This window comes from Peptostreptococcus stomatis DSM 17678, assembly GCF_000147675.1.
Lineage (GTDB): Bacteria > Bacillota > Clostridia > Peptostreptococcales > Peptostreptococcaceae > Peptostreptococcus > Peptostreptococcus stomatis.
Genome location: NZ_ADGQ01000061.1, coordinates 1 through 45,857, shown reverse-complemented (window position 1 = coordinate 45,857; position 45,857 = coordinate 1). Strand labels below are relative to the sequence as shown.

Below are 45,857 nucleotides of genomic sequence, written 5' to 3'. Positions count from 1 at the left end.
GTGAAGCCCATGACAGATATAAAAATAGACGCTTTAATTGTAGACCAAGAAAAAAGCTAGATAATACAAGTCTATATGAATGTGTAAAGGATTTATTTTTGAGGCATCAATGGTCTCCGGAACAGATTTCTTCTCGATTGAAATTTGAAAATTCAAGCTTCACTATTAGCTACAATACAATTTACAGGGAAATATATAATGGTCGTTTTGATGAAAAAGTACTATCACATGGAAATAGAGGAGTTATTCGCAAACTACGACATCGTGGTAAAAGCCGTCATACAAAAAATTATGAAGAAAGACGTGGCAAAATTCAAATTAGTAATTATTCAAATTAGTAATTTGATTACAGATAGGCCAGATCCTGCAAATAATCGAGAACGATTAGGTGATTGGGAGGCTGATACAGTTATGGGACAGACTGGTAAGGCTTGCTTAGTAACATTAACTGATCGAAAAAGTAGGTATCTACTATGTAAAAAATTGCAAAAAAGAATTCATTTTTAGTAAAACAAGCGATGATTGAGCTTTTATAAAATCAACCTCTAGAAACAATAACTCCAGATAGAGAGAAAGAGTTTTCTAAACATTCAGAAATTAGTCAGGAGTTGAATTTAGTAGAGTTTTATTTTCCATTTCCACATCATCCTTGGCAAAGAGGAACAAACGAAAACACCAATGGATTGCTTAGAGAATATTTCTCGAAAACTATGGATATTAATCAATCAGATAGCTATGTTGAAGCAAAAATGAAAGAAATAAATCTTAGACCGCGCAAATGCTTAAATTGGAAAACTCCATACGAGGTTTATCATTCAGTAGAGTTGCATTTGACTTGACAATTCAAGATATGTAAGAATTAATTTACAGGTAGGATATATAAAAAATCTGAATTTTACTTGCAATTTAATTATTGATGTGTTAGAATGTATACATCTTAGATATATGCTATGAAAAAGGAAGAGTAGGGTGGCAATCATCTATAGAGAGGTTGGATCATCGGCTGGAAGTCCAACTAGACAGACCTATCTGAAAACTACCTTTGAGCAGGACTTAGTAGCCTAGGTGAAAGTGTTCGGTTGACTACCTTATAGTCGTTTGAGTGTCCAGAGTCTATCTGGAAACTTGGGTGGAACCGCGATTATTCGTCCCAATTCTTTATGAATTGGGATTTTTTTATACAAATTTGAGCCTTATAAATACTCGAGAAACTTGTAAGACTCAAAGAAGGATCCTTGTATAAAAAACCTGGACTTTTACTAAGTATAGTAAAGACTAAAGAATTAAATTATGGAGGGATAGATATGTTAAAGATTGAATTAAGAGATGGCAACTTTGTAGAAGTTGAAAATGGAGCATCACTTTTAGATGTAGCTAAGGGAATTAGTGATGGATTTGCTAGAAGCGTCCTAGTTGGTGCTGTAGATGGTAAGCTAGAAAGCCTAAACAAGAAGTTGGACAAGGATTGTAAGGTTGACTTCTATAAGTTTGAAGATGCAGAGGGTAAGGAAGTATTCAGACATACTTCAGCCCATATATTTGCCCAGGCAGTTAAGAGATTATGGCCTCAAGCTAAGTTGGCTATAGGCCCAGCTATAGAAAATGGCTTTTACTATGACTTTGACCTAGACTATAGACTAGTTCCAGAGGACCTGGAAAAAATAGAAGCAGAGATGAAGAAGATAGTAAAGGAAGACCTACGCATAGAAGGTTTTGAAGTATCTAAGGAAGAGGCTATCAAGATGATGGCCGAAATAGGGGAAGACTACAAGGTAGAAATGATAAATGACCTACCAGATGGTGAAATAATCTCTATGTATAGACAGGGAGAATTTGTAGACCTATGTAGGGGACCACACCTAGAGTCAACTAAGAAGATAAAGGCCTTTAAGTTACAGTCAATAGCTGGTGCTTATTGGAGGGGTGACGAAAATAACAAGATGCTTCAGAGAGTATACGGTACTTCATTTGAAAAGAAGAAGGACCTTGATGCCCACCTATTTATGTTGGAAGAAGCTAAGAAGAGAGACCATAGAAAGATAGGTAAGGAATTAGGCCTATTTATGATACCAGATGAAGGACCAGGATTCCCATTGTTCCTACCTAGGGGTACTGCCCTAAAGGCTGCCCTAATGAAGTACTGGGAAGAAGTTCATAGGGAAGCCCACTATGTTGAAATAGAAACTCCTATAATCTTAAATAGAAAGTTATGGGAGACTTCAGGACACTGGTTCCACTATAAGGAAAATATGTATACTGTCCAGATAGATGAAGAGGATTACGCAATTAAGCCTATGAACTGTCCTGGAGCAATGTTATTCTACAAGTCACAGCTACACTCTTACAGAGATTTCCCAATGAGAGTTGGTGAAAGAGGTAGGGTACATAGACACGAGTTGTCAGGTGCACTACACGGACTAATGAGGGTAAGAGCCTTTACTCAGGACGATGCCCATATCTACTGTTTACCAGACCAGATTAGAAGTGAGGTTAAGGAAGTAATCAACCTGATAGACAAGGTGTACAAGCAGTTTGGATTTAGCTACCATGTAGAGTTGTCTACTAGACCAGAAGATTCAATGGGTACTGATGAAGAATGGGCAATTGCAGAAGACGGCCTAAGGGGTGCCCTAGAAGAAATGGGTATGGAATACAGGGTAAATGAAGGTGATGGTGCCTTCTACGGACCTAAGATAGACTTCCACCTAAAGGATTGTCTAGGAAGAACTTGGCAGTGTGGTACTTGCCAGCTAGATATGCAGTTACCTCAGAGATTTGATGCTACATATGTAGGCAAGGATGGGGAAAAGCATAGACCAGTAATGCTACACAGGGTTGCCCTAGGTTCTATAGAAAGATTCATAGGTATACTAATAGAAAACTATGCAGGTAAATTCCCGGTATGGCTAGCTCCATGCCAGGTTAAGGTCTTATCTGTATCAGACAAGTACAATGACTTCGCTAAGGAATTACAGGACAAGTTATTTGATGCTGGAATCAGGGTTGAACTAGATTACAGGGCAGAAAAGGTTGGATTCAAGATCAGAGAAGCCCAGTTAGAAAAGATACCTTATATGCTAGTAGTTGGTGAAAAGGAAATGGAAAGTTGCCTACTATCAGTAAGATCTAGAGATGAGGGTGAATTAGGCCAGATGTCAGTTGAGGACTTCCTAGCTAAGATAAACAAGCAGATCGCTGACAGAGAAAATGTAGATGTTGAAGTATTATAGTATGAGATAGGGTATCTTAAATATCCGCATATATCTACTAGATATTACTTATAAAAGTTAAAATTTTTAAGAGGGGACCGCCTCCTACTAGATAGACTAGTGGGAGGATTGGTCCTCTTTTTCTTGCCTAATAGATAAGCTAGAAGAAAGATTCTGTTAAAAAAGAAATTTATTTTTTTATTTAAGTGCTTGACAAGGGCCATAAAAAGTGGTGTAATATATACATAAGCTTTTAGCACTCTAAGTGAGTGAGTGATAATAACAAAAAGGACGGTGATACTATGGATCTTACGGAGAGACAATTAAATATATTAAAGGCCATAGTAAAGGACTATGTGGAAACGGCTGAGGCTGTTGGATCCAGGACCATATCTAAAAAATATGATTTTGGAATTTCAGCAGCGACTATCAGAAATGAAATGTCTGACCTAGAGGATTTGGGTTACTTGGTTCAACCCCATACGTCTGCAGGCCGAATCCCAACCAAGAAGGGCTACATGTTGTATGTAGATTCCCTGATGGGTAATAGGGAGTTAGAAGAAGATGAAAAGGAATTGCTTAGAAAGTGTGTGGAGAATAACTTTAACAGGGTGGATGACCTTCTAGAAGAATTATCCAAGATCCTGTCTAGCATCACCAACTATACTACTGTTGCAGTATATGATAGGAATAGGGGACTAAGGACCATAAAGTACATCCAGCTAGTCAGCCTATCACCAGAAAAAATCTTATTGATACTGGTAGCAGATAATGGTGAGATAAAGAGCAGGGAGTTTGATACACTTGTAGAGCTTCCACAGGCTAAGTTAAATGTAATTTCAACTAGCCTGTCCAACAAGCTATCCGGTAAAAAGTTTAGTGAGTTGGATGAAGAGATGATAGCCTATATTAAATATGAAATAGGTGAGTATTCAGAAATAGTAGATGACCTAGTCTATCTCTTGAATGCGGATAGTGATTACAAGATTTCCATGAATGGGGCAACAAATATCTTTAACTATCCAGAGTTCAGTGATATGGTGAAGGCCAAGTCCTTCCTAAATATGTTGGAAGAGCGTGAAAGCCTGGCCAAGATGATAAGGACTAAGGGTATTCAAAAGGACAACCTGAATATAGTTATTGGTAATGGTGATGATGTAAGTACAGACTTGAGTATCATAACAGCTACCTATAATGTCCAGGATGACCTTCAGGGTAAGATAAGTTTCATAGGACCAACTAGGATGGATTATTCAAAGGTATACTCAATCTTAAATTATATGAGTATGTTGCTAGATGGTAAGTGATGACTATAAATAATGAGAGGGGTGTATGATTTGGATAAGGAAAGAAAGGATCCAATTGATAAGGATGAGGAAATAGTCCAAGAGGACATAAAAAATGAAACAAGTGAAGAAATACTAGTGGAGGATGGACAGGATCTTGTCAATGAAGAAAAGTCTGGACCTGAATCTGAAGGAAGTGATCAGGAAAATATAGATGAATGTGAACCAGACTTTAAAATAAAGAGTCTGGAAAATAAGATAAAGGACCAGGAAGAAGCTATCTTGAGACTGAATGCTGAATATGCAAATTTCAGAAGAAGGACAGCAGAAGAAAAGGCAACTATAGGCCTATATGCTAATGAAAAGGTCTTTAATGAGTTGATACCAGTTATAGACAATATGAAAAGAGCCTTAGAGGCTTGTGAGGACAAGGAAAGTCCACTATTTGTTGGTGTAGACATGGTATACAAGCAACTTCTGGATGCCCTGAAGAGTTCAGGACTGGAAAGTATAGATGCAGAACTTGGCCAGGAATTTGATCCTAACCTTCATATGGCAGTTATGCAGGAGGCTAGTGATGAATATGAACCAGGTAAGATACTGATGGTTCTTCAAAAGGGATACAAGCTAGACAAGAAGGTCTTAAGGGCCAGCATGGTCAAGGTTTCTTGCTAGAAGTAGATTAAAAAAGTTAGTAAAATAAAAAATATAAATAAAAATAATAAAAAGTTTAATTTTGGAGGTAATAAAAATGGGAAAGGTAATAGGAATAGATTTAGGAACAACTAATTCATGTGTTGCAGTATTAGAAGGTGGAGAGCCTACAATTATACCTAATAACGAAGGTATGAGAACTACTCCATCAGTAGTAGCTTTTACTAAGGATGGTGAAAGAATAGTTGGTGAGCCAGCGAAGAGACAGGCTGTAACTAATGCGACTAGGACTATAACATCAATCAAGACTCATATGGGTACTGATTACAAGGTAAATATAGATGGTAAGGACTATACTCCTCAGGAAATATCAGCTATTATATTACAGAAGTTAAAGGCAGATGCTGAAGCCTACTTGGGTGAAAAGGTAACTGAGGCTGTAATCACAGTTCCAGCCTACTTTACAGATGCTCAGAGACAGGCAACTAAGGATGCAGGTAAAATAGCAGGCCTAGAAGTTAAGAGAATAATCAACGAGCCGACAGCTGCATCACTAGCTTATGGTCTTGATAAGTTAGAAGAAGAAAAGAAAATCCTGGTATTCGACCTTGGTGGTGGTACTTTCGACGTATCTTTGCTAGAAATCGGTGATGGTACTTTCGAAGTATTGGCTACAGCTGGTAACAACAAGCTAGGTGGAGATGACTTCGACCAGGTTCTTATAGACTACTTGGCAAGTGAATTCAAGAAGGCAGAAGGTATAGACCTTAAGGCTGACAATATGGCCCTTCAGAGATTAAAGGAAGCAGCTGAAAAGGCTAAGAAGGAACTATCTTCTACAATGACAACAAATATAAACCTTCCGTTTATAACTGCGACTGCAGAAGGTCCAAAGCACTTGAATATGGACTTGACTAGGGCTAAGTTTAATGAATTGACTGCCGACCTAGTTGCTAAGACTATGGGACCAACTGAACAGGCAATTAAGGATGCAGGCATATCTGTATCAGAAATAGATGATGTACTACTTGTTGGTGGTTCTACAAGAATACCAGCTGTACAGGATGCTGTTAAGAAGTTTATAAACAAGGACCCACACAAGGGTATCAACCCTGATGAATGTGTTGCTGCAGGTGCTTCAATACAGGCAGGTGTATTAACAGGTGAAGTAAATGACATACTTCTACTAGATGTTACTCCACTATCATTAGGTATAGAAACACTAGGTAATGTATTTACTAAGATAATTGAAAGAAATACAACAATACCAACTAAGAAGTCACAGGTATTCTCTACAGCAGCTGACAACCAGACTGCAGTTGACATCCATGTATTACAGGGTGAAAGAGCTATGTCATATGACAATACAACTCTAGGTAGATTCCAGTTGACTAACATCCCACCAGCAAAGAGGGGTATACCTCAGATAGAAGTTACATTTGATATAGATGCCAACGGTATAGTAAATGTAACTGCTAAGGACCTAGGTACTGGTAAGGAACAGAAGATTACTATAACTTCTAACACTAACATGTCAGAAGAAGAAATAGAAAAGAAGGTAAGAGAAGCAGAAGCTAATGCAGAAGCTGATAAGAAGAAGAAGGAAAAGATAGAGGCAGTAAACCATGCTGAGGCTATAGCTTATCAGACAGAACAGACATTAGTTGAAGCCGGAGAAAGTATAGCTGCAGACGAAAAGGCTGATATAGAGGCTTCTATAGCTAAGGTTAGAGAAGTTAAGGACAAGGAAGATGCTTCGGTTGAAGAAATCAACGCTGCAGTAGAAGCATTGATGGGCAAGTTCCAGAAGGTTTCTCAGGACCTTTATGCTAAGGCTCAGGCAGCTCAGCAGGCTCAGCAGGGTGGTCAGGAAGAGGCTCAGGACCAGCCAAAAGATGATAATGTAGTTGACGCTGACTTTACAGAAGTTGACGACAAGTAAAGATTATTAGGTCCGGTATAGACAGGAGTGAAAATATAACCTATAATTGATAGGTGAAATACGACAATGGCTTGTGGATGACCGCAAGCTATTGTTGTTAAATTAAAGAGGGAGGTGTGAATTTTGGCAAATAAGGACTATTATGCAGTCTTGGGTGTAGAAAAGACTGCTGATGATAAAGAACTAAAAAAAGCATATAGAAAATTAGCCATGAAATACCATCCAGATAAGAATCCTGACAACAAGGAAGCAGAAGAAAAATTCAAGGAAGTAAATGAAGCCTACGAGGTATTGTCAGATCCACAAAAGAGACAGATCTATGACCAGTATGGTGCAGATGCAGTAAATGGTCAGGGTGGATTTGGAGGAGCCGGTGGCTTTAATGGTGCTGGTGACTTTGGAGATATATTTGGAGACATATTTGGAGACTTCTTTGGAGGAGGCTCTAGAGGATTTGGTGGTTTTGGTGGTGCCCAAAAGAGGGGCCCTAGAAAGGGTGCTGATATTAGGCAGCATATAGGAATTACCTTTGAAGAGGCCGTATTTGGTAAGAAGGTAAATATTAAAGTAAATAGAAGTGAAGAGTGTGAAGAATGTCATGGTACAGGATGCAAGACTGGTACATCAAAAACTACATGTAAGACATGTGGTGGCAGGGGTGTAATCAGTGAGGTTAGACAGACTATGTTTGGTAGTATGGCATCACAGAGAGAGTGTCCTGACTGTCATGGTACAGGAGAAAAGATAGAGAGTCCATGTAGTAAGTGTGGAGGCTCTGGATCAGTAAGAAAGACCAAAACAATAGAAGTAAACATACCAGCTGGTATAGATGATGGCCAGATGATAAAATTAGCAGGTCAGGGTGAATTTGGAGACCCTGGAGCACCTAGGGGTGACCTATATCTTTGGATAGATGTCAAGCCACATAAGACTTTTAAGAGGGATGGTTTTGACATATATATGGATATGCCTATATCATTTGTCCAGGCTACACTGGGTGATGAACTAGAGGTTCCTACTATAGATGGAAGTGTTAAGTACTCGATGCCAGCAGGAACACAGACCGGAACTGTCTTTAGACTAAAGGGCAAGGGTATACAGCGTATTAACTCATCCTCTAGGGGAGACCAGTATGTCAAGGTAAATGTTCAAATACCTAAGAAGGTGAGTGATAAACAGGCTGACCTATTGAAGAAATTTGCTGAAGAAAATGGTGAAACTGTCAATGCTAGCAAGAAAAAGTTGGGTCAGAAGATAGAAGACTTCTTTACTAAATAGACAGTAGGTAAGCTATGGATAAATTTAAGGAAAGAACAAGCATTATAATTGGGGACCAGGCTATAGAAAAACTAGACCAGGCTAGCGTAATAGTATTTGGTCTAGGTGGAGTGGGTAGTTATGTTGTTGAAGCCCTGGCAAGGGCAGGCATAGGCCACTTGACCCTGGTTGACTTTGATGATGTAGATATAACCAATGTAAATAGGCAGCTACCAGCCCTCCATTCAACCCTTGGGTGTAAGAAGGTTGATGTAGTCCTAGATAGGGTTAGGGATATCAATCCAAATATAGATGTAAAAGGACATATTTGTCTCTATGATGAGACAACATCAGACCAATTATTAGAGGATCACTATGACTATGTTGTTGATGCTATAGATATGGTAAAGTCAAAGATCCACCTTATAGAAACTTGTTATATTAGGGGACTAAATATTATTAGTTCTATGGGCATGGGCAATAAACTAGATCCATGCCAGATAGAGATAAGTGATATACACAAGACGGAAATGTGCCCCCTGGCCAAGTTGGTCCGTAAAGAGGCCAAGCAAAGGGGGATAAAGAAGCTGACAGTGGTTTATTCAAAGGAAAAACCAAGTAAGCCACTAGTGGTAGAAGATGATGGTAGCTTAGAAAGGATCAATGGAAGTATATCCTTTGTACCATCAGCAGGAGGTCTCGTAATTGCCTCTTATGTAGTTAGAGACCTACTGGGCTTAATATCCAAATAAGCTAAATAAATATGTATAAAATCTATTCCAAAAGGTACTTTCTTTTAGAATAGATTTTTTTTGTATTTCTGACATCGAAGTAAAAGACCATGTCCCCATTTAAGTCTGTACGGAAGGTTTGAACCTGGTATTTTTTGAAGGTATCCAGGGTTTCTTGGTGGGGGTGACCATACTTATTTTTGTAGCCACAGGATATTGAGGCCATCTGGGGTCTTATAGTGCCTATAAACTCATCACAGGAAGCTGTCTTACTACCATGGTGGCCTGTCTTGAGGTAAATACACCTGGGTAGCCTGTAGTGAGCCAGGACTTCTTTTTCCATCTCGGAGTCTGCATCACCAGTAAACATAAAACTTGTACCATTCTGAAAGATGGTGAAAATAAGGGAATTCTTATTTTCATCATCCCTGGAGATATTCCTGGGGGATAGGACATTTATAAGGGTATGGTCAAGTTTTACCTGGTCACCAGACTTAAGAGGGGTAATTTTAATATTCTTTCTCCTACATACATCTAGGATTTCTATCAGGTCGGTCTTTGATGCCCTGGATGGGGGGAAGTAGACATTTTTTGTTGGAAACTCCTCTATAACCTTGTCCAGACCTCCTATATGGTCGCTATCAAAATGGGTACCTATAACAGCATCAAGTTTTTTAATATGAGACCTTTTTAAGTGGCGGATTACATTTCTTGAGTATTCATCTTCACCACCATCTATAAGTATATTTTTATTGTCAGGTGTTACCACCAGGGTAGAGTCGCCCTGACCAACATCTATAAGATGGATTTCAAGCTGGCCCTGGTGGGGGTTACAGGCTGTCAGGCAAAATATTGTATATAGGAGGGTCAAACAGACAAGGAGACCCTTGAAAAGTAATTTTTTTCTCATAGAAACGTTATCTTCCTTTCTAAATGTAATTTTATTGTTTACATTTTTATCCCTTGGGTATATAATAAAACAGTTAGCTTAGTGGATTATATATTTTATGCTATGACTTGATACCAGTCCTAGATTAACTAAGGGATATGATTAGGAAACTGGGAAGATGGGTATTCAATAATGAAAGTCAAATATATATATAGTAAAGCTAAAATCAAGAGAAATATTGTAATATTATATAGACAGTTTTCAAAATATTAGTTAATAATGAATTAATATTTTGTATGGTAAGAAGAATTGAGGAGATTTTATGGAATTTAAGGAGATAAATATTGAGGCCAAACCAATACTTGACAAGTACTTTGATTTGGTTAATTATGAAGCATGTGAATACTGTTTTAATACTTTATATATGTGGCAGCACGCCTACAAGACACATTACCATATAGGTGATGGATTTGCTATCCTGGTTGGAGAACATAATGGTGAGATATTCTCTATCCTACCACTGGCTCCTGAGGATAAGATACCAGAAGCAATCGAGTATGCTATCAACTTCTTTGATGATGGCAAACACAAGATATATTTTAGGGGTATTGACCTAAATGTTGTAGCAATGTTGAAGAACCTATATCCTGGCAAGTTTGAGTATATAGAGGAGAGGGATATATTTGACTATGTATACGATGCCGAGAAGCTAAGGACAGTCAAGGGAAGAAAATTGAGTGGTAAAAGAAATCACCTGAACTTCTTTAAGAGAGAATATGAAGGTAGGGTTGAGAGAAGGCTTTTAGATGAAAAGGACTTTCCTGAGTGTTTTGACCTATTGAAGTCCTGGTCTACAAGCAAGGATGGGGACCAGGAATTTGAAGATAGCATAGATGATGAGTATATAGGTATAAAGAAACTACTCGATAACTACTCGGCTTTAAAGGACAAACTGAAAGTTTACGGTATATTTATAGATGGAAAACTTGAAGCCTTTAGTATGGGAGAGAAGATAAATGACGAGATGGCCCTTGTTCACATAGAAAAGGCAAATGCTGAGATAAGAGGTCTTTATCCATATATCAACCAGATGTTTATAAGCGATATTTTTCCAGATGTGAAGTGGGTAAATAGGGAGGAAGATATGGGGGTCGAAGGTCTAAGGAAGGCTAAGATGTCATATTATCCTGAAAGATTTGTAGAAAAGTATACAGTTAGATCTGTATAAGTGAATCCACAGATAAGTAAAGTAAAAATATGATTAAAAATAATAATGAGATAATAACACTCCCGTAAGATTCTTTATACGGGAGTGTTATTTTTTGCAAAAGAGTAACTGGGATCATATAATTATCAAAAAAAATAAGTCCTAGTTAGTCTTGGGTAAAGCTAGCATGCTATAATATAGGTAAGTGTATTTTGAAAGGAAGTAAGTATGGAAATTAGATTTACAAATATAAATGAAAACCAGGGAGTAAGGGACCTTTGGACCTACTGTTTTGCGGATAGTCAGGCCTATGTGGACTTTTACTTTAAAAATAAGTACAAGCCAGAAAAGACGATGGTGGTAGAGGATGGGGGAAGGATTTTGTCATCAATCCACCTAAACCAACACAGACTTAATCTGTCGGGTAAGGACCTGGCTACATCGTATATAGTAGGCGTATCTACCCTGCCAGAAGCAAGGGGGATGGGCTTTATGGCCGACCTGATGTCGAGGTCACTATATGAAATAGGGGCCATGGACCAGTCATTTGCAATTTTGATGCCTATAGACCATAGGCTATACAGGTCTTATGGCTTTGAGACTTGCTATGATATTTTAGAGGTTAAGTTAGATATATTCGACCTAAAAAAATTTAAGTTAGATGGTAACTTCAAGAGGGCCGGCAAGGAAGAAGCGGGTGATTTGCTAGATGTTTATTCATCAGCCATTGCCGGCTACAATGGCTCCGCCCTTAGGGACCAGGCCTATTTTTCAGAATTCATTGAGGAAATGGATATAGATGGTGGTTATACATATATTTTTTATAGGGATGGCCAACCTACAGCCTACCTTGCCTATACTATAGAGGGGGGGAACTTCTTTGTAAGAGAGGTATATTACAAGGACATGGGTGCCTACCAGTCTGTATTAAAGTTTATATTCAATCATAATACCCAGTGTAAGGCTGTAACTATTAATACGGGCCTAGATGACAGGTTGATGGATATACTGGACAATCCTAAAGATGCCAGCTTTACTTTAAAACCTTTTATGATGGCAAGGATAATAGACTTAGAAAAATTTTTGGTTGACCTGGAGATAAAAAGTGGCCTGGGCGAGGAAGCAAGTTTAAACCATGAAGATACAAACCTTCAAGGAAGCCATAGTGCAAATATAGAGGTAAGTGACCCTGTGATTAGAGAAAATAATGGTATTTACAGGTTTGATAATAAAAGTGGAATACTAAGGGCTAAGAAGCATGGCAATGCAGTTAGTGACTTATATGGTCTGGCTGAGAATACTATCCTGGGAGAGGAAAGGGGTAGTCTGGAAAAGCTGGTTGAGGATCAACCTGAAATTGATATTAGCCTTACTATAAATGAATTGGCCAGCCTTCTATTTGGATATAGGACTATTGAGGATATATGCTTTATAAAGGGGATGGAAGCAAGTGATAGCTTGAAAGCTATTTTTGATTTTAAGAAAAAAACCAACCATATAAATGAATATGTTTAGGTAAAAAACCTTTAGATACTTTTTTGTATAAAAACTGCCTATAACTCATAGAGGTGGTTTTATGAGAAGGTTTGGACTACTAGTCCTGGTCTTGGTCCTAATATTTAATTGGCATAGAATAGGAACTAGGCAGGCAGGCTATGGAGACCTTGGCCAGGCTAGGGGTATGGTAACAAACATAGTAAAGAAAAAGAAAATAACAAACTACTATATGGGCAAGGTCCTGGCCGTTGATTTTTCTGGCAAGGACAGGGGGGTCCATATTGGCGATAGGTTATGTTTATACGGGAAGTCAAGAGACTTAAATAACTTTATAATCAAGGACTTTGATTATGGAAGATACCTAAAGTCTAGGGGAATAGATACATATATAGAGGTATCTAACCTGGATATATATGGAAGGTCAGGATTATATTACAGGATAGGAAGCTTAAAGGACTATTGTATAGGTGCTAATAAGTTTATGTATAAGGCTTATGGAGATATACTAAACTCTATAGTCCTAGGCTATAGGGGAGACCTTGATAAGGATGTGGTCTATACATTTAGGGATGCAGGGGTAAGCCATGTAATGAGTATATCTGGACTTCATATATCTATACTGGTAGGGATTTTCCTGGTCCTGGTTGACAGGATTAATAGGTTGGATAGGTTGGGTCTTTTATTCATTGGCCTAATATTTTACAATATCCTGGTTGGTGGTGGTCCATCTATCACTAGGGCTATTGGACTCAGCGTATTGGGGGCCTTGGCATATTTTGTGGATAGGCGGTTAGACCCAATCAATATATTGGCCCTTATAGCCAGTATAATGGTCTACCTAAATCCCTATATTATATACAATATATCCTTCCAGTTGAGTTTTCTGGCTGTCCTATCCATAGTCATATATTCAAAGTATTTAAGAAAGTACATATATTTTAATTTTTTGAATACCTGCCTGGCTGCAAATATTTTAACCTTTCCCCTGGTTGTCTATAATTTTAAGACTTTTTCCATGGTTGGACTGATAGGAAATATCCTGATCTTGCCCTTTATAGGTCTTATAGTATTTTTAGACATGATATCCCTGCTTCTTTATGGTATATCTTTAGACCTTGCCTTATTGGTAGCGTATATCAATGAAGCTATCTTAAGGCCTCTATACTATTATTTGGAGAAGTTGGCAAATTACGGGGTTTATAATATGGAGGTAAGGTCTATGAACCCACTTCTATTGCTAGCCTACTATATAGGTGTCCTTGGACTTGCAATATTTTTGGAAATATATTATATTAAGGTGAACAAGACAGATTAAGAGGAGGATATATGAAGATAGGTGACCTACTAGAAAAATTTAAGGATAGAAAATTGAATAAGATTAACCTGGTTTATGGTAGGGAGCTACTTCTTATAGATAATCTAGTTGATGCTTTTAGGGACCTGGCTAAGGATTCTATGCCAGATTTTAACCTGACTATTATAGACGGCCAGGAAACAAATTTAGAAAGCATGGTATCAGCTATAGAGACCCTACCCATGATGTCTGACAAGAGGTATGTCCTTGTCAAAGATTTTGAATTATTTCAGACCAAGAGAAGGTTCTTTAATGATGAGGCAGAGTCTGAACTAATCAGGATAATTGAGGATATGCCTGATACAGCCCTGGTATTATTTGCCTCTTATGGAGATATAGATACCAAAAAATCCAGATTGTATAAGGCTGTTAGCAAGCTGGGTGATGTTTTGGTCATGGACAAGCTTGACGACATGGACCTCTTTAAATGGTGCAAGGAGGCCTTTGAGAAAAACCAGATACGGGCTAATAATTCTGAGTTGGTCTACTTTATAGACCTGGTGGGCTATAAGGATAAAAAATCATCGGTAACCCTGGCAGATTTAAAAAATGAAATAGATAAGATATCCGCCTACCTTGGCAAGGGAAATTCCTTGGACAAGGAGTCTATAGACAGGCTTTTGACTAATAATATAGAGGATAATGTATTTAAGATGATAGATATGATAGGGTCAAAGAATACAAAGATGGCTCTAAACCTATTTGATGATATGATCTACAGGGGTGGGTCTATCTTGGGGACCTTTTCCTTGTTGTCAGCAAGGTTTAGCCAAATACTCCAGATAAAGGCCCTACAGGATTCAAGGGTATCCTTTGATACCATAAAAAATACCATGGGTCTTCAAAAGTTTGTATTAAATAAGTTGACCAGCCAGGCTAAAAATTTTGACGAAGAATCAATCAGGGCTATTATCAAGTCCATATCTGATTTTGACTATGCTATCAAGCAGGGTAAGATGTCAGACAGGCTGGCAGCGGAAATACTCATAGTAAAAGCTTCAAAAAAGTAGCAAAAGATAGACTATTTCATGTATAAGTTTGGTCGGTTGATTGAATAATCAACTCTTTACTACTATTGATAATTCAGGAGGTATTTATGGCGTTTAAAATATGTATGATAGAAGATGATTCTGATTTGGCAGGCCTAGTCAAGGAATATATTGAAAGGTATGATTTCGAAGTTTCTATTTGTGAGGATTTTAAGAATATAGATAAATTTGTAGATGGGCATGGTCCGGATTTAATTTTACTGGATATTAACATTCCCTACTTTGATGGATTTTATTGGTGTAATGAAATCAGGAAGATAACAAGGGTACCTATTATATTTACTTCTGCAAGGACTGAAGACTATGACCAGGTAAGGGCCATTATGAGCGGTGGAGATGACTATATAACAAAGCCTTTTTCATATGACCTCTTGCTAGCAAAGGTAAATTCCCAACTTAGGAGGGCCTATGGAGAGTATGCTAATAAAGAAACTGGTTCTACTTGTGGGGACTGTTCTTTTAACAAACTTAGGTTCACCCTAAAGTGCAAAAATAAGCAGATAGACCTGCCAAAGAATGAGGCTATACTGATAGGCATTTTGTTTGATTCTTACCCCAATGTAGTAAGTCGTGAAAAAATATTATCTGAAATTTGGGATAGTGAAATGTTTGTAGAAGAAAACACCCTAAATGTAACTATCAGCAGGGTTAGAAAAAAGTTAAAAGAGTTGGAATCTGACTTAAAGGTAATAACGGTAAGAGGGATGGGATATAAGGTAGAATATGAAGGATAAAAGGGTATTAAAATTATTTGTTTTAAATAATATTTCTATTTTTTTAATAGTTTTTTTTGTGCAGGTATTATTTTTCGGAATCTTGTTTTATATAGAGGGTCTTTGGTTTGAAGAGATTTTCTACTTTGCTTTTTTAGTATTCTCTATATTGTTTATATTCTTTTTGTTTAGGTTTTATAAAATAGGAAGGGTCTATGGTAAATTTTTCCTTAAAAGTGACCTCTTAAATGATTACCTGATAGATGAACCAAGGAGTTCCCTTGAAGAAAATTACAATACTATGATAGGGGAAATAATAAACAATAATAGCAAGAGGGAAATCTTACAAAAACAGGACAAGAAGTTGCAAAAAGTTATGATATACAGGTTTGTCCACCAAATGAAGACACCCTTATCTGTCCTGAGGCTTATTTGTGAAAATCACAGGCAAGAGGATGACTATAAGAAGATAGTGAGGAATATCAATGCCATTGAATATAATTTAAATCAAATTTTGGATCTTTATAGGTTAGACGAATTTAAAAATGATTTTGTATCTGAAAAAGTATTCTTGAAACAAGCATGCAAGGATAGTATAAATGGCTTGAAAGACTACTTTATTACATTTCAAATTTATCCTAGGCTGGATATAGATGATGATATTTATGTATATTCAGATTCAAAGTGGTTGAAATTAATCATCCACCAAATTCTTACCAATGCCATTAAATATAGTGATAAGGGGCAAACCGTGACGATTAGAGCTGAAAGGAAAGCTGATAGGGTAATACTATCAATTATTGATGAGGGTATAGGTATAGAAAAAGCTGACTTAGATAATATTTTTGAATTGTTTTACATAGGTAAAAATGGAAGAAACAATGCTGATTCAAGTGGAATAGGTCTTTATATAGTTAAAAAGGTCATTGAGTACTTGGGCCATAAATTGGAAGTGGAGTCTGAAATAGGTAGGGGTACGACCATGACAATAATATTTTAGTGGATATATATCCGGTAATATTACAAAAATGTAAGCTTGAGTAATATTATCGGATTTTTATTTGATTTAGTATCCTGTAAAATATAAGACAAATAAAGAAAAAATTCTAGCTAAGTAAATGAAAGTACTCAGCAATTTAAAGCTTTATAGGTTAGCTTAATAACCTAAATCTATTATATAGGGAGTAAAATTATGATATTAAAAGTATCAAATCTTGAAAAAACATACAGGGGTAAAGTTTCTTTCAAAGCTTTAAGTGACATAAATATGGAGGTTAAAAAAGGTGAATTTATAGCCATAATGGGGCCAAGTGGAAGCGGTAAAAGCACCTTCTTAAATACCATATCGACTATTGACAAGCCAACAGGTGGTTCTGTTTTGATTGCAGGGAGAGACCCCTACAAGATGAATGATAGTCAGCTTTCAACATTTAGAAGACGAGAGTTAGGTTTTGTATTCCAAGATTTTAACCTGATTAAGACCCTGACTGTAGGAGAGAATATTATACTACCACTTACCCTGGATAATATCCCTTTGGATAAAATGGACAAAAGGCTGAATGAGATAAGTGAATTTCTTGGAATTTCATATTTACTTGATAAAAGGACTTATGAAATTTCAGGGGGACAGGCTCAAAGGGTAGCTATAGCAAGAGCTGTAATAAACGAACCTTCGATATTACTGGCAGATGAGCCTACAGGAAATCTTGATTCTAAAGCAGCAAGAGATGTGATGAAACTATTTAAGAAGTTGAATGAATCTATGGGGGTTACAATTATTATGGTAACCCACGATCCTAATATTGCATCCTACTCTGATAAAACATATATCATAAAAGATGGCAGTTTATATCAGGAAATAATAAATAGAAATGATATAAATATGTATAAAAAGGAAATACTAAATACTATGAGCCTGCTTGGAGGTGATGAAATTGACCCTACTTAATTTTGCCTACTATAATATAAAAAGAGATTTTAAGACATACTTATACCACTTTTTAAGTTGTGTATTTTCTGTATTTATCTTCTTCTTGTTTTCTGTTTTGTCTATGCATCCCGCATTAAAAATAGTAGACAAGGGGAGTACCATTGGCCTTGTATTATTTACGGCGAGTATAGTATCGATGATTTTCTCGTTTGTACTAATTTTATACTCGGTGGGTAACTTTTTAAAAAATAGGAGCAGGCAATTCGCAATCCTAAATATTATAGGTGCCAGTAAGAAGCAGTTTAAAAAATTGATATTTCTTGAAAATATGATAATTTCTATGCTTTCATTGTTTGTTGGGATAGTAAGTGGATTGATTTTTTCAAAATTATTTTTACTAATTGCACAGACCTTGATAGATAACCTAAAACTGAATTTCTATCTACCACTTATGCCAATTATGCTTACAATAGGCTTAATGGGAGGCTTGTTTTTGTTAATATCATTACTAGCCCCTATAATTTTGAGAAAGAAAAAGATAATAGACCTTCTAAAAAAAGAAGAAGTTGCTGAAAAAAGCCATTTTGTCCTTTCTTCACTAGCACTTGTAATTTTTCTAGGACCTACTCTCTATTTTCACCTTAAAAGAGATTTTTTCACCTTTATTTATATATTGGACCTCCTATCTCTTATTAGTATTTCTTACTTTCTTTTCAACCTGATTTTTTCTATCTATCATTTAGTTATGAAAAAAAGTGGAAAGATATATGTGAAGAGCAACCTAATAAGGGTGACTAATTTTAAGTACAAAATCCATACTAATATCAAGACTATGGCGGGTGCTATGATTTTGTTTTTTATAGTTCTGACTTCATTCGTATATATAGTTGGAGCACCTCTTAATGTTGCTGAAGATACGGAAAAAATAATGCCCTATGCCTATATGTATGCAAATTGGGAAAATGAAGCTGATGGCGATAAGAAGGCGGAAATAATATCTAATAGCCTATCTAAAAAACAAGGATTTAAGGAACTTACAATAAGATACAGTAAGTTCAAAAGCAATGAAAAGCCTATAAGACATATAGTTTTATCTCAATCAATGTACAATGATGTAGCTGATTTATTAAAAAGGGATAGGGTAAGTTTGGCAGATGACGAATATTTCCTGGTTGGGGTGAATGGGAAAAAGGACCCAATTTTAGGGGATAAGGTAAGAAAAAAGCTTGACCAGTATGGTATAAAAAAAGAAAATGGTCTAGACAGGAGGATAATTGCTTTATCAGGTTATTTTTCAAGTGTTACAGTTATTTCTGATAAAAAGTATGCTCACCTATCCAAAGACCTGGTCAAGGAAAAAATATATGCCTTTATGCAGGCTGATTTTATAGAAGATAATCAAAAAGAAGTAAGAGATTTAAAAAAGGATATAGGATTTGAAATAGGAAAGGAAACTTTTATGACCTATTATGGCTACTATGAAAGTGAAAACTTGACAAGAAGGTTAGTTTCCTATGTTGGGAGTATATTATGCATATCATTTTTAATAGGAATAGCAAGTATTATATACTCAAGACTATATTCTTCTATTGAAGAAGAGAGCAAGAAGTATAGCATTATGATTAAAATAGGTTTGAGTCAAGAAGAACTAAATGGTATCTTGGCAAGCACACTAAGGTGGGTCTTTATACTTCCTTTTCTTGTATCGCTTCTTGAAACATGGATATTCATTACCTTGATTAACCAAGTAACCTTGACATCTTATACAAATTTGGCAGGTATTTGTAGTTTGATATATATAATATTAGGATTAATAATGTATATAGTGATAAAGAAAAAGTATAAAAAGACGATATATGACAATATTTATGGAAGCTAGTTTCTTATTGAAAATGATGATAGAAGAATTTTAAAGGGTCATATACTTGCAAATAAAAAAATACCAGATATAAACAAATCCACTAGCAGGCTAGTGGATTTGTTATATCTAGTATTTTCAAACGTTTGACACACAAGATATATCTATACATTGCGTTGTCACAATTATAAATGATACCCGTCGATATCATATTATTCCTCATTAAGCGTTCATAGAGTTTAGTCTGTTAGCAAGTTTAGAAACCTTTCTATCAGCAGCATTCTTATGGATAGTACCCTTTGATGCTACCTGGTATATTTTCTTCTGAGCTAACTGGAACTTAGCCTGAGCTTCTTCCTTGTTACCTGCAACTACAGCTTCGTCGAATCTCTTTATTGCAGTCTTTATCTGAGACTTTCTAACTCTATTTAAAGCAGTTTTCTTTTCTATAACACCGATTCTCTTCTTAGCAGATTTAATATTTGCCATCTATCTTCACCTCCCTATAAATGTTCTAAATTCATAATCAACATACACAATTTTAACAGACTTAAAGACAAAAATCAAGCTAAATTACAATATTTAATAAAAAAATATTCATTTTTCAATACACATCTTTACGTTGACAGATTTTTAAAGTAAAATGTAGGTTGAATACATATGGAAACTTACAGAAGAGGAGGAATTTATTTGGTAAATAGACAAAAAAATACTAGGAATTTTAGCATAATTGCACATATAGATCATGGTAAGTCTACCCTGGCAGATAGGCTTATACAAAAGACAGGACTAGTGTCAGAGAGGGATATGAAGGCCCAGCTACTAGATAATATGGACCTAGAAAGAGAAAGGGGGATTACCATCAAGCTACAGAATGTTCGTCTAGAGTACAAGGCTAATGATGGGGATACCTACTACCTAAACCTAATAGATACCCCAGGCCATGTGGACTTTAACTACGAGGTATCTAGGTCTTTGGCTGCCTGTGAAGGAGCCCTATTGGTAGTAGATGCTGCCCAGGGTGTAGAGGCCCAGACCTTGGCCAATGTATATTTGGCCCTAGAACAGGACTTGGAGATCTTGCCAGTAATAAATAAGATAGACCTACCAAGTGCCAGACCTGATTACGTCAAGGATGAGATAGAGGATTTGATTGGCCTAGACTGTAGTGATGCCCCACTAATATCTGCAAAGAATGATATAAATACAGAAGACGTACTTGAAGCCATAGTTAAACATGTACCAGCCCCAGTTGGTGATGACCAGGCTCCACTAAAGGCCCTTATATTTGATTCATACTACGATGCCTACAAGGGTGTTGTGGCCTATGTAAGAGTCTTTGACGGTTGTGTCAAGAAGGGCATGATTATAGAGATGATGAACAGCAAGAAGAAGTTCGAGGTTACAGAGGTTGGTGTAATGGCACCAAATGCCACTGAGCTACCAGAACTATCTGCAGGTGATGTTGGCTATATAGCAGCTAGTATAAAGGATATCAGGTCTTGTAGAGTAGGTGATACTATAACTGATGCTAATAACAGGACTGACCAGCCCCTACCAGGTTATAAGAGGGCTACACCGATGGTATACTGTGGTATCTATCCAGGTGAAGGAGAAAAATATGAAAATGTAAGGGATGCCCTGGAAAAGTTACAGATTAATGATGCTGCCCTGGAGTTTGAGGCTGAGTCATCAGCTGCTTTAGGCTTCGGATTTAGGTGTGGTTTCCTGGGTCTGCTTCACATGGAGATTATCCAGGAAAGATTGGAGAGGGAGTTTGACCTTAATATCATTACTACAGCCCCGTCCGTTATATACAGGGTTACAAAGTTGGATGACGAGGTATTAATGATACAGAACCCTGCAAACCTACCTGAACCAACAGAGATTAAGATGATTGAAGAGCCCATAGTAAAGAGTGATATCATAGTACCTAAGGACTATGTAGGTGTAGTAATGGAGCTATGCCAGGAGAGAAGAGGTTCTATGAAGGATATGGAATATATGGATGATACCAGGGTAATGCTCCACTATGAACTACCACTAAATGAGGTGATATACGACTTCTTTGACGCACTGAAATCAAGAACCAGGGGTTATGGGTCTATAGACTATGAAATGAAGGGTTATGTACCTTCTAACCTCGTTAAGATGGATATATTAATAAATAAGGAGCAGGTCGATGCCCTAAGCTTTATAATTCACGAATCTAGATCCTTTGTAAGGGGTAAGGCTATGTGTGAAAAGTTAAAGGGAGAAATTCCAAGACACCAGTTCCCAGTGCCAATACAGGCAGCTGTTGGTAACAAGATCATAGCCAGAGAAACTGTTGCAGCCTATAGGAAGGATGTTTTGGCTAAGTGTTATGGTGGAGATATATCAAGAAAGAGAAAGCTTCTTGAAAAGCAGAAGGAAGGAAAGAAGAGGATGAGGCAGATTGGTAATGTTGAAGTTCCTCAGAAGGCCTTTATGTCTGTACTTAAATTGGATGACTAAAATGACTAAGGATATGAAGAAGATAAAAATTGAAATTCCTACGAGGGCAAGTCAGGTTATAGATGCAATACAAGCATCAGGATATGAGGCCTTTGTAGTTGGAGGATGTGTTAGAGATTCAGTCATGGGGAAAATACCCCATGACTGGGATATCACCACAAATGCCCTTCCTGATGATATAGTCAATATATTTCCAAGGTCCATACCAACGGGTATCCAACACGGGACAGTTACTGTCTTGATAGATGATGAAGCTTTTGAGGTGACTACCTATAGGTTAGATGGTGACTACCTTGATATGAGGAGACCAAGGTCCGTATCATATAGTCAAAACTTAGAAGATGACCTATCCAGGAGGGACTTTACCATCAATGCCATGGCCTATAATGACCAAGTAGGTCTGGTGGACAAGTTCGGTGGTCTAGATGATATTGAAAAGAAGCTGGTTAGGTGTGTGGGAAATCCTGACAAGAGATTTAATGAGGATGCCCTGAGGATATTAAGGGCTTTAAGGTTTTCTGCCAAGCTGTTCTTCGATATAGAGGGTGAAACCATGGACTCCATAATAAGAAATTCTGTAAATATTGAAAAGGTTTCTATGGAGAGAATAAATACTGAATTTGAGGGTATAATAAGGGCTAATACTAATAAATTAAGTTTGATAAATGACCTGGATATAAGAAGTTACCTGTTTGGAGATTTTTGCTTTGACGAAGAAGACTTGACCAGGGCAATGATCCTAGAAGATATAGATTCCCATGAGGAATATTTACAAGCGGCCAAAAGAGCCATGATATTTAGCCATTATGAGGGAGACTTAAAGGCCCTCTTGAAGTTCTTTAAATACTCAAAAAAGGATATGGAAAAGACCCTCTTTATATGGAATGCCCTAAGGGATCATATGTATGAAGATTTATTAAATGAAAATGCTACTAGGGATGATTTAAGGCTTACCATAAAGTACATTTTAAGGGATGCTAAGGATAATATTTTGGCTAAGTACGCAATTTATGCAAAAATTATTGAAAAATATGCAAATATCGGCTTAATTTTCAATCTATTTAATGATATAATAGAAACAGGAGAGTGTTTTTCTGTTTCTCACTTACAAATAAGTGGTAGGGATATTATCGATGAGGGCCTGGCTAGGGGTAAAGAAGTTGGAATCCTGCTAGAAGCCTTATTGTGCCAAGTTATATCCCAACCCCAGCTTAACGAGAAAGAAAGGCTGTTAGAGATGGTCAGAAAAATACAAAAACAATAATATTTGGAGGTTTGACATGGATTATAAGTCATTAATAATGAATGGAAGATCAGTAAGACATTTTAAGGAAACACCAGTAGATACTAAGGCACTTTTAGAATTAGAATCTTATATCAAGGATTGTAAGAAGCTAGATTCATCAATAGTTATTGAACCTAAGTTCTTTGCTGGTGATGACACTTACAAGCGTCTATATGGTATAGCAGGTTACCAGGGTGTAATGATCGAAGCACCAAACTACCTAGTATTGATATCAGAAGACAAGCCACAGCACTTAGAAAATGCAGGCTATGTAGGTGAAAGAGCAATATTAAAGGCTAGAGATCTTGGAATAGATAGTTGTTGGGTATCATATTCTGATAGGGATATGGTTAAGAAGACTCTTGGTCTAGAAACTGACAAGGAAGTAGTAGCCCTAATAGCTTTAGGTTATGGCTCAAAGGAAGTTAAGGTTGAGCATAAAGCTAAGACTGGTGACAACTATTCTAAGTCTAATATGTCTACTGCAAATACTGGATCTGAAAGAATTAGTCTTGAAGAAATGGTTTATATAGACAAGTGGGGTAATGCAGCTACTTCAGAAATACTTGAAGAAAGAGCCCTACTAGATGCATTCTCATATGCTAGGATGGCTCCTTCAGCTCTTAATAAGCAGCCATGGAGATTTATTGTTGATGGTGGTAAGGTTGTGCTAGCTATAGATAGCGAAGACTACAGAGGAAGCTACTTAAACAAGATAGATGCAGGTATCGTGATGCTATACTTCGGTGTAATACTAGACGTTACTATGTTTGATTCTAAGTGGGGATTTGATAACCTAGACAAGGATTATGGTATACCAGCTAACTACACAGTAGTAGGATACTGTAATATATAATTCTGGTTGAATCCAAGTAATAAATGATATCTAGATGGCTAAATTGTAAAGACTTGCAGTTTAGCCATTTTTTATAAGATTATAGGAGGGTCCTTTTTGCCGTGGTGGGCTTTATTGGGCAATATTAGTTGTTTTAATTTTGGAGTGTGAATTTATGAAGACTAGAGGCTTGTACATACACATACCCTTTTGTGCAAAAAAATGTGGGTACTGCGATTTCACATCCCTTGTAGGAAATGGAACCCAGATAGATGACTACCTATCTTACCTGGACAAAGAATTTAACCTATATAAGGCTGGTAACCTGATTGATGATATTGAGACTATTTTTATAGGTGGGGGCACTCCCAGTATATTATCAGCAAGTCAGTTAGAGAGGTTATTTTCAATTGTAAGGAAAAATGTAGACTTATCTAAGCTTAGAGAATATACAATGGAATCCAACCCAGGCAGCCTTACAAGGGATAAGCTAGAGCTTATGAAGGCGGGAGGCTTAAACAGGTTAAGTATAGGCCTCCAGGCTAGTCAAGACCACTTATTAAAGTTTTTGGAAAGGATCCATACCTATGAGGAGTTTCTGGAGTCCTATAGGTTGGCCAGGTCAGTTGGATTCGACAATATAAATATAGACCTCATGTTTGCCTTCCAGGGGCAGACCTTAGAGGATTGGCGGGAGACCCTTGAGAGGGTTGTCTCTTTGGAGCCAGACCACATATCAGCCTATTCGTTAATAATAGAAGAAGGAACTAAGTTTTTCAATATGTATGAGGATGGAAGCCTGACTGACTATGATGAGGATGAATATGTCCAAATGTATAGGTATACTATTGACTACCTGGCAGATAAGGGATATGGCCAATATGAGATATCAAATTTTGCCAAGCAGGATAAGGAGTGTAGGCACAATCTAATCTATTGGGATGATAGGGAATACTACGGCCTAGGCCTGGGTGCATCAGGTTACTTAGGAGGCAAGAGGTATACCAACTACAAGGACATGTTCAACTACTACGAAAAGCTTGATGCTGGCGAGAGGCCTATAGACTTTGAGGAGACAATAAGTAACCGGGAAAAATTAAATGAATACCTGATATTGGGACTTAGGAAGATTGAGGGCATATCTAGAACCAAGTATTTGGATAGGCTCAAGAATATCGACGAAGACAAGTATAAAGAAAATATTGAAATAATCAATAGCTATATAGGAAGCGGACATATTATCCAGGAGGGTGATCATATAAGGTTGAGTCAGACTGGATTAGAAATATCTGATACAATAAGTTTAGACCTACTATTATACTAGCTCTTTTTATGTTATAATGGTAAGAGGCAATGATGATATATGACATTATAGGGCAAGGTTAAATAAAGATAATATTTGAAAGTCACTTGTTTGCCTATGATGTGAATTTATTTTTCTTATTACATGTATAAATAGGAGTGTGGATATGAATAGAGTTAGTGTGAAGATAGATGGTGTTGATTACCAGATAGCAGGAGAAAAGAACGAGGCAGAGATAGTTAAGGTTGCCAAGTATATAGATGGAGAGTTGAAGAATATAAGCAAGGCAGCCCCTTCTCTTAACAAGACTAGTGCCGCCATACTTACTTCTGTAAATATAGCAGACAAGTTATTCGATAGGGACCGTGAAATAGAAGAACTAAAGAAGGAAATCTACCAGATGAAGGAGACGGACTCAAACAAGAACGAAGAGGTAGAAAAGGAATTTGATAATGTACTTTTAAAGCTAGAAGAGGCAGACTCAAAAATAGCAGACCTAAAGATAAAGATTTCTAAGTTGGAAACAGACTTGGCATCCAAGGATGAAACTATTAAAAAGTTAGAAACATCGGGTGGACAAGTAGGTGGAGATGTAGATAAGATTGTAAAATCTCTTGAAATGAAGGTCAAGGAAATGGAAAACAAGGTGGCAGTTGCAGAAAATATGGCTGCTGAATTCCAAAACAAGGCCTATAACCTGCAGTTAAACTATGAAGAATTAAAGAATAAAACTAACAAGTAAATGGTCTTTCACTAGTCTATTTTTAAAAATAGGGGTGTATGGATTAGAAGATCATATGCAAGTATTTAAGAGACTACTAGATCATTCGGCTAGTAGTCTTTTTTAAAGGCTTGTCGGTATAAATATTAATAGGGGGTATTAATATTTATAGTCGAATCAACGACTAATATTATATATAAAAAGAGTCTTATATGTGAAAAATAGATATGATCTAAAAATAAGGTATGGAGGAAGTATGAATAAAAATTTAGAGCTTTTGGCTCCGGTTGGTAGTATGGAGGCCCTTAGGGCAGCTGTACAAAATGGGGCAAATGCAGTATATTTGGGCGGTAAGGTCTTTAGTGCCAGGGCCAGTGCAAATAATTTTGATTATGATGAGTTAAGGCAAGCAGTTGAATATGCCCATATTAGGGATTGCAAGGTATTTGTGACGGTAAATACCCTTATAAAGCAGTCAGAGATGGAAGACTTTATAGACTATATAAAATACCTCTATTCTATAAGCGTTGACGCCCTTATACTACAAGATATTGGTATGGCCAGGAGGATTAGGGACATCCTTCCTGATTTTGAACTACATGCTAGCACCCAAATGGCAGCACATTCTCTAAATGATGTCCTGTATTTAGAGTCTGTAGGTTTTAAGAGGGTTGTTTTGGCCAGGGAACTAAATGTAGAAGAAATAAAAATGATAACTGACCACTGCCAGGCTGATATAGAAATATTTGTGCATGGGGCCCTTTGTGTATCATATTCCGGCCAGTGTTATATGAGTTCAGTCCTGGGGACCAGGTCAGGAAACAGGGGTAGATGTGCCCAACCATGTAGGCAGAAGTATAGACTATTCAATAGTGATGAAGACAGGTATGAAGATGTGGAGGGGGACTACCTATTAAGTCCTAGAGATCTTAATACTATAGAAGACATTGGGAGGATAATAGATACTAATGTCCTATCCCTTAAGATAGAGGGAAGAATGAAGAGGCCAGAGTACGTTGCTACCGTAGTTAGTTCCTACAGGGATGCTATATTGAACTATGTTGAAAATGGTAAGTCAGGCATTTCTGATGAAAGCCTAGAAGACCTATATGTAATATTTAATAGGAAGTTTACCAGGGGTTACCTTTTGGGACAGACTGGGGGAGATATAATGAACTCTTCTAAACCTAATAACAGGGGCCTATATGTAGGTCGGGTCCAGGCCTATAATAGCAAGTCAAAAAGGCTAAAGATAAGGCTGGAAGCAAGTTTGAAAAAGGGTGATGGCCTGAGTATAGGTGGTGGAACAGTAGGTAGAATTATACTTGGTAAAGATATAAGGACCATTGGCCTTCCTGGGGAGAGTGTAGAAATTGACTATATAGGTAAGATTAAACCTGGAACCCAGGTATTTAAGACCAGTGATGGTCAGCTTTTGGATAGGATGAAAAAGACCTATGAACCAGGGCATGAATATGTGAAAAGACCCCTTTATATGGAACTTGACTTAAAGGTTGGTCAGCATCCCTGTTTAAAGGTTTGGGATGATAGGGGAAATATGGTAAAACTTAATGGAGATTATCTTCTTGAAGAAGCTATAAAGGTTCCTATAAGTCAAGAAAAAGCGATTAACCAGTTGTCAAAATTAGGGAATACACCCTATTATCTAGAGGAAATAAAGTGTAATATAGATGGCAAGGCCAGTATGCCTATAAGTGGTTTAAATACACTTAGGAGGTTGGCTATAGATGATATATCCAAGCAGAGGGTTAGAGTTCAAGGGAGGACCTACGATAAATGTGGTAACCAGGAAAAGAAGCTGGTGACTCCACTTGTAGATAGGATACTTGACAAAAAACAAGGGCCTAAGTTCAACATTAGTTGTGGAAACCTAGACCAATTGCAGGCAAGTCTAGAATATAATATAGGAGATATCTACTATAGGGATATAGCCAGCCTGGGCAAGGCCATAGATATATCTAGGCAAGCAGGCAAGGATATATACTACTATATGCCTAGAATTATAAGAACTGATGAGGAAAGGGTCTATAAGGTCTTGTCAAGTCTGGATGAGGAAGATATGGCATACCTAAAGGGCTTTAGGATTTCTAGCTATGGCCAGATAGGTTGGGCCAAGGACCACTTACCTGACAAGAAAATTCTGGTGGCCCCTTGGTTAAATGTAATAAACGACCTGTCCTTAGATTATTACGCTTCTATAGGTGCCAGTAGGATCTGTATGTCACAAGAAGTATCCCTAAACCAGTTAAGAGGTATGGATAAACTTTATGGACAGGCATATGAAACCGAGTATGTAGTATACGGCAACAACGAAATGATGATAAGTGAGTACTGTCCAATGGGGGTTTTAACCAAGGACTGCAAAAAAAATAAGAGGGATGCCCTATGCAACAAGAGTATATATTATCTAGAATCAAATGAGGGGCATAGGTACAGGCTAGCCCAGAGTCCAGAGTGTAGGACGACTATTTATTCTGATGAAATAGTAAATCTAGTAGATGACCTAGATAGTCTATCAATGTTAGGGATAGACAATTATGATATAGTTTTTAACTTTGAGGACCAGGATGAGGTTGGGGCAATATTAAAAGGCTTTATACTTGGTCAAAGGGGAGAGCTTAATAGACTAAAGAGGACCTATAATACCGGTCACTTGTACAAGGAAATGGATTAAAAAGATAAGGAAGTGATTTTTTTGGCTATTTATATCGGAGACAAGACCACAACAGCTAAGGTAGACAGGGCATGCGTAGAAAAATATGGTATAAGTGAACTTGTCTTGATGGAAAATGCAGCTAGTAGTGCATTTAATAGGATTCTAGAGATAGAAAAGGAAATATACAAGGATGCAAAAGAAAGGATAAGGGACACTGACCTTGAAAACTTTGATTTAAATATTTTCTCAGGCCTTCCCTTTAGGAAACTAGGTATCTTGTGTGGTAGTGGCAATAATGGTGGTGATGGCTTTGTCTTGGCAAGAAAGCTACAAGCAATAGGCAGGGAGGTGGATATACTCTTTGTTGGTAATCCCGACAAGATGAGCAAGTCTGCCCATATCAATTACAAGATTGTAGACAAGTTGGGACTTAGGATTAGGTATTACAATGATATAGCCGACCTGGAGTCTGAGGTTGAAAGCCTTATGACTAAAATGGACAAGTATGACATCTTGATAGATGCCATCTTTGGTGTAGGTATAAATAGGCCGGTAGCATCAAAGTATAGGCCTTTATTTGAAACAATAAACTCATATAGGGAAAAAAATATGACTAGGATAATAGCCATAGATACGCCATCAGGTTTAGACCCTGATAGAGGTCTACCGGTTTCTGACAAGGATGACCCTGGTATAGCCCTAAGGTGTGACTATACGATCAGTTTTGATTATTTTAAAAAGGGTTTTTTGAACTATGGCTCCCAAGAGTATACTGGTAAGGTTTATGTGGAAAGCTTAGGATGTAAGAAAGATATATTAGAAGAAGTCGGTTTGAAAGATAGGTTTGTTAGTAATGAGGACCTGGTATTTGACAGACCTAGCCTATCAGCCCACAAGGGTGACTTTGGCAGAGTTTGTATCTTTGCTGGCTCTAAGGGATTTTATGGGGCTGCCAGGTTGGCTACAGAGGCTGCAGTAAAAGCTGGAGCAGGCCTAGTTACTTTGATATCTGACCAAGATGTCCAAGCTGTATTGGCCCATAATTTGATAGAGGCCATGACCTGCAATTATGGGGACCAGGCTAGAGTGGATAAATTACTAGAAACATCCCATTCAATAGCAATAGGACCTGGCATGGGTATAAACCAGTCAAGTACCGATATCCTATCCTATATATCAAGTAAAACTAAGCTGCCAATAGTAGTAGATGCAGATGCTATAAGTTTATTTAAGGACCTTGACCTAAAGGACAGCTATAGGTATATCTTAACGCCTCATATGGGGGAATTTTCTAGGTTGATAGGGGTAGATGCTGACCTTATAAAAGAGGATAGACTTTATTATGCTAAAAAGTATGCAAGAGAAAATAAGCTTGTCCTGGTATTAAAGGGTAAGAACACAATTATTACTGATGGGACAAGGTCACTTGTAAATACTACTGGCAATGAGGGCATGGCCAGGGGTGGTATGGGAGACTGTCTGACAGGAATAATTGCCAGTCTAGCTGCTAGATATGAACCTTTTGAAGCTGCCTGCAAGGGCGTTTATCTGCATGGTTTGTGTGGAGACCTTATATACAAGGATAGCTTTACAGTCAGCCCTGGTGATTTAATAAAAATAATTCCCAAAGTTATGAAATTGATGTATAATTAATATATATTAATTATGTTGTTTTAACTACAATAATTCAATTAGAGGAGGTATTGACTTGTTTGGATTAAGTATGAAAGTTATATGGGTAATAGTTGCCATAGCCTTTGCAATCGGCGAAGCGGCTACTCTAGCCCTTACCATGGTCTGGTTCTCTATAGGTGCCCTATGTGCCCTAGCAGTGTCTTTCTTTGTCGATAGTGTATTAGTGCAACTATTGGTCTTTGCAGTAGTGTCAGGTCTGCTACTTTTAATAGCGACTAAGAAGCTAATAAGGATGGATAGGAGCGATGAAGAAAATGCCTGGACAAGCATAGATACCAATGTAATGGCAGTAGTTGGCAAGCAAGGAATAGTTTTAAGTGAGATAAACCCTTATAAGCCTGGTTTAGTAAAGGTTAAGGGAGAGGATTGGACAGCTATATCTCAAACAGGTGAAACTATTGAAGTAGGATCTGAGATAAGGGTAGTAGCCGTTGAAGGTGTCAAGCTGCTAGTAACGAAAAAATAGTTTTTTATTTTAGTATTATTAGGAGGTACTTACATTATGTTAGGAATAATATTTGGAAAAATTTTTACTTTTTTGTTTATTTTAATAATATTATTTATAGCCATCAGGTGTATTAGGATTGTCAAGCAGGCGAGGATGGGTATAATCATGAGGCTGGGCAAGTTCCACAAGGAAGCAAAGACAGGTATACATTTCTTGGTTCCTTTCGTAGATTCTATGGCCTATATGATAGACTTGAGAGAAATGGTAGTTGACTTCCCACCACAGCCGGTTATCACTAAGGATAATGTAACAATGCAGATAGATACAGTAGTTTACTATAAGGTGACAGATCCAAAGAGCTACGTGTTTGAGATAGCTAACCCTATTTCTGCCATAGAAAATCTTACAGCGACTACTTTAAGAAACATAATAGGTGACCTAGATTTGGATGAAACTCTAACATCAAGAGACTTGATCAATGCCAAAATGAGAACAATCTTGGATGAAGCAACAGATATCTGGGGTATCAAGGTTAACAGGGTTGAATTGAAAAATATCATGCCACCTAGAGATATCCAGGCTGCAATGGAAAAACAGATGCGTGCAGAGAGAGAAAGAAGAGAAGCTATTTTGCAGGCAGAGGGTGAAAAGCAGTCTAAGATCCTTATAGCAGAGGGTGAAAAGCAGTCTGCTATACTAAAGGCTGAAGCAAAGAAGGAAGCTATGATTAGAGAAGCAGAAGGTGAAAAACAGTCTAAGATTCTAGCAGCAGAAGGTGAAGCTTCAGCAATCAGACAGACATTTGAGGCCAGGGCAGAGGGTGAGGCTAAAGTTATTGTTCAGACTCAAGAAGCTAGTGCAGCAGGTCTTAGGATGGTATTTAGTGCCATGAAGGAATCTGATGTAGATGATAATATACTTGCTCTTAAGTCTATGGAAGCCTTGGTTAAGCTGGGTGAAAGCGAATCTTCTAAGCTTGTTCTTCCATCAGATGCAGTTAACTTCTTGGGTACATTTAAGGGTATAAAAGAAGTTTTAACAGATGATAGCAAGAAATAGAATATTATTGATGCTTGTAGGACTTAGGTCTAATTAAGTCTTACTGGTTATAATCAAAAAACAGATAAATAAGAGATGTATTTTATTAATCCCTAGACCTTGTCTGGGGATTAATATTTATAGGAGGTTATAGTATGGGGCTAGTAGATAGGCTGGAAAGTCAAAAAAGAGAGATGGTCTTTAAGGAACTTTTAGGCAAGAAATATAGTAGTTTGAATGATTTTAAGTTGGTCTATACGCCTATGGAGGAGATAACCCTGATTAGTGTTAAGAGGTTATTCTTTCAAGGTAAGTTGGGTGAAGCAGAAGATCTATTGTTTTCTAGTATAGAAAAAAATAAGACGAGAAATTCAATTTTTATAGCTGGAGAGTTTTACACCCTATTGATGGAATTATCCGATGAAGAACTGGAAGAAAAAAATTTTTCTAGGGAAGAGGTCATGTCAGGGATTAAGGATATAGGAGAGCTTTTGAAGGAAGAAATACTTCTTTTTGAAAAGTAGGAGTTACTTTTTTCTGTATAAAACTTGTAAAATTTTTATGGTAATTGTATAATAAATACTTAAGTTATTTTTTATAAAAAAAACACACAGCCGAAGCTGCATGCATTAGAATTTGTGATGGAATTCTATTTTAGTATAAATGTTTCGTCCTGTCAAGTGTTTTTATAGAGATTATAAAAAGATGGGAGTAGGATAAGAATGAAGATAGGCTTTGATCATGAGAAATATTTAGAAGAACAGTCCAAGTATATACTGGAAAGAGTTAATAACTATGATAAACTCTATATAGAATTTGGTGGTAAGCTAATCGGTGACCTACATGCCAAGAGGGTATTACCAGGATTTGATGAGAATGCCAAGATAAAGGTACTCAGTCATATAAAAGAAAAAGTCGAGGTAGTAATCTGTGTATATGCAGGGGACATAGAGAGGAATAAGGTCAGGGGAGACCTTGGCATTACCTATGATATGGAGGTTATGAGGCTGATTGATGATCTACGAGGATACGATCTGGATGTAAATTCAGTAGTAATAACAAGGTATGAAAACCAGCCTGCTGCTACAATATTTATAAACAAGCTGGAAAGAAGGGGCGTAAAGGTATATAGGCATGGTCCAACTAGTGGATATCCCACTGATGTTGACTTGATAGTTAGTGACCAGGGCTTTGGTATAAATCCATATATTGAGACTACAAAGCCAATAGTTGTAATGACGGCACCTGGACCAAATAGCGGTAAATTAGGAACTTGCCTAAGCCAGCTCTACCATGAAAATAAAATGGGCATAACTGCAGGTTACTCCAAGTATGAAACCTTCCCAGTGTGGAATCTACCACTCAAGCATCCGGTAAATATGGCCTATGAGGCTGCTACTGTTGACCTAAAGGATGTGAACATGATAGATGCCTTCCACTTAGAAAAGTATGGTGAAACTACCGTAAATTACAACAGGGACTTGGAATTATTCCCTGTTTTGAAGAAGATAATAGAAAAAATAACTGGAAGAGAAAGTGTATTTCAGTCACCTACTGACATGGGTGTAAACAGGGTAGGCTTTGGTATTATAGATGATGAAGTGGTAAGAGAAGCCGCTATCCAGGAAATTATCAGGAGATACTTCAAAACCCTATGCGACTATAAGAAAGGCAACCTGGACAAGGAAGCCGTTTCAAGAATGAAGATGATAATGGAAGAGCTTGGCCTTAAGGGTGAGGACAGGAAGGTGGTCAATGTTGCTAGACAGTATAGCAAGGACCACTGTCAATTTGAAGATTGTCAGTCAGTTTCTCTGGAGTTATCTGATGGTAGAATCATTACAGGAAAGTTTTCTAAGACTATGACAGGGTCAGCTGCCGCAATATTGAATGCCATCAAGGTTTTGGCAGATATTCAAGACCATATCCACCTGATATCACCACTTGTCTTAGAACCTATGTTAAACCTAAAGAAGAATGTGTTTAAGAGTAGGAACACATCCCTTGATGCAGAGGAGGTTTTGATGGCCTTGAGTATAAGTGCGGTAACAAATACACTTGCCCAGTTTGCCATGAGTAAGCTATCTGACCTAGAGGGTGCCCAGGCACATTCTACTGTTATCCTAAACAAGGATGATGAGCAGGTGTTTAGAAAATTGGGTATAGATGTTACTTGTGATGACAAGTACCAATCTAGCAACCTATATGAGGGTTAAAAAATATAAAAACTATTTTTTTTGACTTGGTCAAAATTTTAATAAGCAATACTAGATAAAAAGGAACCGAGTGACTAGCTGGGTTCCTTTTTGTAGTAGTATGACGGGCATGCCGTCAGTCTGTGGTGAAAGTCCACGTAGGGCGTAGTTGCCGACGAACCTCATAGCAACTTGCAAGGTTATCACCGTGAGGTGATGGCGAGAAGAAGCAATAGCAAAATCGTAGCCTGACGCACAGAAACCTAATATCAAGGCTTACATAAAGGATGAGTGGGCTTATAGTCACAAAGTCCAAAAGTCAAAGTGACTTAATCAAACTGAGTATAAAAAACATGATAAGCTAAAGAGTTTAAGAAAAAGACTATGAAAAATCATATAATAACAAGATTAAAATCAATTGACAATATGTCAGTTTGGATGTATTATATAAATAATAGGAGGGATAAAATGCGAGATGTGAAAGAACCGGAAATACGACGTGCTGAAATTATGGATGCTGCAATGCTACTCTTTATAGAGCAAGGGTATACTAATACAACAACTCAGGATATTGTTGACAAGGTAAATATATCAAGAGGCTTGCTGTACTATCACTTTAAAAATAAAGAAGATATCTTATATTGTCTTGTGGAACAATATTCAGATAAATTATTGAAAGATATTCATGTTATTGTCTATGATGAAGATAAAACCGCCATTGAAAAAATTAGAGCTTTTATAGATGCCACAATTATATCTTCGGAAAATATTTCAGCAGAGGGAACAGAGTTACAAAAAACAGTTGATCTTGAAGAAAATCGATATATGATAGATAAATTATCCCATAAGATTATTGAAAAACTGACAATATATTTTGAAAGGATAATAAACCAAGGAATATCAGAAAAAACACTTTTTGTAAAATATCCGTCTGAAACAGCGGAATTTCTTATGACAGCTTATGTTTTTGTTTCAAATAACATAAGTATAAGATATTCAAAAAAAGAGTCTGTTAATGAGTATTTAAACGCATTTAAGATAATGCTTGAACAAAGTTTAAATGCAAAAAAACTTTTTAGCAATTGAAAAAGAATAGAGTGTTTGTAAAAATAATAATGTTCCGATAGCTAATGCTAAACAAGCTATCGGTATTATTTCAAAGAATAACTGACAAATTGTCAATGGAGGTAAAAGCATGTTAGAGATTAATAATTTTAGTAAATTTTACGGAGACAAAAAAGTTGTTGATAACCTATCCATTTTAGTACAGTCTGGAGATATTTATGGATTCATTGGTGCAAATGGAACCGGAAAAACTACAACAATAAAAGCAGTAGTTGGGATTCATGATTTTGAGAATGGAAGTATAACGATTGATGGGCATTCCATTAAAGAGGAGCCAGTTATTTGTAAAAAAATGATGGCATACATTCCGGATAATCCAGACTTATATGAACATATGACGGGATTTCAGTACATCAATTTTATTGCAGATTTATTTGAAATTTCTACTGAAATACGCAGAGAAAGAATTCAAAAATATAGTGATTTATTTGAAATGACTAAGCATCTTTCGGGGATGATATCTTCGTATTCACATGGTATGAAGCAACGAACAGCGATTATTTCTGCACTGGTGCATTCTCCAAAGTTACTAATTTTAGATGAACCTTTTGTAGGACTTGATCCAAAAGCAGCTTTTCTACTAAAGAAAGTAATGCACGAATGCGTGTTAGATGGAGGAGCTATTTTCTTTTCAACACATGTTTTGGATGTTGCAGAAAAATTATGTAATAAAATTGCAATTATAAAAAATGGAAAGTTAATCGCAAGCGGAAATACAGAAGAAGTCAAAGGTGATAAAACTTTGGAAACTTTTTTCATGGAGGTACAAGATAATGAGCAAAATTTGGATACTAATTAGAGCCCAATTGATAAATTTTTTTCCAATCAACGAAATTAGAGAGCCAAGAAATAAAAAGCAAAGTTCTGTTGTGATTGCAAGTTTTGGAATAATAACTCTTGCTATATTTTTCTGTGTCTATAATATTATGACAGCCAAAACACTTGTACAAGTTGGACAGCAGGAATTGATACCGGCTTATATGGTTGCGGTATCAAGTTTTTCAATATTATTTTTGACAATATTTTATACTAATGGAATTTTATTTGGTAGTCATGATATGGAAACGCTTTTATCGCTACCTTTAAAAAGCTCAGACATTATAAGTAGCAAGTTTATGTTTATGTATTTATTGAACTTTTTAATAGGATTTATATTTATGCTTCCGGGAGGCATTGTTTGGGTGTTAAACGGAAACTTAAATGTATTGCAGATTATATTGTATTTTACCTCCATGATTTTTGTTCCATTGATACCTATGTGCATAGCAGCATGTATGGGAATCATTGTTGTGGCTATTTCATCTTATTTTAAGAGGAAAAATGTTATTGCTCTAATCTTTTCATTTGCAATGATAGGTATAATTGGATATATTGCAGTGTCAGCTATGAAATCAGGTAATGAAGAGAGCATTGAGATCATGCTTTCTAAGCAAATTACCGAACTGTATCCAATATCAGGGTTATTCATGCAACACACAAATTTTTCAATGTATATTGGAGTGGGATCATTTATTGCTTTTTCAACAGCAGTTTTTTATATATTTGTAAAAATTGTTTCGATGAAGTATGGATTGCTTAATACTCTTGCTAAAACAACATCAAGATATTGTGATAACAAAAAATATTATAATAGAAAATCAATATTTTTTTCCTTGTATAAAAAAGAAATGGGACGCTTTTTAAGCTCGTACATGGCGGTCTTGAATGCAGGCCTTGGTGTAATACTTTTATGTGTTTTTAGTATATTTTTGCTTTTTAATTCTGTAGAACAAATAGGAGAGTCTTCAGGAATAGAAAATATAAATGAATATCTCTCAAATTTTGCTCCATTATTTATTGCATCTATGCTCTCGCTCAGTTGCCCGGCAGCTTCAGCGATATCTTTAGAAGGAAAAAACATTTGGATTTTGCAAAGCTCTCCTGTTAAGGTAAAAATGATCTTAAATTCCAAGATAGCTGTAAACCTTACACTTCATTTGATGGGGTATATGATTTCCATATTTGCATTTATGCTAAAACTTGATATGAACTTTATTCAAGTTATTAACCTAATAATTGTTCCTATATGCTATTCGTTCTTTATAACAGTGATAGGAATTTCCCTAAATAAAAAGTATTCAAATTATGAATGGGAAAGCGAGATGATGGTTGTAAAGCAGAGCATGCCTGTTATTGTGTCTGGACTTGTCGGGATAATTGCACTCATTACACCAATTCCTCTTAATTGGTTTTTAAATCTTCCGATAACACTGGTTTTGCAGATAATATCAGTTACTTTACTTGTTATTTCAAGCGAAGTTTATATAAAAGTTAGCAAGTCAAATTTTATTTAGTTTAAGGAGGGAAAATTGTATGAAAGTTGGGCTGTTAAAAGATGTCTTGGTGTTGATGTTAATGATTGTTGTAATATTTATTATTTGCATATTTCTCCCGGAGAAAATTCCTGTTCATTTCAATGCAAAAGGAGCCCCTGATATGTTTGCTAATAAATATTATCTTCTGTTTGCTACGGTTATTCCATATTCTGCTTATTGGAAATTTATACGAGGAAGGAAAAATAAATGAATGTATATCTATATTTGCAAATTGCTTCTGAGTTAAGAGTGTCTTCGTAATTACATACACATAGCAATAAAATTTTATCAAAACCAAAGAAGTAGAAAATAGTATATAGTATTAGTTTTTAACCTAGGAGGACATTTTACGCCAAAGTGTAGAAGTCCTCCTTTTTTACGCTAAAAACTAGAATCAGAGAGCAAAAAAAGCAGGATTACACAATAGATAAATAGGATTACTACCTTTATGTCAAAGGAAAAGTGGTTAAGGTAAGTGAAGAAGTCTATAAAGCCTATTGGAAGATGAGGTAGCATGATTGATATTGAAAAAATGTAGAAGTAAAAACTCAAATTGAAGAACTGAATAAGGCATTAGCTCAATTTGCTTTTTTGACTCTTGTGTATTTAATTCTACTAAAAAGTATCTTTTAATTGGATGTGGATTGCCGTTATTTTTGTATGTATAAGGAAGGATTAAAAAAATAATATTTGGAAAAATATGCCATTTAATTAGCAATTTGAAGAAAAAGTCAAGCTTTTAGAAGATGTAGGAAGCAATTTTCTGATAATCTGAAAATAACTTCTTGCTTTTATTGTAAATAATAAAAAAATATTTAGAAAAAAGTAGAAAAAAATACAATTTATCGTAAAATCTTGTTAATTATATGCTATAATATTAGATATGGATACTACGCGACGAAAGGATGTTTTTAATAATGGAAAATAATTTAACTATGCAAGAACTACTAGATATGCAAGAGCAAGAGCTTAGCAAGATTAATGTAGATGATGAAATTACGGGAAAGGTAGTAAAAATCAACCATGATAGTCTGGTTTTAGGCCTTGAAGTTGGTTTTGACGGATTAGTACCTGTCAGTGAACTAAATCTTGAGAGAGGTCAGGACATAGAAGAAGCTTATAAGATAGATGATGAAGTTACTGGTATTATTACTAATATCAGCTATAAGGATGCTACAATTAAGATATCTGTTCTTAAGTTAGAGCAGAGAAGTGACCTTAAGGAAATAATAGATGCCCTAGAAGAACGTAAGATAATAAATGTTCATGCTTACAAGGCATTGGATAGGGGGCTGTATGTTCAGTACAAGTCATACACAATGTTTATGCCAATATCTCAGATAGACACTAAGTTCGTAAAGGACACTAGTGAGTATGTTGGTAGAGACCTTGATGCTTATGTTAAGGAAGTTAACCCTAGAAAGAACAGGATCATAGTTTCCCATAGAGAAGTTGCCCAGGAAATATTAGATGCTGAAAGAAAAGAAAGAAGAGCTAAGATAAAGGCTGAAAGAGAAGCTGAAAGAGCTAGAATAAAGGCTGAAAGAGAAGCCCTATTTGCTTCACTGGTTGAAGGTGAAAAGAGAAAGGGTAAGGTTACAAATATCATGCCTTACGGTGCCTTCATAGATTTAGGTGGGGTAGAAGGACTTGCACATATAAATAACTTATCATGGACAAGGGTTGAATCAGTTGAATCAGTGCTAAATGTTGGTGATGAAGTTGAAGTATTTGTTCAGAGTGTTGACCCAGAAACTAAGAGAATTGCACTAGCTCTTAAGGATCCGGATAAGGACCCATGGAAGTTAATAGCTGATGAAGTATCAGTTGGAAGTGTAGTAGAAGCTACAGTACTAAGAATAATTGAAAAGGGTGCTTTCCTACAGGTTAAAGAAGGTGTTGAAGCCTACCTACCAATAGGTGAATTGAGCGAAGGTAGAGTTAACAGGGTAGAAGATGTTGTAAATGTTGGAGATACTGTTAAGGCTGCTATAATCAAGTTCAATGCTGATAACAAGAGAATGATGCTTTCAATAAGAGAATTAACTAGAGAACCAGAAGAAGATTTATCTCAGTATATGTCAGTTGGTGACGATACTATAGGTAACATTGGAGATGTATTAAAAGAAAAGCATGAAACACCTGAAGCTGAATAATTTTTAATATGAACTTAAGTTAGTAAAGAGGGTTGCGAGTGCAACCCTCTTTTATAAGTTATTAGTTTTCCTAATAGATTGGAGAAGAAGTATTTAAAGGGATGATGGTAAAAGTACAAGAGTAATTTGTATGATAGGTTTAGGAGTGTGTTGTGATAAAATTTAAAAAATTAATTTGAAATTGAATTTAAACAAAATTTTAAATATCAGCCCCAGTATAGATTTGAATATAAATTTGAACATCAATTATTTCGTGGTGATTGCCATTTTTCTTGTTTTTCTACTCATGATGGCCTTGAACTCCTATACACCGCTTATAGTTGATGATATGGCCAGGATGTTTTCAAAGAATATGATAAAGATTGATGGAATATCAGGTATTATATCCAACGAAAGGTATAAATATGCAAATATAAATCCCTACCAAGTTGGGAATTTTATAACAGGTATTTTATTGCTATTAAAAGATAGTTTGGCTGATTTTATAAATTCTATGGGATTTTGTATTTTCATATATATGATATCTAGCTATGGTTTTGCTAGGAATAAAGAAGCAATAGTCCAGCAGGCAATTAATGGGGTCTTAGTCATACTAGTATTCCTGTTTATGTGGGTATCTATGCCAAAGTTTGGGAATACCTTTTTAATGGTATCAAGTATAGGCAGGTATATCTGGGTAAGCCTTATTTGCCTTATGGTCTTGATTAATGCTAGAAAAATAGCCCTTTCTGATCAAGAGGAAGATCAAATGGTGGGTATCAGGAAGATGTTGCTCATGATTATCGCCTCATTTTTGTCAGGTTGGTCCCAGGAAAATTTGGCTATTGGTATCCTAAGCATCCTACTATATTATATTCTTAGGTCTTATAAGGAGAAAAGAAAAAACCTACTAGTCTTGATTTTATCATTGGTTAGTATGTTGACCGGTTTTATCGTAATGATGTCATCTCCTTCCAGGAGGTCTTTAGGAGAGATGGGTTCAAGTCTAGGGGTTGACCTTTATGCGGGTGCTGCAAAGATGTCATCGACAAATAATGGGTTTGTAAATTACCTGCTTATATTCATGATAGTTGCAATATTGCTCTTGGTGGTATCAAGGCTTGTATATATGGATAAAAATTGGGAGGCTGAGATATACCTTCTTGCAGGGATTATATCCTTCTTATCTATATCTCTTTTGCCAATAGGAGAAAAAAATCCGGTTTTTGTGCCGATATTATTAACTATTATATCCTGTCTTATTGCCTTTTCAGTGATAAGACAGGACCACTTAAAACTCACTTTGGCTAGTCTAGGTCTAGTTTTGATTGTATATATATTTTTATTTATACCTAGCCTCTCAGGTGCTCTTTCTGCTAACAAGGACTACCTATCCAGATATAACGCTAGGGAGATTATTATTATAGACAACAGGACCAATGGACACTTTGAAAATATAGAGATACCTCCTATCAAGGCCAAAAATTCATATATGGCAGCCTATGGGAGTCCAGATGGCAGTAAGGATCCAAAGTACTGGGTTAACCAGTATATTTCCAAATACTATGGTGTTGGGAGTGTTTTAGTAAGGTAGTGTGGTCTTAGTAGAGTAAATAAGTTAAAACAAATTGAGACTTATAAAGAGATTCAATATACAAAAAGGGGTGGTTTGATGTCTAAAAAAACTGTCAAGACAAATGCAATGAGAATTTTAGATACAGAAAAAATTGACCATAAAGAACTGTCTTATCCGGTTAGCAAAGACCATGTAGATGGTGTAAGTGCAGCCCAAGCCCTGGGTAAGGACCCGAGAACAGTCTATAAAACCCTGGTAACCCAGGCTGGTTCAAGGAGCTACTATGTCTTTGTTATACCTGTGGCAGAAAATCTAAATTTAAAAAAAGCAGCAAGGGCCTGTGGTGAAAAAAATATTGAAATGATCCATGTCAAAGATATAAACAAGGTGACAGGCTATATTAGGGGTGGTTGTTCACCCATTGGCATGAAAAAATCTTATCCGACATATATAGACCAGTCAGCCCAGGATATAGAAACTATCACAGTTAGTGCAGGTAAGGTTGGCTACCAGGTTGAATTAAGTCCTAAGGACTTGCTAGATTTAATTGGGGGTCAATATGCTGACCTTTTAGCAGACTAGGATGGAAGATGTAAATAATGAGGTGTGAAATTGATAAAAATAGGTGAAATTAATAAGTTAAAGGTTTTGAGAAAAAAGGACTACGGATATTTTTTAGATGGTCAAACTAAGGAAAAGAGTGATGATATACTTTTACCGAACCAAAATATAGTAGATGAAAGTAGTATAAACTTAAACCAGGAACTAGAAGTCTTTATATACAAGGATTCACAAAATAGGTTGATAGCTACTCAAAAAAAATCAAAGGCTATGGCTGGCCAGGTTGCCATACTTGAAGTTTGTGATAATTCAGAAATAGGTAGCTTTATAGATATTGGCCTAGAAAGGGATGTCTTGGTTCCATTCAGGGAAAGAAAGTATAAGCTTTTTGAAGAAGAAAAATATCCTTTTTACATTTATGTAGACAAGTCTGGAAGGCTAGCTGCTACAACAGATATTGGGCCATATTTAAGCCTGGAAGCCCCCTTAAAGAAAGGGGACACATGTAATGGATATGTATTTGGTTTCCAGTCTAACGGTACAGCTCTTATTTGTATCGAGCCAAACTATTACGGATTGATACTAAAAGATGAATATTACACTAGCCTTAGAGAGGGTGACCACCTAGAGGGGTTAAGGGTTATAAAGACCTATGAAGATGGTAAGTTAGGCCTGTCAACAAGGGCAGAAAAAGGAGAAGAATTAGACAAGTTGGCCAAGAATATCCTTAGCTATATGGAGGGTAATGATGGTTATATGAGATTTAATGATAAGTCTGACCCTGAAGAACTTAGGTTGGTATTTTCCACTAGTAAGAAAAACTTCAAGAGGAGTTTGGGGACCCTTATGAGGTATGGTCTTGTAAGGCAGGATGATAAGGGCACTTGGTTGCTATAGATATTATATTTATTCAGGGTAAGCCTGATATTTATCCGAGAAGTCTGATAAAATCATGAATTGTAAGTAAATTTATTAAGATTTTCCACATAATTTTAATAACATAATAGACAAAGTAAAAGCCTTCCTTTTAATATTAAAAGAAGGCTTTTAAATATTGTTTTAAAATGGTCTAGCTTACTATAAATTTGATCTTGAGAGTCCACACCTATAACCTTAAAGGTCTAGGCTAAAGCTTAGTGGTAGCAGGTGGATGATATCTGTTACAAGAAGTTCTTTGCCATTTGTCAGTATAATAGGGCATGTTGGTTCTAGTAATTCAGATAAGACTTGCCTGCAGGCCCCACAAGGTGTGGTTAGTTTCTTATCTTCTGATACTATAGCTATAGCCCTGATGTCCTTCTTCCTATAGCCATGTGAGTAGGCAGAGAAGATGGCATTTCTTTCTGCACAATTAGTTAAGCCCAAGGACGCATTTTCAATATTAGTACCTATAAAGTATTCATTGGTCTTGGTTTCTACACAGGCACCTACCCTAAAATTTGAGTAGGGAGAGTAGGAGTTTTTAAGGGCATTAAAGGCTCTATTTATAAGGGACTGGTCCCTCTTATCTATTTTGTCTAACCACTCAGAGTTAAAGTATTTCTTATTAGGATTGTATCCGCTATTAGTGTTCATAAGTATTTCACCACCTATTATTTATTAGTTTCTAGTATATATGTCCCAAGCTAGATATATAGACTATTTGAGCGTAATCCTTATTATCTGATTCAATAAGAGATTAGAATTACGGGGTCATAATTTTTCGTCCATATTTATATCTTGTTTTTGACCATTCTTGATTGACTCTATTATTTGGTAATTGGCAGCTTCAATCATAAATTGGATTACATTTAGGGTATGAAGTACATAGTCGTAGTCAATTGGCCGTTTGTCAGGACTATTAGGTTGAAAGTCTAGTTCATGGGCTATTATATTTCTCCTATCAGCAAGGTCATCCACGAATTTTTTTAGGGCTGTAATACTAGTCAAGTCTTTAAATCTCATAAAAATCCTGGGATGGATAGCTTTCCAAATATTGAAATTAATTATATATCCCAAGTTCCTATCGATGGCATAAGACTTTTGCATAGTAAAGCTTGATGTAAGTTCATAGATTGTATCGCTCAAGATTTTTTCCTTTTCCTGAGGGTCAAATTCAATTTTGTCAAACTTCTTCAAGAGAGATATTGGAATCATAAAGTTGTCAAAAGACTTACCAGCAGGAGCTTTTTCCTTGAATATTTGTAGTAGCATAATTTTTACAATATCATGCATATACTTGTCCATGGAGCCACATATTAGGATAATACAGTACCTAAGTATGTTATCGTCCTTCTTATTTTCTAACAGAAGGTCTCGAATCTTTCTTGTGTTTTCATGGAAGACATCTATAGGTATATTTATGCTGGGATCTATTAGGTCTAGGCCAGTAGCCCGGGGCTTAATAGTAGGTTTTGGCCTTTTGAAAGAGTTTTTGTATTTATTAGTCATTTAACTCCCTCCTAAAGTAATTTAATCCTCCGTACTTTCCTGCCAGATAGGCATTTCTAAAATTTTCACTCCTCGATACATCCATAATATCAGCCAAAGAGTAAATAGTAGTTTCATTGAAATCCATATCTGTGATATATACCTGGTCACGTCTCAAACTCTTCATCTCAAGTAGGTCTGTTGTATGGGTAGTTGTAATCAACTGTCCTGACCTATTTTCAACAGGGTTTTGGAAGAGTCCTATGATATACTGGGAAACGACGGGGTGTATATAGGATGTCATTTCATCTATAACCAGGGTTTTTCCATTATATAGGGCATCATAGATATAGGCATATAGGGCATATATCTTTATGGTACCTTCAGACTCTTCAAATAGGTTAAATACTATGTCCTTTGAATTTCCCTCCATATCAATACCTTTTTTAAATGTATTTAAGGTCATGGTTTCACAGTCTACATCATCTGGTCCACCAGATTTTTGCCTTATATTGCTATAAAGGGTAGATTCACGCATTTCATTTTTGATAGTATCATCTATATCAGAATCCTGGAGAGCCTGGCTAAGGGTTTGGGTCTGGATAGAACTAATATTTGAATAGTTGATATCAGACAGCATCCTTAGAAGTTTGGCATGGAAAATATCACCTTTTTCAAGCAAATACCTAGTGGTCTTTTGTATATTTTCCCTGGAATCAAAGTTGTTCTTTATGATAATCAGGTCATTTTCTACCCAATCTATAAAGTTTTCAACCCTCTTATCAAAAATACCAACACTACCTATAAGGGGTCTTTTTGATATGTTGGAGCCCATAATTTTTTTAACAACATCTCTGTCTATTTTGACATCTAAGGTAAAATCATTATAAGTTCTATCTATCAGCAGGTTATGGTTTTCCTCAGAATCAAAGGAGGATAGTCGCTCATATATTATTGAGTTTTTATCATATTTGACCTGGTAGTCATATATGCACTTATCAACTATTGCCCTTAACTGGTAGGATGTAGGTTTGTCCCTATAGGCATCTGACAGTTTAAAAGGCTTGTACTGGAAAATATCTATGCCTAGTTTTTCCGGGTTTGATATCTTTGAAAAGACAATCTGTGTTTTAGCCATATCAAGAGCCTTTAAAAAATTGGACTTACCTGAGGCATTGAATCCGTATATAGTGATTGCAGGCAAGAGGTTAAGGTAGCTATTAGGCCTATGTATTTTAATTTTGCTACCTTCTTCATCGTCGGATTCAATAAGTGAAAAGTTCAACCTATTCTTTATGGAAAGGTAGTTTTCTATACTAAAATCGATTAACATATGCAGTACCTCCTTAGCTTATATACTATTATTATACTACATTGAGAGCATCTTAGGCATTTATAAACAAAAAAAGTAGAGGTGTACGTACGTAC

At 36.4% G+C, this 45,857-nt stretch carries 39 protein-coding genes, 2 pseudogenes and 1 other annotated feature; of the genes and pseudogenes, 36 read left to right on the top strand and 5 right to left on the bottom strand.

The window, feature by feature from the left end:
• From HMPREF0634_RS09875 to HMPREF0634_RS06890, 8 genes and pseudogenes are all read left to right on the top strand, one after another.
• Positions 1 to 338: pseudogene (locus HMPREF0634_RS09875) on the top strand (IS30 family transposase); the annotation flags it as partial.
• A gap of 216 nt (positions 339 to 554) precedes the next feature.
• Positions 555 to 839, top strand: coding sequence for an IS30 family transposase (locus HMPREF0634_RS10180; RefSeq protein WP_408634991.1), 285 nt, complete (start codon positions 555 to 557; stop codon positions 837 to 839).
• A gap of 102 nt (positions 840 to 941) precedes the next feature.
• Positions 942 to 1,156, top strand: a binding site (T-box leader).
• A gap of 148 nt (positions 1,157 to 1,304) precedes the next feature.
• Positions 1,305 to 3,230: a threonine--tRNA ligase gene (gene thrS / locus HMPREF0634_RS06915; protein ID WP_040565873.1), complete on the top strand. Its 1,926-nt coding sequence runs from the start codon at positions 1,305 to 1,307 to the stop codon at positions 3,228 to 3,230.
• Positions 3,231 to 3,511: 281 nt separating this feature from the next.
• Positions 3,512 to 4,516 carry a heat-inducible transcriptional repressor HrcA gene (hrcA, locus tag HMPREF0634_RS06910; protein WP_007790207.1) on the top strand — a complete coding sequence of 335 codons (1,005 nt, stop codon included), beginning with the start codon at positions 3,512 to 3,514 and terminating at the stop codon, positions 4,514 to 4,516.
• Positions 4,517 to 4,537: 21 nt separating this feature from the next.
• On the top strand, positions 4,538 to 5,170 hold the full coding sequence (gene grpE / locus HMPREF0634_RS06905; RefSeq protein WP_408634990.1) for a nucleotide exchange factor GrpE: 633 nt from the start codon (positions 4,538 to 4,540) through the stop codon (positions 5,168 to 5,170).
• Positions 5,171 to 5,246: 76 nt separating this feature from the next.
• Entirely contained in the window at positions 5,247 to 7,091 is a 1,845-nt protein-coding gene (dnaK, locus tag HMPREF0634_RS06900; protein ID WP_007790269.1) for a molecular chaperone DnaK, read from the top strand.
• A gap of 123 nt (positions 7,092 to 7,214) precedes the next feature.
• Positions 7,215 to 8,369: a molecular chaperone DnaJ gene (gene dnaJ / locus HMPREF0634_RS06895; protein WP_007790234.1), complete on the top strand. Its 1,155-nt coding sequence runs from the start codon at positions 7,215 to 7,217 to the stop codon at positions 8,367 to 8,369.
• A 14-nt stretch (positions 8,370 to 8,383) separates the two neighbouring features.
• Positions 8,384 to 9,100, top strand: coding sequence for a tRNA threonylcarbamoyladenosine dehydratase (locus tag HMPREF0634_RS06890; protein ID WP_007790218.1), 717 nt, complete (start codon positions 8,384 to 8,386; stop codon positions 9,098 to 9,100).
• 22 nt (positions 9,101 to 9,122) lie between these two features.
• On the opposite strand, the gene HMPREF0634_RS06885 is transcribed toward HMPREF0634_RS06890, so the two are convergent.
• Positions 9,123 to 9,989 carry a ComEC/Rec2 family competence protein gene (locus HMPREF0634_RS06885; protein WP_007790219.1) on the bottom strand — a complete coding sequence of 289 codons (867 nt, stop codon included), beginning with the start codon at positions 9,987 to 9,989 and terminating at the stop codon, positions 9,123 to 9,125.
• 301 nt (positions 9,990 to 10,290) lie between these two features.
• On the opposite strand from HMPREF0634_RS06885, the gene HMPREF0634_RS06880 reads away from it, so the two are divergent.
• The 8 genes from HMPREF0634_RS06880 (at position 10,291) to HMPREF0634_RS06845 (ending at position 19,597) form a co-directional block, all read left to right on the top strand.
• On the top strand, positions 10,291 to 11,196 hold the full coding sequence (locus HMPREF0634_RS06880) for a DUF2156 domain-containing protein (protein WP_007790229.1): 906 nt from the start codon (positions 10,291 to 10,293) through the stop codon (positions 11,194 to 11,196).
• Positions 11,197 to 11,403: 207 nt separating this feature from the next.
• Positions 11,404 to 12,690: a GNAT family N-acetyltransferase gene (locus HMPREF0634_RS06875; RefSeq protein WP_007790249.1), complete on the top strand. Its 1,287-nt coding sequence runs from the start codon at positions 11,404 to 11,406 to the stop codon at positions 12,688 to 12,690.
• Positions 12,691 to 12,751: 61 nt separating this feature from the next.
• Complete coding sequence (locus HMPREF0634_RS06870; protein WP_007790268.1) at positions 12,752 to 13,987, top strand: ComEC/Rec2 family competence protein; 1,236 nt, start codon at positions 12,752 to 12,754, stop codon at positions 13,985 to 13,987.
• A gap of 11 nt (positions 13,988 to 13,998) precedes the next feature.
• Positions 13,999 to 15,036, top strand: a complete 1,038-nt coding sequence (gene holA, locus HMPREF0634_RS06865; RefSeq protein ID WP_007790246.1) for a DNA polymerase III subunit delta — start codon at positions 13,999 to 14,001, stop codon at positions 15,034 to 15,036.
• A gap of 86 nt (positions 15,037 to 15,122) precedes the next feature.
• On the top strand, positions 15,123 to 15,809 hold the full coding sequence (locus HMPREF0634_RS06860; protein WP_007790252.1) for a response regulator transcription factor: 687 nt from the start codon (positions 15,123 to 15,125) through the stop codon (positions 15,807 to 15,809).
• Positions 15,810 to 15,867: 58 nt separating this feature from the next.
• Complete coding sequence (locus HMPREF0634_RS06855; protein WP_243440523.1) at positions 15,868 to 16,788, top strand: sensor histidine kinase; 921 nt, start codon at positions 15,868 to 15,870, stop codon at positions 16,786 to 16,788.
• Between the two features lie 192 nt (positions 16,789 to 16,980).
• Positions 16,981 to 17,736, top strand: coding sequence for an ABC transporter ATP-binding protein (locus HMPREF0634_RS06850; protein WP_007790217.1), 756 nt, complete (start codon positions 16,981 to 16,983; stop codon positions 17,734 to 17,736).
• On the top strand, positions 17,723 to 19,597 hold the full coding sequence (locus HMPREF0634_RS06845) for an FtsX-like permease family protein (RefSeq protein WP_007790232.1): 1,875 nt from the start codon (positions 17,723 to 17,725) through the stop codon (positions 19,595 to 19,597). The genes HMPREF0634_RS06850 and HMPREF0634_RS06845 overlap by 14 nt, the downstream gene beginning before the upstream one ends.
• A 201-nt stretch (positions 19,598 to 19,798) precedes the next feature.
• On the opposite strand, the gene rpsT is transcribed toward HMPREF0634_RS06845, so the two are convergent.
• Complete coding sequence (gene rpsT, locus HMPREF0634_RS06840; RefSeq protein WP_007790239.1) at positions 19,799 to 20,065, bottom strand: 30S ribosomal protein S20; 267 nt, start codon at positions 20,063 to 20,065, stop codon at positions 19,799 to 19,801.
• 201 nt (positions 20,066 to 20,266) lie between these two features.
• Here rpsT and lepA point away from each other — a divergent pair, with 201 nt between their 5' ends.
• From lepA to HMPREF0634_RS06745, 20 genes and pseudogenes are all read left to right on the top strand, one after another.
• Entirely contained in the window at positions 20,267 to 22,072 is a 1,806-nt protein-coding gene (gene lepA / locus HMPREF0634_RS06835; protein ID WP_007790228.1) for a translation elongation factor 4, read from the top strand.
• A gap of 1 nt (position 22,073) precedes the next feature.
• A complete protein-coding gene (locus HMPREF0634_RS06830; RefSeq protein ID WP_007790215.1) occupies positions 22,074 to 23,336 on the top strand; it encodes a CCA tRNA nucleotidyltransferase in 1,263 nt (420 codons plus the stop codon).
• Positions 23,337 to 23,352: 16 nt separating this feature from the next.
• Positions 23,353 to 24,213, top strand: a complete 861-nt coding sequence (locus HMPREF0634_RS06825; protein ID WP_007790213.1) for a nitroreductase family protein — start codon at positions 23,353 to 23,355, stop codon at positions 24,211 to 24,213.
• Between the two features lie 154 nt (positions 24,214 to 24,367).
• A complete protein-coding gene (gene hemW / locus HMPREF0634_RS06820) occupies positions 24,368 to 25,516 on the top strand; it encodes a radical SAM family heme chaperone HemW (protein WP_007790226.1) in 1,149 nt (382 codons plus the stop codon).
• A gap of 145 nt (positions 25,517 to 25,661) precedes the next feature.
• On the top strand, positions 25,662 to 26,237 hold the full coding sequence (zapA, locus tag HMPREF0634_RS06815) for a cell division protein ZapA (protein WP_040565871.1): 576 nt from the start codon (positions 25,662 to 25,664) through the stop codon (positions 26,235 to 26,237).
• A gap of 235 nt (positions 26,238 to 26,472) precedes the next feature.
• Positions 26,473 to 28,911 (top strand): U32 family peptidase, encoded by a 2,439-nt coding sequence (locus HMPREF0634_RS06810; protein WP_007790248.1) that lies wholly within the window; start codon positions 26,473 to 26,475, stop codon positions 28,909 to 28,911.
• A gap of 21 nt (positions 28,912 to 28,932) precedes the next feature.
• Positions 28,933 to 30,546 (top strand): bifunctional ADP-dependent NAD(P)H-hydrate dehydratase/NAD(P)H-hydrate epimerase, encoded by a 1,614-nt coding sequence (locus HMPREF0634_RS06805; protein ID WP_007790231.1) that lies wholly within the window; start codon positions 28,933 to 28,935, stop codon positions 30,544 to 30,546.
• A gap of 55 nt (positions 30,547 to 30,601) precedes the next feature.
• Entirely contained in the window at positions 30,602 to 31,054 is a 453-nt protein-coding gene (locus HMPREF0634_RS06800) for an NfeD family protein (protein ID WP_007790245.1), read from the top strand.
• A gap of 36 nt (positions 31,055 to 31,090) precedes the next feature.
• A complete protein-coding gene (locus HMPREF0634_RS06795; RefSeq protein WP_007790205.1) occupies positions 31,091 to 32,095 on the top strand; it encodes an SPFH domain-containing protein in 1,005 nt (334 codons plus the stop codon).
• 134 nt (positions 32,096 to 32,229) lie between these two features.
• A complete protein-coding gene (locus HMPREF0634_RS06790; protein ID WP_007790224.1) occupies positions 32,230 to 32,598 on the top strand; it encodes a DUF6483 family protein in 369 nt (122 codons plus the stop codon).
• 198 nt (positions 32,599 to 32,796) lie between these two features.
• Complete coding sequence (locus HMPREF0634_RS06785; RefSeq protein WP_007790254.1) at positions 32,797 to 34,290, top strand: DUF1846 domain-containing protein; 1,494 nt, start codon at positions 32,797 to 32,799, stop codon at positions 34,288 to 34,290.
• 447 nt (positions 34,291 to 34,737) lie between these two features.
• The gene (locus HMPREF0634_RS06780; protein ID WP_007790256.1) at positions 34,738 to 35,355 is read left to right on the top strand and encodes a TetR/AcrR family transcriptional regulator; all 618 of its coding nucleotides are present in this window, start codon (positions 34,738 to 34,740) and stop codon (positions 35,353 to 35,355) included.
• Positions 35,356 to 35,464: 109 nt separating this feature from the next.
• Entirely contained in the window at positions 35,465 to 36,193 is a 729-nt protein-coding gene (locus HMPREF0634_RS06775; RefSeq protein WP_007790211.1) for an ABC transporter ATP-binding protein, read from the top strand.
• Positions 36,168 to 37,727 (top strand): hypothetical protein, encoded by a 1,560-nt coding sequence (locus HMPREF0634_RS06770; RefSeq protein ID WP_040565870.1) that lies wholly within the window; start codon positions 36,168 to 36,170, stop codon positions 37,725 to 37,727. The genes HMPREF0634_RS06775 and HMPREF0634_RS06770 overlap by 26 nt, the downstream gene beginning before the upstream one ends.
• A 19-nt stretch (positions 37,728 to 37,746) precedes the next feature.
• Positions 37,747 to 37,959: a DUF1648 domain-containing protein gene (locus HMPREF0634_RS06765; protein ID WP_040565869.1), complete on the top strand. Its 213-nt coding sequence runs from the start codon at positions 37,747 to 37,749 to the stop codon at positions 37,957 to 37,959.
• A gap of 224 nt (positions 37,960 to 38,183) precedes the next feature.
• A pseudogene (locus tag HMPREF0634_RS10175) lies at positions 38,184 to 38,255 on the top strand (sigma-70 family RNA polymerase sigma factor); the annotation flags it as partial.
• A 410-nt stretch (positions 38,256 to 38,665) separates the two neighbouring features.
• A complete protein-coding gene (locus HMPREF0634_RS06760) occupies positions 38,666 to 39,904 on the top strand; it encodes a 30S ribosomal protein S1 (RefSeq protein ID WP_007790236.1) in 1,239 nt (412 codons plus the stop codon).
• A gap of 235 nt (positions 39,905 to 40,139) precedes the next feature.
• Positions 40,140 to 41,477, top strand: a complete 1,338-nt coding sequence (locus tag HMPREF0634_RS06755; RefSeq protein ID WP_123795852.1) for a DUF6056 family protein — start codon at positions 40,140 to 40,142, stop codon at positions 41,475 to 41,477.
• Between the two features lie 78 nt (positions 41,478 to 41,555).
• A complete protein-coding gene (gene ybaK, locus HMPREF0634_RS06750; RefSeq protein ID WP_007790208.1) occupies positions 41,556 to 42,041 on the top strand; it encodes a Cys-tRNA(Pro) deacylase in 486 nt (161 codons plus the stop codon).
• 30 nt (positions 42,042 to 42,071) lie between these two features.
• Positions 42,072 to 42,917: a CvfB family protein gene (locus HMPREF0634_RS06745; RefSeq protein WP_007790247.1), complete on the top strand. Its 846-nt coding sequence runs from the start codon at positions 42,072 to 42,074 to the stop codon at positions 42,915 to 42,917.
• A gap of 216 nt (positions 42,918 to 43,133) precedes the next feature.
• On the opposite strand, the gene cdd is transcribed toward HMPREF0634_RS06745, so the two are convergent.
• The 3 genes from cdd to HMPREF0634_RS06730 form a co-directional block, all read right to left on the bottom strand.
• Positions 43,134 to 43,595, bottom strand: coding sequence for a cytidine deaminase (cdd, locus tag HMPREF0634_RS06740; RefSeq protein ID WP_007790209.1), 462 nt, complete (start codon positions 43,593 to 43,595; stop codon positions 43,134 to 43,136).
• A gap of 117 nt (positions 43,596 to 43,712) precedes the next feature.
• Positions 43,713 to 44,450 carry a HEPN domain-containing protein gene (locus tag HMPREF0634_RS06735; protein ID WP_040565867.1) on the bottom strand — a complete coding sequence of 246 codons (738 nt, stop codon included), beginning with the start codon at positions 44,448 to 44,450 and terminating at the stop codon, positions 43,713 to 43,715.
• On the bottom strand, positions 44,443 to 45,762 hold the full coding sequence (locus HMPREF0634_RS06730; RefSeq protein WP_007790221.1) for an AAA family ATPase: 1,320 nt from the start codon (positions 45,760 to 45,762) through the stop codon (positions 44,443 to 44,445). The genes HMPREF0634_RS06735 and HMPREF0634_RS06730 overlap by 8 nt, the downstream gene beginning before the upstream one ends.
• Positions 45,763 to 45,857: the final 95 nt, after the last annotated feature.

Bases quoted from the DNA above. Each gene is read 5' to 3' on its own strand.
- thrS (WP_040565873.1), top strand. From the start codon at position 1,305: ATGTTAAAGATTGAATTAAGAGATGGCAACTTTGTAGAAGTTGAAAAT.
- HMPREF0634_RS06875 (WP_007790249.1), top strand. From the start codon at position 11,404: ATGGAAATTAGATTTACAAATATAAATGAAAACCAGGGAGTAAGGGAC.
- HMPREF0634_RS06775 (WP_007790211.1), top strand. From the start codon at position 35,465: ATGTTAGAGATTAATAATTTTAGTAAATTTTACGGAGACAAAAAAGTT.
- HMPREF0634_RS06790 (WP_007790224.1), top strand. From the start codon at position 32,230: ATGGGGCTAGTAGATAGGCTGGAAAGTCAAAAAAGAGAGATGGTCTTT.
- cdd (WP_007790209.1), bottom strand. From the start codon at position 43,595: ATGAACACTAATAGCGGATACAATCCTAATAAGAAATACTTTAACTCT.
- HMPREF0634_RS06810 (WP_007790248.1), top strand. From the start codon at position 26,473: ATGAATAAAAATTTAGAGCTTTTGGCTCCGGTTGGTAGTATGGAGGCC.
- HMPREF0634_RS06890 (WP_007790218.1), top strand. From the start codon at position 8,384: ATGGATAAATTTAAGGAAAGAACAAGCATTATAATTGGGGACCAGGCT.
- HMPREF0634_RS06770 (WP_040565870.1), top strand. From the start codon at position 36,168: ATGAGCAAAATTTGGATACTAATTAGAGCCCAATTGATAAATTTTTTT.
- ybaK (WP_007790208.1), top strand. From the start codon at position 41,556: ATGTCTAAAAAAACTGTCAAGACAAATGCAATGAGAATTTTAGATACA.
- holA (WP_007790246.1), top strand. From the start codon at position 13,999: ATGAAGATAGGTGACCTACTAGAAAAATTTAAGGATAGAAAATTGAAT.
- HMPREF0634_RS06880 (WP_007790229.1), top strand. From the start codon at position 10,291: ATGGAATTTAAGGAGATAAATATTGAGGCCAAACCAATACTTGACAAG.
- HMPREF0634_RS06830 (WP_007790215.1), top strand. From the start codon at position 22,074: ATGACTAAGGATATGAAGAAGATAAAAATTGAAATTCCTACGAGGGCA.
- HMPREF0634_RS06850 (WP_007790217.1), top strand. From the start codon at position 16,981: ATGATATTAAAAGTATCAAATCTTGAAAAAACATACAGGGGTAAAGTT.
- HMPREF0634_RS06780 (WP_007790256.1), top strand. From the start codon at position 34,738: ATGCGAGATGTGAAAGAACCGGAAATACGACGTGCTGAAATTATGGAT.
- HMPREF0634_RS06825 (WP_007790213.1), top strand. From the start codon at position 23,353: ATGGATTATAAGTCATTAATAATGAATGGAAGATCAGTAAGACATTTT.
- HMPREF0634_RS06870 (WP_007790268.1), top strand. From the start codon at position 12,752: ATGAGAAGGTTTGGACTACTAGTCCTGGTCTTGGTCCTAATATTTAAT.
- HMPREF0634_RS06795 (WP_007790205.1), top strand. From the start codon at position 31,091: ATGTTAGGAATAATATTTGGAAAAATTTTTACTTTTTTGTTTATTTTA.
- HMPREF0634_RS06765 (WP_040565869.1), top strand. From the start codon at position 37,747: ATGAAAGTTGGGCTGTTAAAAGATGTCTTGGTGTTGATGTTAATGATT.
- HMPREF0634_RS06735 (WP_040565867.1), bottom strand. From the start codon at position 44,450: ATGACTAATAAATACAAAAACTCTTTCAAAAGGCCAAAACCTACTATT.
- HMPREF0634_RS06860 (WP_007790252.1), top strand. From the start codon at position 15,123: ATGGCGTTTAAAATATGTATGATAGAAGATGATTCTGATTTGGCAGGC.
- zapA (WP_040565871.1), top strand. From the start codon at position 25,662: ATGAATAGAGTTAGTGTGAAGATAGATGGTGTTGATTACCAGATAGCA.
- dnaK (WP_007790269.1), top strand. From the start codon at position 5,247: ATGGGAAAGGTAATAGGAATAGATTTAGGAACAACTAATTCATGTGTT.
- HMPREF0634_RS06785 (WP_007790254.1), top strand. From the start codon at position 32,797: ATGAAGATAGGCTTTGATCATGAGAAATATTTAGAAGAACAGTCCAAG.
- hemW (WP_007790226.1), top strand. From the start codon at position 24,368: ATGAAGACTAGAGGCTTGTACATACACATACCCTTTTGTGCAAAAAAA.
- HMPREF0634_RS06885 (WP_007790219.1), bottom strand. From the start codon at position 9,989: ATGAGAAAAAAATTACTTTTCAAGGGTCTCCTTGTCTGTTTGACCCTC.
- hrcA (WP_007790207.1), top strand. From the start codon at position 3,512: ATGGATCTTACGGAGAGACAATTAAATATATTAAAGGCCATAGTAAAG.
- HMPREF0634_RS06760 (WP_007790236.1), top strand. From the start codon at position 38,666: ATGGAAAATAATTTAACTATGCAAGAACTACTAGATATGCAAGAGCAA.
- rpsT (WP_007790239.1), bottom strand. From the start codon at position 20,065: ATGGCAAATATTAAATCTGCTAAGAAGAGAATCGGTGTTATAGAAAAG.
- HMPREF0634_RS06730 (WP_007790221.1), bottom strand. From the start codon at position 45,762: ATGTTAATCGATTTTAGTATAGAAAACTACCTTTCCATAAAGAATAGG.